The sequence below is a fragment of the Actinoplanes sp. ATCC 53533 genome (assembly GCF_003947245.1).
In genome coordinates, this window is record NZ_QHHV01000028.1 from 1 (window position 1) to 57,671 (window position 57,671).

Sequence of the window (57,671 nt, forward strand, 5' to 3'; positions counted from 1 at the left end):
GGTCGACGTGAGCGGGCGCGGCGCGGCGGCCGGCCCGGCCCCGACGGCCGCGCGCCCGGCGGCCACGGCCGGCGAGGCACCGACCGGCGGCCCGGCGAGCACGGGTACGGCCAGCACGGCGGCGGCAAGCTTCAATGTTCCAGGAATTCGCACGTAAATAGGATAAACAACCCGAATCAGGACAGCTATCGCCAGGTGCGATACGTTGCCGTCATGCTCACCACGCGCCTCGATCTCGCCCGGATCCGCGCGGCCCGCCGGGATGTCGACCCGGTCTTTCTGGACACTCCGCTGTACGAGTGCGACGCGCTGGGGCGCCGGCTCGGCTGCACCGTGAGTATCAAGCTCGAAACGGCGAACCCGGTGCGCAGCTTCAAGGGCCGCGGCACCGAACTCGTCGCCACCCTGCTGACCGGCCAGGGCCGCACGGCCGCGGTGTGCGCCAGCGCCGGCAACCTCGGCCAGGCGCTCGGCTGGTCGGGTCACCGCCGTGGCCTCGACGTGACGGTCGTGGCGACGCGCGGGGCGCCCGCCGTCAAGCTCGAGCGGATCCGCGCGCTGGGCGCGGAGCTGGAACTGGTCGACGGCGACTTCGAGATGGCCCGCGAACGCGCCGTGAGCATCGCGCGACAGCGCGACGTCCGGCTGGTCGAGGACAGCCTCGACATCGAGACCTGCGAGGGCGCGGCGACCATCGGCCTGGAACTGGCGGACGCGGGGTCCTCTTTCGACACTGTTCTGGTCGCCCTCGGCGGCGGCGCGATGGCCACCGGCGTCGGCTACGTCCTGAAGACCCTGTCGCCGGCCGTGGAGGTGATCTGCGTGCAGCCGCTCGGCGCACCCGCGATGACCCGCTCCTGGCACGAGCGCCGGGTCGTCACCACCGCATCGACCGACACCATCGCCGACGGCGTCGCCGGCCGGTACCCCATCCCCGCGGTCCTGGACGACCTCCTCCAGGTGGCCGACGACGCGGTCCTGGTCGGCGAAGCGTCGATCGTGGCGGGCATGCGGATGCTCCTGGAGCACGCGGGCCTGGTCGTCGAGCCCTCGGCGGCCCTCGGCGTGGCCGCCGTCCTGGAGGACCCCGACCGCTTCGCCGGCCGCCACCTGGTCACCATCATCTGCGGCAGCAACGTCGACCTGGCCGCCTACCACCGCTGGGTTCGCACCTGAGCCGGCACCCGGCTTTTGTCGCAGGGCAGGTCGCCCCTCGCTCATGGCTCATCTTCACGTCCCGATTCCCCCGTACACGCTCCGCGTAACCGGGCGAGGGCGACCTGTCCCTGCGACGAGATCAATGGTGGTCGTCGGATCTTGTACGAAGCATGGGAGACTGGTCGGGTACCTTGTAGATATCTTGAATCTCCTGGTGGGGACCGTGAGCGAAGGGTGTGCTGAGGTCAGTTGGCGGCGGAGTTCGGCGTGCTCGGCGCGGTGGAAGCCCGGATCGACGGCCTGCCGGTCGTCCTCGGGCATGCCCGGCAGCGCTGCGTGCTGGGTGTGCTGCTCGCCGAGGCCGGCCGTCCCGTCACGGTTGACCAGCTGATCGACCGGGTGTGGGGTGAGGACGCTCCGCAACGGGCCGCCGGCGCGCTCTACAGCTACCTGTCCCGGCTCCGGCGTGCCGTCGCCGGCGCCGCCGAGGTGGAGATCGAGCGGCAGCCGGGCGGATACGTCCTGACCGTCGACCCGCAGACGGTGGATCTCCACCGCTTCCGCCGGCTGATCACGCTGGCGCGATCGGCGGAGTCGGACCAGTCGGCCACGGAGCTGATCGAGCAGGCGCTCGGCCTGTGGCGCGGCGAACCGTTCGCCGGCCTGGACTCGCCGTGGCTGGCCTCGATGCGGCGACTACTCTCCGGCGAACGGTTCGCCGCCGAGTTGGACCGCAACGACGTGCTGCTCCGGTTGGGCCGGCACGGCGAGTTGTTGCCCGCCCTGTCCGCCGCCGTCGCCGAGCATCCGCTGGACGAGCGGCTGGCCGAGCAATCGATGCTCGCCCTCTACCGGTGCGGCCGCCAGACGGACGCCGACGAGCAATACCGGCGGATCCGCCGCTGCCTCGCCGATGAGCTCGGCAGTGACCCCGGCGCCGCACTTCGCCGGCTGCACGAGCGGATCCTCGCCGCCGACCCCACCCTGGCCGCCCCGGCGGGTGACACCCGCGCCCCGGTCGTTCAGCTCGCCGCCCCGGCGACGGTGCCGGCTCAACTGCCGGCTGACGTGCGCGCGTTCACCGGGCGCACCGGGGAGCTGGCCGCGCTGGACCGCTTGCTGGCGCCGCCCGAGGGCGACGAGCCGCCGCTGACCGTCGCGCTGCTCTCCGGCACGGCCGGGGTGGGAAAATCCGCGCTGGCCGTCCGGTGGGCGCACCGCGTCCGCGAGGCGTTTCCCGACGGACAGCTGTACGTGAACCTGCGCGGCTACGACGCCGAACAGCCCGTGGCCGTCGCCGACGCGCTGGCCGGGTTCCTGACCGCGCTCGGCATCCGGGGGGCGGAGATTCCGTCCGGGGTCGACGAGCGCGCCGGCCGGTACCGGTCCGAGCTGACCGGCCGGCGGATGCTCGTGCTGCTCGACAACGCGTCCTCGGTGGAGCAGATCCGGCCGTTGCTGCCCGGCAGCGGATCGAGCCTGGTGCTGATCACCAGCCGGGACTCGTTGCCCGGCATGGTGGCGGTGCACGGCGCCGAGCGGGTCAACCTGGACCTGCTTCCCCTGGCTGACGCGGTGGCGCTGCTGCGCCGGCTGATCGGCGCCCGGGTGGACCGCGAGCCGTCCGTCGCCGTTGACCTGGCCGCGGCCTGCGCCCGGCTGCCGCTGGCGCTGCGGATCGCCGCCGAGCTGGCCGCGGCGCGCACCGACGTCCCGCTGGCCGAGCTGGTCGCCGAGCTGGGCGACCATCAGCTGCGACTGGACCTGCTCGACGCGGGCGGCGATCCGCGCGCCGCGGTCCGCGCGGTCTTCTCGTGGTCATACCAAAATCTGCCCGCCGACGCGGCCCGGACGTTCCGGCTGCTCGGCCTGCATCCGGGCGACAGCGTGCAGGTCGCGGCCGTGGCGGCGCTGACCGGCGCCGACGCCGGTGAGGCCCGCCGGTCGCTCGGCGTGCTGGTCCGGGCCAGCCTGATCCACGCCGGCCGCGGCGGCCGGTACGGCATGCACGACCTGCTGCGGGCGTACGCCGCGGAGCTCGCGACCGGGCACGACTCCGCGCCGGACCGGAAAGCGGCGCTGACCCGCCTGTTCGATCACTACCTGGCCGGTTCCGTCGCGGCGATGAACGCGCTCTACCCGGAGGACGCCACGGCCGCCGGCGACGCGGACGCGGCCCGGAACTGGCTCGAAGCCGAACGGCCCAACCTGGCCGCGACCTGCACCTACGGCGCCGCCCACGGCTGGTATCGGCACGCCATCTCGCTCGCGGCGACACTGTTCCGCTATCTCGACGCCGGCGGACCGGTCGCCGAGGCGGTCACCGTCACCGCGTCAGCCGTGTCGGCGGCCCGGGCCGTCGGCGACCGGGCCGCGCAGGCCCGGGCGCTGTCCGATCTGGGCCGGTTGCACCGGCGGCAGGGCCGCCTCGACGACGCGGCCGAGACCTACCGGCAGGCCCTGATTCTCTATGCTGACCTCGGCGAACGCGCCGCCGAGGCGGTGGCGCTGCGCAACCTGGGCAGCGTCCACTGGCGGCTGGGTGACTACCGGCAGGCCGCCGACCACTACCGGCGGGCCTGGGCGCACTACCAGCGGCTGGGCGACGAGGCCGGGCAGGCCGACGCCCTGGTCCGGCTCGGCCTGGTCGACGCCCGGCTCGGCGACCAGCCGCAGGCGACCGAGCGTCTCCGGTCGGCCCTGGAGCTCGTCGCGCGGCTCGGCGACCGGTTCAGCGAGGCGTACGTGATCTCCCTGCTCGCGCGCCTGTCCCACCTGCCGGCCGAGCTCGACCGGGCCGCCGTCCACCTCGACCAGAGCCTGGCCGCGGTCCGGCTGGCCGAAGACCGCACCGCCGAGGCGTACGTGCTGACCGATCTCGCCGCGGTGTACGCCCGCCGCGGCCGGCTCACGGCGGCGGCCGGTCACCTGCGCGACGCCCTGGTGCTGCACCGGCGGATCGGGGACCGCGCCAGCGAGGCCGAGGCGCTCAACGACCTCGGCCAGGTCCTGCGGGCCGCGGGAGACGCGGCGGAGGCCCGGCTCCAGCACGGCCAGGCGCTGGTCCTGGCCCGCGAGATCGGCGACCGGTACGAGCAGGCGCGCGCTCACGACGGCCTCGCCGCCGCGTTCGGGATCGCCGACGGCCGCGACGACGACCGGCCGCACCGGGATCTCGCCCGGCGCATCTTCGCCGACCTCGCGGTGCCCGCCGCTCCGGGCCTGGAGCTTCCCACGGCCGTCGCCGGCGGGTAATCAGGCCCGGCGCACGCCCTCCACCCACAGGACAGTGACCGGGAGCCCGCGGGCGCGGGCGTAGGTGACGATGTCCGCGGTCCCGCCCAGGCCACGGGCCGGCCGGCCGTCCCAGACGGCGAAGAGGTGATCGCAGCGATCCACCAGGGCCTGACCGGCGGCGAGGAACGCCTGATCACTGGGCTCCGGGTAGGGCATCGTGAGCACGCTCGCCGCCGCACGCCTGAGCTCGGAGAACCGCGCACGGCTCTCGTCGGCCATCAGCGAGCCGGCGTAGCCCTCGCACGGCAGCACCACCTCCAGGGTGCCGCCGGCCGCCAGCACCTGGGTGGCGAACAGCTGGTCGGCGCCGTCGGCGAGGTTCGACACCCCGCACAGCTGGGCATCGGCCGGCAGCACCCGGCGCCAGTGCCGCACCGCGCACTCGACGATGCTCGGCGGGAGGACTCGATGACCGGTGACACCGAATCGCACATCGACCTCCGCACATGGGCCCGTCAAGCTGGGGAAGCCATGACGATACGGTCTCGGCCTTTCCTCGTGGGGGCGGTGGCGTGCACAATCTGTCGCGCAGCGCGTGCCGACCACCGGGGGATCTCCATGACGTTCAATGGGTTCATTTCGTACAGCCATGCTGCGGACGGGAAGCTCGCCCCCGCCGTGCAGCGTGGTCTGCACCGCCTGGCCAAGCCCTGGCATCGACGGCGCGCGTTGTGGATCTTCCGAGATCAGACCGGGCTGGCGGTGACCCCGGCGCTCTGGTCCTCCATCCAGACCGCGATGAACGGTTCGGACTACTTCGTGCTGCTCGCCTCGCCCGAGGCCGCGCGATCGCAGTGGGTGAACCGGGAGATCGAGCACTGGATCGCCACCAAGTCGGCGGACCGGATCCTGCCCGTGGTGACCGACGGTGAGTGGGCGTGGGACTCCGACGATCGCGACTTCACCGCGGACTCGACGGCGGTGCCCGCGGCGCTGCGGGGGGTGTTCGCCGAGGAGCCGTTGTTCCTGGATCTGCGGTGGGCGCGGAATAGTGAGCAGCTCAGCCTGCAGCATTCCCGGTTCCGGGACGCGATCGCCCAGCTGGCGGCCCCGATGCACGGGGTGAGCAAGGACGAGCTGGAGGGCGAGGACGTCCGGCAGCATCGCCGGGCGCGGCGGCTGCGGTCGGGCGCCGTGGCGACGCTGGTGGTGCTGACGTTGCTGGCGTCGCTGACCAGCGTGTCGGCGGTGCGTAACGCGGAGCGGGCTGAGGACGCGGCGACAGAGGCGCTGCGTCAGCAGCAGGTGGCGGATGTGCAGCGCACGAGTGCCGAGCAGTCGGCGCAGGAGGCGCTCCAGCAGCAGGAGCTGGCGCGGCAACAGCAGGCCCGGGCGACGGACGCGGCGGCCGAGGCGGAGCGGTCGGAACGGTTGGCCGACCAGGCGGAGGCAGCCGCGCAGCGGCAGCAGCGGCTCGCCGATGAAGCGGCGAAGGAGGCGCGGCGCCAGCAGCGGCTCGCCGATCGGGCGGCGAAGCGGACGCGAGAACAGCAGCGGCTGGCCGAGGAGGCATCCGAGCGGGCGCAACTGATGCAGGAGGAGGCAAGGCGGCTGGCGAAAATCGCGGAGAAGCAGCGGCGGCTGGCCCGGGAGGCGGCCGCTGAAGCCGCGAGGCAGCAGGCCAAGGCGGACCAGCAGCTGCGGATCGCGGTCAGCCGGCGGCTGCTCAACCAGGCCAAGGCGGCAGTCGGCATGGACCCGAAGACGGCTCTGATGCTGGGGGCGGCCGCCCAGACGCTCCAGCCCGACCCCGAGAACCGCGGCGAACTCTCCGGCGTGATCACGTCCACCGGCTACGCCGGCACGATCCCGGATGTGACCTGGGCCGAGTTCGGGCCGGACGGTCGCCTGGTCGCCCGCGGCAAAGACGGCAGCCTGTCGGTGTGGGACGTGACCGACCGGACACATCCGGTCCGGACCGCCACGCTGCTCGATCCGGGTACGGTCGACGGTCCGCTGGCGTTCAGCCCGGACCGGCGGACGCTGGCCCTGGGCCGCTCGGAGGGCGGGGCAGTCCTGTGGGACCTGGCCCACCGGCCCCGTCCGGTCCAGCTCGGCACGCTGCCGGACGACGACCTGGGGGTCTACGCGATCGCGTTCAGCGGGGACGGGATCACCGTCGCCACGGGCCACTACGGGGCCACCACGATGGTGTGGGACGTGGCCGACCGGGCCCGGCCCGTACGACTCGGCAAGCTGGGGCAACCGGGTCGCTTTCCGCTTCCGGTGCGAGGTCTCGCGTTCAGCCCGGACGGCCGCGAGCTGGTCGCGGACCGGCCCATGAACAGGACCACGGTCTACGACCTGACCGATCGTACCGATCCGCACGACGGCCGCTACCTGAACAGCGGGGGGACGATGGCCTTCAAGCCGGACGGAACGATGATGGCCAGCGGTGCCAGCAATGGCGGCGGGGTGGGCTTCTACGACATGAGGCCCGTGACCGAAGTCCCCGAGGTGCCGACCATGCCGCCTTGGGATCCCGAGTCGGGGCATCCGTCGCCGCCGCCCATGCCGCCCATGCCGGATGAGAGGGCGGAGCCGTACGACGGGGTGAGCGGTCTTGCCGTTTCCGTCGACGCGCTGGCATTCAGCCCGGACGGGCGCCTGCTGGCCGGTGGTGACCGGACCGGAGGGGTGATGGTGTGGAAGGGCGGGCAGCCGGTCAACATCATGCGGGCCCGCGGCCCGATCACGTCGGTGACCTTCGCCCCGGACGCCGAAACGCTGGTCACTACCGACGGCACGGCGACGGCGACCCTGTGGGACGTGTCGCCCCGTGGCACTCCGGAGCATCTCGCCGCGCTCCCCGTCCCGGGTGATGCGCCCGAGGCGACGGCTTTCGGTCCGGACGGGCGTTCACTGATCATCGTCGGCGACGGCGGAGCCGCGAAGTCCTGGAACGTGACCGACCCCGCCCACCCCGGCCGCGGTGCCGACCTGGCCGTCCACGGCGGGGCCATCCGAGCGGCGGAGTTCAGCCCGGACAACCGCACGGTGGCGGCCGTCGGGGCCCGGGACGGGCGGCTGACACTGACGGACGTGACCCGCCCGACCCGGCCGGTGACGCTCGCCGTCGTGGCCCTGCCGACGCCGAACACGAGCGCGATGGCGTTCAGTTCGGACGGACGTACCCTCGCCGTCGTCGCCACCGACAGATTGCTGCTGTGGAATGTGGCCGACCGGACCCGCCCCGCCCTGCTGTCCACCCTGAGCGGCGGCATCGGCCCCGCGACGAGGGTGGCCTTCAGCCCGAACGGGCGCACCCTGGCCACCAGCGACAACCGGACACTGACGCTCTGGAATGTGGCCAACCGCTCCGCCCCCGGCCGGCTCGCCACGCTGACCGGCCACAGCGACTCCGTACAGGCGCTGGCCTTCAGCCCGAACGGGCGCACCCTGGCAAGCGGCAGCTCCGACACCACCACGATGATGTGGGATGTCGCCGACCCGGCTCGTCCGGGGCGGCTCGCCATTCTGACCGGCCGCAGCGTCCCGGTGACATCGGTGACGTTCAGCCCGGACGGGCGCACCCTGGCAACCGTGAACGCGGATCACCCGGTGACCCTGTGGGACACCGCCAACCCGGCCGAACCGATCCGGCTCGCCTCGATCCACGCCGGCCTCGAAGACAGGAGGCACTCGGTGGCGTTCAGCCGCGACGGACGCACCCTGGCAGTCATAAGTCAGCCCCTGCCACCCACAAGTTCGGGCTACGACCACCGCGCGATCGTCACGCTGTGGAACCACACGAAGCTCAACAAACTCCGCGCCGACCCGGCCAGGTACGCCTGCACCATCACCGGTCGCGGCCTCACTGCCATCGAGTGGGCCCGGTACATTCCCGAGCTCAAGTACCGGCGCACCTGCACCGGCTGATCCCTGGACGGCGATACTCGACATAGGTAGAGTATCGCCGTGCCCCGACGTCCTGACACTCATCCCCGTACCCGTGCCGTCTTTGAACTGCTCGCCGGCGATCCCGGGCATTGGTGGTACGGCTACGACATCGCCCGCCGCACCGGGCTCAGCTCCGGCACGCTCTATCCGCTGCTGGCCCGGCTCGCCGATCGCTCCTATCTGGAGACCCGCTGGGAGTCCGATCCGCCACCGGGACGGCCGCCCCGGCATCTCTACCGGCTGACCGCGGACGGCGCGCGACGCGCCGCCGAGGTGGCCCGGATGACGCCTTCGCCGAGCCCGGCCCGGGTTCGGCCGATCCTGGGGAGTGCCCGATGAGACGCTGGTTGACCGCGCGGACAGGCCAGCTCATCGCCCGGCGGGTGGCGCGACTCCCGGCGGGCCGGCGGGAGTGGGGCGAGGCGGTCGCGGCGGAGCTGGCCGCGGTGCCGGAGGGGGAGCGCCGGTTGCGCTGGGCGCTGGGCAGCCTGTGGTTCGTGGTTTCGCACGGCGGTCCGGCGGCGGCTCCCGTTCCGGAGCCGACGGTACGGTCGTGGATGCGGCCGATCTGCGCGGTGCTCGGCATCGTGACCGTCGCCCCGTGGCTGGCCGTGTCGATCCAGGGCCTGGCCGAGCGGGATGCACCGGACGCCACCGTCCGCTCGACGGTGGTCATGCTGGCGGCGCAGCTCATTCTCGTGGTGGCGTTCCTCGCGAACTGGCGCCGGGCCGGCGGCTGGGTGGCCCGGTCCGCGTTGCTGGCCGCCATCGCCGGCTATGCGGCCGCGACCGCGTTCTCCTCGCTGGACAACGTCGGTGAGCCGGTGCTCGCCGTGGTCGCCTCGATGATCTTCGCCGGCCCGCCGCTGCTGGCCGCGCTGCCCCTGCTCCCCCGGGCACGCTGACCGACCCCGCTGCTCGGGCCGCCGCGCGGCGGCCCGAGCAGCGGGTCGGCTAAACCGCGCAGAGCGCGTAGGTGATCAGGTCCCAGCCGGAGCCGCTGCCGCTGTCGTTTCGCGCGGTCGCGGCCACGTTGGTCGGGCTGCTGTTGTTCGGCCGCAGGTTGATGGCGTTGCCGGGGACGCTGGCCCAGATGGCGCTGCCGGTCAGCCGCATGCCGCTCGGGCACGTCGCGGTGACGTTCTTGGTGATCGTGTTGTCGCTGGCGGTCTGGTTCGACACCAGCCGGATGTCGAGCGAACTGGTGTAGGTCACGCACACCGCATATCCGGTGACGCTCCACGAGCCGGAGAACCCGGTGATGTCCTCCAGGCCCCCGGCGCTCATCCGGTTCGGCCCCACCGATCCGATGCCCTGGGTCACGAGCTCCACCTGACCGGCACCACCGTTGATCCGGCCGCCGGTGCCGACCACCGCCTTGCCGCTGGGGCAGGTGGCGATGACCTGGTTGAAGGAATTCGATGTGGTCGTGCTGGTGACCGGCACCAGCTGCCAGCCGGGCGCGGTGCTCGAACAGTAGGCGTACACCAGGAGGTTCCAGGACCCGGAAGTACCCACCTCGTCGAAGCCCGCGGTGACCCGGTAACTGTCCACCGAGGCCCCGTCGATCGGCTGCAGCTCGCTGACCACGATGTGGGTGCCGGTGGTGGTGAATCCGCCACCGAGCACGAACGGCCTGGCCGAGGTGCAGACCGCGGTGATCGTCTTGCTGCTTCCGGGGGTGAGGCCGGAGGTCGCGGTGACGACCTGGACGCTGCCCACCGGGATCGTGGCCGCTGCCGCCGGCGTCACGCCGATCGTCTGCACGATGGCGGCGGCCACCATGGCCAGGGCAGCGGCGGCCGCGATGAAGGGTCGTCTGGTGTACCTGGATGCTTCGCGCAAGTGACTCTCCCTGCGTGCTGAAGGCGGCGATCTCACCGCATGACGGACCAGACTGTAGGTGGCGGCGCTTGTCGACTTATTGACGTTCGATGGGCGTCCGCCCGGCCGGCGGACCGTGAAAAGATCCGAGACAGTCAATACGGCGGATGGCGGCCAAGAACGTGGAATACCGGATTCTGGGGCCGCTCGCGGTCTGTCACGACGGCCGCCCGGTGCGCATCAGCGGAGCGCAGCAGCGGGCGGTCCTGGCGGCGCTGCTGCTGAGAGCCAACCGGATGGTCTCCGTCGAGCGCCTGGTCGAGCTGCTCTGGGGCGAGGAACCGCCGGGCAGGGCACGAACGCTGGTCCACGGTTGCGTCGCGCGGCTCCGCCGGGACCTGCGGATGCCCGGAGACGACAGCGGACCGCTGCTGACCCAGCCGCCGGGCTACCTGCTGCGGGTCCGGCCGGGAGAGCTCGACCTCGACCGATTCACCACCCTGGCCGACGGTGCCGGGGCGAGCGGCGACCGGGCGGCCCGGCTCCGCGAGGCACTCGCACTCTGGCGCGGGCCGGCCCTGGCGGACATCCAGCTGCCGGCCATCCGGGCGGCCGCCGCCGGCCTGGACGAGCGCATGATCTCGGTGCTGGAGGACCGCATCGATCTTGATCTCCGGCAGGGCAAGCTGGACGGGCTGGTCGGCGAGCTGTCCGCGCTGGTCCACGAGCACCCGCTCCGGGAGCGCCTGTGGGCCCAGCTCATGCTGGCCCGCTGCGCCGGCCGGCGGCCGGCGGAAGCGCTGGCGGCCTACCGCGAACTGCGCCGGAAGCTGATCGACCAGCTCGGCATCGAGCCCAGTGGGCGACTGCGCCGGATGGAACGTGCGATCCTGGCCGACGAGGATGTGTGGGCCGTCTACCGCTCCGGCGACTCACCGGCGGAAGCCGGCCGGCAGCCCGCTCCCCCCGACCCGCCGCAGCTCGCGCCGCGACCGGCGAGCCCGGCGCTGCTGGGCAGGTCGGTCGAGGTGGCCAAGCTGCGGGAAGCACTCAACGATCTCGCCGACGGGTCGGTCCTGCTCGGTGTCGCGGGCGACCCGGGAATCGGCAAGACCTGCCTGCTCGCCGAGCTGGAGCAGCTCGCCCGGCAGGACGGGCGGCCGGTGCTGGCGGGTCGCGCGGCCGAGTTCGAGAAGGACGCGCCGTTCGCGGTCATCAAGAACGCCCTGGAGGACCATCTCCGGACGGTCGACCCGGCGCGGCTCGCCGGGCTTGCCGCCGGCGACCGGCTCCTGTTGACGAGCATCTTTCCCATGATCATGATCCCGGCCGCCGGGCAGCAGGACAGCCCGGCGACGGAGCTGATCGCGGCCGAACGCTACCGTTTGCACCGCGCCTTCCGGGCGCTGTTGGACATCGTGGCGCGACCGGCCGGCCTGGTTTTGATCCTTGACGATCTGCACTGGTGCGACGACGGCTCCGCCGAGCTGCTCGCCCATCTTCTCCGCCACCCGCCGGCCGCCGCGGTACTGCTGGCTTTCGGCTACCGGCCGCGACAGCTCGACACCCGGTTGCATCACGAGGTCCTGCTCGCCCGCCGCCGCCGGACCGGCACCGTCATCGAGGTCGGGCCGCTGACGTTCGCCGAGGCGACGGCGCTGCTGCCGCGGGCCCTCGGCGCCGACCGCCGGCGTCAGCTGTATACCGCCAGCGAGGGCAACCCCTTCTATCTCGAATTCCTCGCCCGCCCACCGGCCCCAGGCGACCCTGGTGCGCCGATCGGCGACGAGGTGGTTCCGGCGGCGGTCGGCGCCGCCCTGGCCGGCGAGTTCGCGCAGCTCGCGGCCGTCGAGCAGCGGGTGGCGCAGGCGGCAGCCCTGGTGGGCGACGTGCTCGACAGCCGGTTGATCGCCGTCGTCGCCGACCTTTCCGAGGCGGACACCCTGGACGCGATCGACGAGCTGGGGCGCCGCGACCTGATCCGGCGCCACCGGGCGTCGTTCAAGTTCCGGCATCCGCTGTTACGCAGCGCCGCGTACCAGCAAGCGCCGGCCGGCTGGCGGGTGGCGGCCCACCGCCGGGCAGCGGACGAGCTGGCCCGCCGCGGATCGCCGTTGGCCGCACGCGCTCGGCACGTCGCACTCGCGGCCGAGCCCGGCGACCTCGACGCGGTGCGCCTGCTGGAGGCGGCTGCCGCCGAGGCGATGCACACGACGCCGGCCGCCGCCGCGCATTGGTGCGCTGCCGCGCTCCGCCTGCTGCCGCAGCGGGCGCAGACCGTCGAGATGCGGTTGCGGCTGCTGAACGTCCAGGCCACCGCGCTGGGAATCACCGGGCATCTGGCCCGCGGCCGGGACATCCTCAACGAGATCCTGCATTTGTTGCCGGCCGGCTCCGAGGAGCGGATCGCCGTGCTCGGCTCGCTCGCCACCCTCCATCAGCTGCTCGGCAACCACGTTCAGGCGCAGGTGCTGCTGCACGGGGAGCTCGCCAGGCTGCCCGATCAGCGAGGTGCTCCGGCGGCGGCGCTTCGGGTGTCGGCCGTGTTGTGCGGAGTCATGAGTGGCAGCGTCGCTGTCGATGACATCCACACGGCGATCGACGTGGCCCGCGGTTCCGGCGACCGGCCGCTGCTGGCCTCGGCCGTCGCCATCGGCGCCGTGGCCAGCAGGTCCTTCGACATGGCCGGCCGGCGCAGCCCCGCCGAGTGGGCGGACGAGGCGACCCGGCTGGTGGACGCCATGCCGGATGCCGACCTGGCCCGCCGCCTGGACGCGACGCTGTTCCTCGGCTGGGCGGAAAGCTATCTGGAACGCTTCGGGCCGGCCACCCGGCACGCCCGCCGAGCGCTCGGCATCGCCCGCCGGACCGGGCAGGGCCGCCTCGTCGGGCCGCTGCAGATGCTCATCGGGGTGCTGGACTGCATGACCGGCGACCTGGTCAGCGCCGCCGAGGCCCTCGACGACGCGCTGGAGTCGGCGATACTGACCGGCGCCCGGGAGATCCGCGGCCGGCTGCTGGCCTACCAGGCCTGGGTCAGCGTGTGGAGCGGCGATGTCGCCGGCGCGAGTGAGTCCGCGGCGGAATCGGTGTCTCTCGTGGAGCCCGCGCAGGCGACGAACTGGCAGGCCGGGCAGGCCGCGGGGAGCCTGGCCCTGGTCCGGTTCGCCGCCGGTGACCCGGACCGGTGCCTGGAGCTGATGCTCCAGGCCGGCGGCGGCCCCGGACTACCCGCCGTTCGCCAGGTGTGGCAGCCCATGTGGCTCGACACCCTCAGCGCGGCTGCCACGGCGGCGGGGCGCCATCAGGAAGCCGCGGAGTGGGCCGACCGCGCGGCCATGCTGCCCGCCGACGACACACTGTCCCGGCGATCGGCCCTCATCCTGCTGGCCCAGGTGCACCCGCTGCTGCACACCCGCCCGGAACGGGCCGTACCCCTGGCCCAGCAGGCGGCCCGGCTGTTCGACCGTGCCGGTGACCGGCTCGGCGCGGCGCGGGCGCGGCTCCACACCGCCTCGGCCTTCGCCGGGACCGGTGACGCACACCGTGCCGAGCACGAGGCCGAACGGGCCCGGCTCGCCTTCCTGAAGTGCGGCGCCAGGCCGGACTGGCTGTTCCGGCGTGAGCATCGCCCGCCGCGTGCGGAAGATGGTTAATCTGAGGCATGCCCGCAGCCCGACAGGCCGATGTGGACGGCCGCCGGCCGCCGATGGGCGCGGTGGAGCAGAGCCTGATCCGCGAGGGCCTGCGGTGGGCTCTGGCGCTCCGCCTGATCGTCGTGGCGCTGTCCAGCTCCGCCTCGCTCCTGCTGACCGAAGCGCCGCGGCAGGACGTGACCGTCGCCGTCGTCGTCGGGCTCAACGGCTGGAACCTCTGCTACCGCCGCGGCATGCTGCGCGGCCTCGCGCGAAGGTGGGTGCCGGCTGACGTCGCGGTCATGTGCGCGGTGTGCCTCACCCAGCTCTGGACCGTCCGGTCGGATCCGCGCGGCGGCGGGACCTGGGTGCTCGTCGCGATGGCGATCACCGTCGTCACCTACGCCTGGCAGCTGCCCGGGCCGGCCCTCGCGGCCGCCACGGCCCCGATCATCGCCGCGCACTACCTCGGCACGATGATCGCCGACCCCGGCGGGTGGCTCGTCAACGAGACGGTCGAGGTGTGGACGGCCGCGGAGGTCGCGCTCTCCTGGTCCCTGTACCGGTTCGTGCGGCGCAGCGCCCTCGCCGCGGACCGGATCGTCGAGCGCGGGGAGGAGCTGCGCCACACCGCGGCCGTCGCCGCCGCGCGCCGGGCCGACGAGGGGGAATACCTCGCCGCCCTGCACGACACCGCGTCGGTCACCCTGCTGATGATCGGCAACGGCGTGGTGCGGAAGCAGGAGCCCTGGCTCGGCGAGCAGGCGCGGCGGGACCTGCGCGAGATCGGCCGATCGGACGCCGTCCATCATGGCGAGCTCGACCTGATCGAGCTGCTGCGGGAGGTCAGCCTCCCAATCACCGCGAGCGACCACCCGCCGTTCCGGGTGTCCTGGCGGACACCCGGCTCCCTCGCTTTGCCGGCGATCGACGCCGTCTCGCTCGGCCGCGCCGCGCGCGAGGCCCTGACGAACGTCGTCCGGCACGCGGGAGTCGACCATGCCGAGATCCGGGTGCGCCGGGACGCCGGGACGGTCACGGTCGAAATCGTCGACGAGGGTAGCGGCTTCGACCCCGCCCGGGTGGCCGCCGGCCGCTACGGCGTGACCCGCTCCCTGAAGGAACGGATGGCCCGTCGCGGCGGCGCGGCGCACATCGTCAGCAGCCCCGGCCGAGGCACCACCGTCACCCTGTCCTGCCCGTTGTCCACACCGGAGGCAACCGGCGATGAACGGCTCATCGGCGCGAGCTTCCAGCGTGGCCTGCGCCGGGCCGTCGTGGTGGTGACCTTGGCGATCCTGCTCTTCCTCGACCTGCCGCACCTTTTGGCGGGCCGGGAGGCCTACACGCACGTCGGCGTGCAGTACGCCGCCTGGATCGGCCTGCTCGCCACGACCTTGGTGGCGGGCGTCGCGGCCTGGCGTGACCGGCCGCTCGGCACCGCACGCTGGTATCTGCTCGCGGTGGTGCTGGCGTGCTCCGTCATGGCCACCGCTACCGTGCGGCCCGAATACCGGCTCGGGCCGACGCACTGGTCGGAAGGCGACGCCGGCTGGCCGATCGTGCTGATCCTGCTGGACAGCCGGGTGGCCGTCTTCGCGGCGGTCCTCGCCATGCAGTATCTGCTCACCTTCGCGCAGGCCGCGGTGGACGGGCAGGCGGCGCTGAGCGTCGCGGGCGTGGTAAACGCGATCTGGCTGGTGCTCGCGTTCCAGCTCGCCATCGCGATGATCGCCGCGGTGCTGCGCGGCCTGGCCGTCTCGTCCGCCCGGGTCCTGCGCGCCGCCGAGCGGGTGCGGACCGCTGAGGAGGTCGCCCGGCAACTGCACCGAGATCGCGAGCGCAGGTATGCGGACCTGGCCACCACGACCGTGCCGCTGCTCGAAGGACTCGCCGACGGCAGTCTGGACCCCGGCGAGGCGTCGGTTCGCCTGGAGTGCGCGGCGGAGGCAGCCCGGATGCGCCGGCTCCTCGCCCAGGACACCACGGTCCCCGACCCGTTGATGCAGGAGCTGCGCGCCTGCATCGAGCTGGCGGAGCGCAACGGGGTGTCGGTCTCCTTCGCCGAGTACGGCGCCCGCCCGGAGCTGCCGCCTCCGGTCCGCAGGCGGCTGACCGAACCGGCCATCGCGGCATTGGCCACCGCCCGCGGCAAGGCCCGGCTCACCATCGCCGGGGCCGGGGACGCGGTGACCGTCAGCGTCATCGCCACCTGTTCCGCTCCCCCGGAGCTGCCGGACGGCGACGGCGTGCACCGCTCCACCATGCTCGACGGCGACCGATGGTGGATCCAGGCCGTATTCAGTCCGGTCTCCGGTCCGGTCAAAGGTGGCGATGTGGCGGTCGGATGGGGGGAGGCATCGTGATCAGCGTGGTCGTGGTGGACGATCACCCGGTGGTGCACGCCGGGGTACGGGCCTGGTGCGCGCTCGCCGACCCGCCGATCCAGGTGGTCGCCTGGGGCGCCGACCTGTCGGTCGCGTGGCTCGCGCCGGGCTCCGCGGCCGACGTCGTGGTGCTGGACCTGCAGCTGGACCTCGCCGGCCCGGCCTACGGGGACCTCAAGCGGCTGGTCGACGCGGGCCGCCAGGTGATCGTCTACAGCATGCGCGCCGACAAGGAGACCGTCCTGACCTGCATGGACATCGGCGCGTTCAGCTATCTGACGAAGGCGGAGGGCGAAGACCATCTCGTCGCGGCGATCGCCGCGGCCGCGGCCGACACGCCGTACACCCCGCCCGCGCTCTCCGGCGCCTTCGGCACCGACGACCGGCTCCACCGGCCGCGGCTGTCGCCGCGCGAGACCGAGGTCTTGCTGGAGTGGTTCCACAGCGAATCCAAGGAGATGGTGGCGCGCCGTCTGCACCTCACGGTGCATCGGGTGAGTTCCTGCCTCGAGCGGGTACGGGTCAAGTACGCCAACGTCGGACGCGCGGCACCGACCAAGGCCGCCCTCGTCGCCCGCGCTCTCCAGGACGGCTTGATCACCACCGACGAGCTCTGACATGGGGGTCGAACGACCACCACCAAGCATCACCACCGCTCGATACCGTCAGCAAGGAGGCGGCAGCGGGGGGTAACTTTGCGGCACCCATCTTTCGGTTTGTGGCGCACGGCAATGCGCTGGACCGCCGCGGGGGCGGTGGCGGTCACCCTCGTCGTGCTCGCCCTGGTCGCGGCCGGGCAGGACCGGCGGATCGAGCAGCTGCGGCGGGAAGCAGCCGAGGCCCGGCGCGCCGCCGAGACCGCCCGCGCCGCCACCGACCAGCGGCTGACCGGGCTCAACCAGCAGGTCACCGGCCTGGAAACCAGGCTGGCCGCGCTGAACGAGCGCAGTCTGCAGGCCTTCGACTCGCGCGCGGTCGCGGCGTCGGCGCTGCCCAGCGTCTTCCTGGTCGTCGCCGGCGACTTCACCGGCAGCGCCTTCGCCATCGGCAAGCCGCAGCGCGGCCGGACCCGGATCCTGACGGCCTACCACGTGGTCGAGTCGGTCTGGACCGCCGGCCGGACGACGGTGCAGCTCGAACGCGACGGCAAGAGCTACCGGGCCGCCATCACCGACGTCAGCTCGACCCACGACCTGGCCCTGCTGACCGTCAACGCCAAGATCAACGGTATCGCGGCGGCCCGTGCGAAGCCGACGTCCGGCGAACAGATCCTCGTGGTCGGTGCCCCGCTCGGCCTGGCCGACACCATCACCACCGGGGTGGTCAGCGCCGTCCGCGCGCGGGTCGGCGGGCCGGGCACGATGATCCAGATCGACGCGCCGGTGAACCCCGGCAACTCCGGCGGCCCGGTCATCAACTCCCGCAAGGAAGTCGTCGGCATCGCCGACGCGAAAGCGCAGAACGCGGAGGGCATCGGCCTCGCCGTGCCGATCCAGACCGCGTGCAAGGTCTTCGATATCTGCTGAGGAGGAACCGTGTCCTACCCGCCGCCAGAGGGTTTCCCGCCACCCACGACCACGCCCACCGCACCCCAGCCGCCCGCGAACCAGCACACCATGGGGTTTCCGGTGCAGTCGCCGGCCGCGCCGGCATACCCGCCCAGCCTCGCGCAGACCTCCGGCTTTCCCTATCAGGCGACCGAGACCCGGCGTCGGCCCGCCGTGCTCGTCCTGGCAATCGCGGCCGCGCTGCTGCTCGTCTTCGGCGGGCTGATGCTCGGGCTCTACGTGAACGATCACGGCAACCTCAACGACACCAAGGCCGACCTCCGCGACACGCGGGCGGACCTCGGCGCCCAGGTGCAGGAGCAGAAGTCCATCGTCACCCAGGAGCAGGCGAAGTTCGCCGAGGCGGAGAAGCGCGCCACCGACCTCGAAACCCAGCTCAAGACCTCGAAGGCCAACCTGGCCGACGTGACCGCACAGCGCGACGCCCTGGTGCCGTGCATGCGGCGCATCCAGGACGCCTTCGACTCCGCCGCCAACGGCGACGCCCGGGGCATCGACACCGCGTTGAAGCGGGCCCGGACCTCGTGCGACAAGGCGGAAATCAAGGTCGACTCCTGATCGTCAGCTCAGCGTCACCTCCAGCGTGTGCCGTCCGCCCGCACCGGCCGCGAGCAGCACCTCGCTGCCGCGTGCGGTGCTGCGCTGCCGGTAGGCCGCTGGCCGCCCGTCCAACAGCACCGCCGCCACGGTCGCTCCGGCCGGCAGCACCGCGCCGAGAGTGAGCTCGGCCCGGAGCGCCGCCCGCACCGAGACGGTGATGGTGCCCGCGGCCCGGGTCGCCGTCACGTCGAGCGCGCCACGGCCGAGCCGGATGTCGTGCCCGGCGATCCGCTGCTGGCCGGGCGGCAGGGCCGGCACCACCGACAGCCGCCCGCGGCCGAGGTCCGGGTCGACGCCGAGCTGCTGGTGCACCACCGGCCAGAGCACCCCGTAGGCGCCCCAGGCCTGCAGCACGCTGGACCTGCCGAGGAAGTCCCGCTCGATGTTGGCGACGAAGTCCGGCGACGGCGCCACCTCGGGCATCGCGCCGGGCATCTCCCAGACCGCCGGGTCGAGCTGGATGCGGGCGTTGCCGGTGGTGTAGCGGCGTTGCGGCCCGAGCCGGCCGTAGTTGCCCTCGGCGACGGCCAGCACCGCGGTGTTGAGCGAGAACGTGGCCCGCTCGGCCGGCACCCCGGACACTACGCTGTCGCAGGACGGGCCGGTGTTGCCGGCCGGCGCGCTGGTCGGCCCGCTGCCGGTGTGGAAGAGGCCGAACTCGCCGGTGTAGCAGTCCCGCTCCCGCTGGGCCAGCGCGGCGTGCGCGTGGCCGGTGGCGGCGAGCGGCCCGCCGGGCAGCTCGCCGCCACCGGGGTGAGACCGGTCCAGTGCCGCTGGAACACCTTCACGTCGCCGGGGTCGCTCAGCGAGTCGGCGTACGCGTCGGCGTCCCCGCCGTACCACCAGGTCTGCTCGAAGGCCCGCTCGCGCCGCTCCGCCTGGGCGGTCGCCCAGCCGGCGACGGCGCGGTCGCCGCGGGCGGCCGCCAGGTCGGCCAGGTCGCGCAGCCCGCGGATGGTGTAGACCGCCACGTCGAGCTTCTCCCCGCCCATGCCGGGTCGCTCCACGTTGCCCAGCCCCTCGGGCCAGCCGTCGGCGTCGGCGTCGAGCGCGGTCACGTGCCGCATGGCACGCACCGCGAAGTCGTACATCTCGTCGCGGAACGCGTCATCACCGGTCCACCGCCAGATCAGCGCCACCGTGCTGGGGAACTTGGCGCTCTCGTCGGTGTTGCCCGGGTCATCGTTCGCACCGAAGTAGACCTGTCCGTCCGGGGTGACCTCGTGCACCACCTTGCCGGACCGGCCGTTGACGATCTCGCTGATCTCGCGCAACGCCCGCAGGTGTGCCTTGATCGGCTCGAACTGCCCGGCCGCCACCGACGCGAACGCGGTGTACTCGGCGTCGGTGGCGAAGATCCACGGGTAGTCGGGCCAGCCGGCGCCCACCCACCGGGCGGCGTCCACAGTGCCGGCCGGCGGCGGGAACAGCGTGCCCTCCCGGCTGGCGAACACCTGCAGGTCGCGCGCCTCCTGGACGGAGTCGGCGAGGTTCTGCTTGGACCATTCCACGCTGTGCTGCAACAACCGGTCGCCGGGCAGGTCGACCCGGGTACGCGCGGCGACGCGTACCCGATCAGCCAGCTTGCGCCGCAGGGCCTGGGCCGGGTCGCGCAGGGCGCGCAGCGACTCGGCGGTGGCAGCCGCGACACCGTCGTCCGAGCCGGCCACCGCGAACCAGACCGTACGCCCGGCACGTGGCACCTGCAGCGTGTAGGTGAGCCGGCCGCCGGTCCCCCGGCCGTACGGACCGTCGTCGCAGCGCGGCGGCGCCGGGTCGGCCACCGGGCACACCACGGCGGGCTCCTGCGGGCCGCGGTGGCCGGGGCCGAGCACGTAACTGTCCGGCGTGAGGGCGCTGCCGACCACGGCGGCGTACTCGTGCGGCCGCTCCCCCGCGGCCGTCTCCCGGAAGACCAGATTGCGCCCGTCGAAGCCGCCGGTGTCGGGCAGGTTGACCGTCTCCTGGCTGGGCGTGGTCCAGCCCCAGGGATACGCGGAGAGAAGTTCCGAATGCGCGTCCACGGACAGCGCGATCCGGCGGGCGGGCCCGCTGAACGTCAGTCCGACCAGCGCGGCCCGGCCGCCGTCCGGCACCACATCCGTACGGTGGACCCGCAGCCCGCCGGGGCCGGCGAGCTCCATCTGGACGAACCCGTGGCCGCTGGTGAACCGCGTCGCGCTCAGCCACTGCCCGTCGACGGCGAACCACAGGCCGTCGAGCAGCTTGATCGGCGCGCTCCAGAAGCCGCCCATCTCACCGCGGATGTGCCAGCCCGTCGCCGGATAGCGGCCATCCTCGGCGCCGACCTCGTAGGCGCGGTCACCGATCGCCACGAACCGCCGGTCGGCCAGGCGCCGCTGCTCCGCCAACCCGCCGCGGGGAGCGCCCGCGGCGGGCGACGGCGCGACGGCGCCGAGAGCCGCCACGACGGCGGCCAGGGAGACCACGACGAGCACCTGCCGGCCGCTCGTCCATCGAATTCGGCGCATGGATGCCTCCCTGCGGATCGACACTGATCGCTGATCCCACGGTGTCGCGGAGCGCCCATGAGCGCAAGTGCCGCCGCGGGACCCGCCATCCGAGGCGTCCGGGCCGCCTACCTACGCGCAGATGGCGGACGCGTCGAGCGCCCACTGCACGCCGGTGACGTTCTGTACGGCGGTAACGGTGACGTCCCGGGGGGATTGCATCGTGGTCTGATAGATGAAGACATAGTTCAGCGCATCATCCACGAGGAACTCCATGCCGAACCCGGCCGCGTGCGGCAACGTGGTTCCCGGGCAGGTGGCCGTCCTGGTGACGAACGCCGGCTGCTCCGTGATGATCGACGGTCCCGTTTCGACGATCTGCCGGCCGGGGATCGGTGTGACGCAGACCGGTGTCGCCGTCAGCTGGTAGCTGCCGTTGAAACTGCCGAGAGTTTCGCTGTTGGCGATCACGAACCCCGGGTTGGCCGGATCTATGGCGGTGAGGAAGATCTCGGGGGCGAGGGAGGTCTGGAAGCCCGAGAGGTTGCCGCCCATGCCGATCACCTGCTTGCCGGCCGGACAGGTCGCCGTGGCGATGCATTTGTCGGGCTCGCCCTTCACCGACTGGCAGGTGGTCGTGTTGGGGCGGTACTCCAGGCCGGGCAGCGAGGCGTTCGGCGCGCACGTGGCCCGCGCGAGGAAGGACCAGGCCTGGGTCGTGCCGCCGGGCACTTCGCTGGCGTAGAAGACGACCCCGTCCGTTCTCGGCTCGATCCCCTGGACCTTGGCCGGCTTGCTGTCCAGGATGGTCAGCGATCCCCCCAGCCCGTGCGTGCCGCCCGGACAGCCCACCTTCAGGCTTCGGTTGGTCTCCGAGTTGGCCTCGCTGGTCACATCGATGTACTGCAGGCCGGCCACGGCCTTGGCCTCGGTCACCGGCAGCACCAGCAGGCCGGCGGCGGTGACCACCGCGGTGAGGCCGAGGCTGATGGCCGCCCGGAGCCAGCCACGGTGGCGAGGTCGCCTGCGGAGCGTTCGGTCGTCTTCGGTAGCGGGGGTGCCGGATGGCATGGCTGCTCCTTCGCAGTCAGCGGGATATGGGGCGAATGCTCCAAAAGAGCTCGCCCTGGTCGCCAGTAGGCCACCGGGGCTTCACGAAACCCGCATCGGATCCTTCACAGGTTTCGCATCGCGGCCGGCCCGGCAGTCCATCGATGACCGTTGCCGGTCCCGCCTCGCCTCAGCCGGTATCGTGGCGCAGGATCGCATGGAGGTGTGGTGAGGTTTCTCATCCTGGGTCCAGTGAAGGTAGTCGATGGCGACCGCACGATCGTCCTGGCCGGGCGCCGGAAGGCCACCGCGCTCGCGGTGTTGCTGGCCAACGCCGGCCAGGTGGTGCCACGGGAATACCTGGTCGACGCGGTCTGGGACGACGCACCGCCGACGACCGCCCGCCGCCAGATCCAGAACGAGATCTCCCATCTCCGCCGCGCGCTGTCCGGCGGCGGATCGGGAGAGCCCGCGATCCTCACCGACGGTCACGGATACCGGATGCTGCCGCACCCCGGCGAGCTGGACGCCCAGGTTTTTACGGATCTCGTGGCGGAGGCTCTCGACCTCGCCGGCCGAGATGAGCCCGCCGCCGCGGCGGCCAAGCTCCGCGCGGCGCTGCGGCTGTGGCGCGGACCCGCCCTGCTGGGCCTGTCCGGCCGGGCGGTCGAGGCGGTCGCGGCGCGCCTGGAGGAGCAGCGGCTCGCCGCCGCCGAAGAGTGCTTCGACCTGGAGCTGGCTCTCGGCAAGCACGGGGAGCTGGTGGCTGAGCTCGCCGAGTTGGTCGCCGCGCACCCGCTCCGGGAACGTCTGGTCGGGCAGCTCATGCTCGCCCTGCACGGCTCGGGCCGGCAGTCGGAGGCCCTGGCGGCCCACGAGCGGCTGCGCATCCGGCTCGCCGACGAGCTGGGGCTGACCCCCGGCGCGCCCCTGCAACAGTTGCACATCGCGATCCTGCGCGACGATCCCAGCGTCCACCCGCGGTCCGAGGTGCCCGCCCCCGCCGGCGCCGATGTCGCCGCCCAGGTGGTGCCCGCGCAGCTGCCCGCCGACGTGCCCGGCTTCACCGGCCGGGCCGACCACCTGCGCAGGCTGGACGAGCTGGTGCGGATGCGCCCCGGTGGCGCGGTCAATGCGGTGATCATCTCGACCGTCGCGGGCACGGCCGGCGTCGGGAAGACCGCGCTGGCGGTGCACTGGGGACATCGGGTCCGCGATCACTTCCCCGACGGGCAGCTCTACATCAATCTGCGCGGCTTCGCCGTGGACGCACCGGTGCGTCCGATCGAGGCGCTGGCGCATCTGCTGCGTTCGCTTGGCGAGCCGGCCGAGCAGATCCCCGTCGACGAGCAGACGGCCGCCGGCCGCTACCGATCGCTGCTGGCCGGCCGGCAGGCGTTGGTGGTGCTGGACAACGCCGTCAACGCCGACCAGGTCCGCCCGCTGCTGCCGGGCGGCTCCGGCTGCCTGGTGCTGGTCACCAGCCGGGACCGGCTGACCGGCCTGCTCGCCAGCGACGGTGCCGACTGCCTGCCCCTCGACGTGCTCAGCTCGGCTGAGGCGCAGCACCTCCTCGCGGTGATCCTGGGGCCGGATCGGGTGGCGGCCGAGCCGGTGGCGACGGTGGAGCTGGCCCAGCTCTGTTCCTACCTGCCGCTGGCGCTGCGGGTGGCCGCCGCCAACATCACCAGTCACCCGTGGTCGAGCATCGCCGACTACGTCGCCGCGCTGCGCGACGGAGACCGGCTGACCGCGCTGGACGTCGACGGCGACGAGCAGGCCGGGGTACGGCGTGCCTTCGACCTGTCGTACCGGACGTTGCACCCCGACGCCCAGCGGGTCTTCCGGTTGCTCGGCCTCGTCCCCGGGCCGGACATCACCGTCGAGGCGGTCGCGGCACTGGCCGCCATCGGCGTCGCGGACGCCCGTCGCCTGCTGGATCGGCTGATCGCCGTGCACCTGGTGAACCACCCGGTCCTCGACCGGTACACCTGCCACGACCTGCTGCGTCACTACGCGGCGGAGCGCGGGCGGGCCGAGGACACCGGGGCGGACCGGGAGGTGGCGCTGCGGCGCCTGCACGACTGGTATCTGCATTGCGCCGACCGCGCGGCGCGGATGCTCTATGGGCAAAGCTTGCGCCTGCCGGTGCCGGCCGTCGAGGTGCCGACCCCGGCCGTCATGGCCGACCAGGCAGCCGCGCTCGCATGGCTGGACGCGGAACGCGCCAACCTGGTCGCGATGATCCGGCATGCCACCGAGCACGGACCACGGTCAAGGGCGTGGCTGGTGGCCGACGCGTTGCGCGGGTACTTCTGGCTGGGCATGCACCTGGTGGACTGGCAGGACGCCACCCGGACCGCGCTGGCCGCCGCGGAAGCGGAGGGCGACCTGCGCGCCCAGGCCGCGGCGCAGTTCAGCCTCGGCGATTCCTGCTTCCGGCAGGGCCGGCGCGGGCCGGCCATCGAGCGGTACGAAGCCGCGCTGACCCTCGCGGAGCGGACCGGATGGGTGCAGTGCGAGGCCGCTGCCAGCTGCCAGCTGGGCGTCATGTACCGGGACTCGGGGCGGGTGCGGCAGGCCAACGACTACCTCGACCGAGGGCTGAAGCTGTGTCGTGCGAACGGGTGGCGGCACGGCGAGGCCGTCACCCTCATTCACATCGGCCGCGCCTACCTACAGCTGGGACGGCTGGCGGAGGCGATCGAATGCTGTGCCACGGCGCTGACCATCAACCAGGCCATCGGCTCGAGACTCGGCGAGGGCACCGACCTCAGCTACCTCGGCGAGTTCCGGTATGCCCAGGGGCGCCTCGACGAGGCGGCGGAGCACCTCACCGGTGCGCTGCCCCTGCTCCAGGAGTGCGGTGACCGGACCAACGAGGCCACCGTGTTGCGCGTACTGGCGGCCGTACGGTCCGACCGCGGCGCCATCCGCGAGGCCGCGGAGTTCGGCCAGGCCGCCCTGGCGCTGGCCCGCGCGCTCGGCGAACGCAGAATCGAGGCCGAGGTCCTGAACACCCTCGGAGCCCTCGCCCACCGCACCGGCCACCACCGGGAAGCCGTCCAGCACCACGAACGGGCGCTGGAGCTCACCCGGGCGACCGGAGACCGATATCCGGAGACGGAAGCGCTGATCGGCCTCGCCGCCGAGCAGCTGTGCCTCGGTCACCGCGACCGCGCCCTCGGCACCGCGTCACGTGCCCTCGCGATCGCCTGCGAGGCCGAGTACGGGCTGCTCGAAGAGCGGACCCGGGCCATCATCGGCGGCTTCGCGCCGGCCGTCGGGTGAGACCTGGCCGACGTCGATGCCGTTGTGCGGACGTCGTGCGAGCCCCGTGAACGAAACGATGCGACTCTCATGAAGACCGTGGCGCAGCATCAGCTCACCGATATCGATCAGGGTTGATCGATTGGCGACCGCTGAGAGGGCTGATGTCTTGCTGACCACTGCCTTGCTGACCACTGTCTTATTGACCACTGTCTTATTGAACACGAAAAAAGCAACAAGCCGATGGACGGCGCGGCTGGTCATAGTGCCGGTGATACTGACGAGCACGCTCGCGCTCGCCGGCACCCGGGCGCTGGCAGCCGGGGATTCGCCGGTGCCACCGTCGACGATGACGGTCTCCGAACGAGTCGCCGCATCGCCGGACCGGATCCTCACCGACGCCGACGCGCTCGTGGAGAAGCTGAATAAACTCGAATCGCAGGTTGAGCGGGACACCTCACCCACGGCCGCGCGGCTCGTCGCGCAGGTCCGGGAGGAGGTGATCGACGGACGCATTCCGGTGCACCTGCCCTCCGGCAGCGGCGTCGCAGGCGCTGACCCGGTGGTGTGGCGGGACGCGTCCGGCGCACGCGCCGTCCACCTGCCGTACACCGGCACCGCCGCGAGGCCCAGCGGGCTCACCGTGATGTTCGACGCCGAGGGCAACCGGACGGGCACCTCCGAGCAGGTCTACCAGGTGCCGAGCGCGAACTCGGCCACGGTCGCGGCGTGGGTGAACGGCGTGCTGAGGGGGAGCGTCCTGGTGGACGCCTCGGGCGCGGTCACGCCATCGGCCAAGGCCCCGGCGACCACCGATGCCCGTGCGCTGCAGTCGACCTTCTACGAGAGGCTCAACAACTGCCTGTCCGCCGCGGGAATCCCGAGCGCCATCATTACCGCCATCGGCATCGCCTGCAGCTTCATCTGCGTGGGAACAGTCGGCCTGGGCTGCTTCGCCTGCCTGGGCGCCGCCGCCGGTGGCTTCGCCGCGATCGTCGAATTCTGCATCGAGGTGTCCCTGTGACCGGATCGGTGGTATCGGCTTTCGGCGTCGGCGTGTCCGTTCAAACAGGGGGCAACCATGCGTAGCAGCTTGGCTCGTATCGCAGTCGCGACACTATTGGCGGTACCGCTGCTGGGGTTCACCGTCCCGGGCACGGCCAGCGCCACCCGGGCCGCAGCGCCGGACGTGGTGCAGGCCTCGCTCGCCGCCGGCTGGATCTACTGGGCGACGTACCGAGACGTCGCGAGCTGCGTCTACACCGGCGATCTACTGGCTTACCCCGGGTCCCCGATCTACGCCGCCTACTACTGCGAAGAGGGCTACTCCACCATCGGGAACTACTTCTACTACGAACTCTTCCTGTACAAGAAGTTCTGAGACATCCCAGGGCGGTAGCGGCGCGGGCTCGGCGATCACGAGCGAGGATTCCGCCGCTACTGCAGTGGGATCCGGCCCGGCATGATGATCTCCGGCTTGCGAGTGCTGACCAGGAACGCCTGCCGGCCGCTGCGCCGCATGGCGACGGCTACCAGATCGCCGCGCCGTCTCGCTGATGGCGTCCCACTCGTCCGCGATCTCGCTCGGCGGGTCGGCGCGGGTGACGACCCGCATCTCGATCCAGCCGGTGTGGGTGGCGGCGAAGCCGGTGCACTCGGTAACCGAATGACTACTTCAGGGCGCCAAGAAAGTCGAGAATGGAACCAGCTTGGAGCGGCTCGGCACGCTCCGGCTCAAGGCGCTACCAGCGCGGCGTGAGTCTCCTTTTCGGATGATGTCGGCGTCGCCGCTGCTCCCAGCAACTGACTCCCCGGGCGAGCCGCGCCGCAGCCTTGAGGAACGGCCAAACATCGTGAGTCGACATTGCCTACTCCCAGCTGACCGGGCCGGAAATGGTGGCTTCCGCAGCAGCGACAGCCTCCGCCAAGGTCAGAAAGCCTTGAGAATCCGGCCAAAAGTATTGGTCCCCCTCTGACCATCCCGGTCGGTGCCGCACATAGTAGAGCCGTCCATCGGGATTCAGCTGGGGCACCTCATCGAGGTCAAGGTCGCCGTCCGCCGCACCAACCGCATACCAGAAGTCGTAGTCCAGCATGACCACGCGGACTGTGATCGGAACAATTCCGTCATACATCCACCAGCCAGTCGCCACGACAGTCTCCACACGTCGAGCGTAGGTCCAGGTTCGCCGGCCGACGCGGATGGTCGAGTCGCGATGCTGGGGCCGGGAGGTGGTGTCGGGCATCCTTTAGGCTCCTCGATCCTGACCGAGGCTTCCGCCATGTCGATGTTCGCCGCCCTGCTGGACCGGTCGTTTGTCCAGATCGGTGAGTCGGGTGGCCGCTTCTTCGACGAGGAGAAGGTTGCCGTGGTCACGGACGTCTAGGACAACACCTACCCGCTGTTCGGCGTCGTACTGTGCCGGCCGGGCTCGTCACGGCGCGGCCCGCGTGGGATATCCGATAGCGGCGAAGTCCTCGCGTAGATCCGCGACCGGTGACGCCGGGATTCAGAGCCCGCACAACGGTATCGGTGAGCGGGCGATGCCCCATGACGTGCGCGACACTTGCCCGGTCGATTTCCATCTCGTAGTAGTCACCGACGAACTCGACGTACCGGTCGATGATGTCGTCGAGAAGGATCTCCAGCATGGCGGTTCCGTCAGGGTCGGTGTCGTACGGTCCGCGTGCGGGTGGGAAGACGATGCCCTCACCAGCGTGCCAGCGATCATCCTCGGTAAGCCGCCAGAGCACCGCGGTGGCCAGGAACTGGCCCTCTCCGTCGCTGAACGCCGGCTCCTCGATCTGTGGACGGAACACCGCCGGCACTCCGTGAAGTAGCCGTGGCCACAACTCTCGATCCGAGTCGCGGTACGGAGACATCGCGGACTCGTGATCGAAGACGCGGACGAACGCACCGCCGGAGTTGAAGACGATGGCCCACTCGTCACTGCCGCCGTTGCTCATAAGTGCCGCTTCGTCGTCGCCCCAAGCCGTTGTATAGGTGATGTACGGCTCAGCCCCGTCGACAATGCGCTCGAGAATAGCGAGTGCCTTGCAGCGGCCACGGAGCACATCGATCGTCGGCAACTTCGTAGCGATTTCGTACACAGTCACTGGCTGACCCTATGCCAGCCGCCCTGGCGACGGGCGCCGGTGTAGTCCAGCGCCCGTCGCCAGGCCCGGTGGTCAACCGGTGCCCCGGCCGTGGTTCAGCGGCCGGTTGGATACGGTGCGGCGGCGGCCTTGGCGGCGGCCAGATACGCCGGCAGGTTGAGCTGCCAGAAGCTGTTGACGCAGGAGTACACCGGGAAGAATCCCCCGCAGCTGCCACTGCTCGGGCCCACCTCGATGGTGTATCCCGGCACACCCAGTTGCCCGTAGATCCAGTCGTCGGTGGCGCCCGGGGCGAAGTAGTTCAGACCACCGTCGCCGTGGACCACGTCGTAGTGGTTCGCCCGGGCCATCGCGTCGGCGATCGCTTTCAGGTCGTTGTTGTTGGGCGCCAGCTGGTTGGTCCAGCCGTACGGGTAGATGTCCAGCTGCGAGTAGCTGTGCACGGTGAGGAACGCACCGGTGGTCGATTTGCTGGCCGCGCTGAAGTCGGCCGCCGGCTTGGTGTCCCGGTAGATCGTGGCGAGAAAGTTCTGGATGCCCCGGGTCTCCGGTTCGCTTGCCGCACCCGTGCCGGGGTACGTCTCGTCGCACTTGGTGCCCTGATTGACGTCCCAGTGGTAGCTGGAGTTGCGGTTCAGGTCGACGCCGCGGCCCGTGCCGGTGCAGCCGTTGTCGTGGGCGTTCTTGCGCTGGGCGACCGGCCGGGTGGAGTTCGAGGCGACGATGTCGACGCCGTCGGGGTTGGCGATCGGGATGACCCACAACTCGGTGCTGTTCATCAGCGCGGTGACGTCGGTGTTGGTGCCGTAGTTGTTGACCAGGTGATCGATCCACCGGTACGACAGTTCGCCGGTGGCCAGTTCCCGTGCGTGCATCTGCGACATCACGGTGAACTTCGGCTTGCGGCCGGTGTTGGTCAGCTCGCAGTCACCCTGCTGGATCTTGGTGATGCACAGGGCCTGGATGTCGTGCCCGCCGCGACCCTGGGTCTTCAACCAGGACTGGCCGATGGTGTAGAGCTTGACCAGGTCGGGGTGCGCGGTGGACACCTGCGTGTTGTGCGCCTCGTGCCCGGCGGTGGTGTGGTAGCCCCCGTAGTAGGTGTTCGTGTCGGCCCGGGTGGAGCGGGAAACCGGCTGGTACAGCGGGCCGGTGTACTGCACGCTCAGGCCGCGCTGCTGCAGTCGCGCCACGGCGGCCGGGTCCGCCAGCACCGGCACACCGTGGTCCATCGGACCTTCGAGAACGTCGAAACCGGTGCGCTCCAGCGCGTGGGCCAGCACCGCGGGCTGCCGGTCGGCCGAGGTCACGAGGTAGTAGCCCGGCTCGGCGGCGGCCCCGGACCCGGCCGGCGCGTCCGGGGCGGCGCTGGCCGGTCCGGTGAGCGACGAGGGCATCAGGAGCGCGGCCGCAGCAGCGCCGATGGCCACCATCCGCGACAGCAGGGGTGGAACGGCACGGGATTCACTCATCGATACCTCGCGATCGGGAAGGGCGCACGATGTGCCCATTAGATCAATGTGGCTCGATGAAGATCAGTACCGGCGGCGTCATCCCATCGGTGTTATGAGCTGCGCGGCACGACCTTCGACCCGCTGGCCAGCCGGTCCCGGCCGGGACGTGCGGGGCGAGTACGGCCCACTCGGCGGCGCTGTTGTCGGACGGGTAGCAGCGAGGTCGATGACCGCCCTGGTAGATAAGGGTTTCAGGTGACAGCGGCCCAGGGTCTCGGACTTCGATTGCTCAGAGTTCGGTGCGCAGCGCCGCGATCGGCTCGATGGTCGCGGCCCGCCAGGCGGGATAGGTGCCGGCGAGGAGCCCGAGCAGCGCACCTGCACCGACGGCGCCGATCGGTATCCACGGGTCGAGCACCGGGCTCCACGACCGGACGGCGGCGACCGCGACGGTGACCAGGACGCCCAGCGACGTGCCCACGACGCCGCCGAGGATGCCGACCGTCACGGCCTCGACCAGGAACTGCACCGCGATGTGCCGGCGCAGCGCGCCGAGGCTGCGGCGCAGCCCGATCTCCGTGGTGCGTTCGAGCACGCCGACCAGCGTGGTGTTGGCGATGCCCAGCCCGCCCACCACCAACGACACCGCACCCAGCAGGAAGAACAGTGCCCGCAGGTCGTCGGCGACGCGGGCCCGGACCTGTTCCGGGTCGGGCGGGGTGCGCACGGCGAGCTGCTCGGGGGCGTTCGGCGCCAGCGCCAGAGCCGCCACCGCACCCACCGCGCGGGCCGCGCCGAGTGCGGTGTGCACGTGGACCGACGCCGGCGCGTCCAGCCCGAACGCGGCCCGGGCCAGGCCGTCGGGAATGAGGACCGCGTTGAGCAGATCCGGCTCGCGCTGAACCTCCGCCAGGATCCCGATCACCGTGAACGCGTCGTCGCCGATGAAGATCGCCGGGGAGTGCTCGACCCCGGTGATACCGAGCCGGTCGGCGGCGGCCCGGCCGAGCACCGCCACCCGGTCCGCGCGCGCGTTGTGGCCCGCGTCGAACCAACGGCCCGTGCCCACCACGCCCTGCACCGCGCCCAGCAGGCCGGGCGACCCCGCGAAGATCGCGAGGTTCTGGTCGGCCGGTTGGAGCGGGTCGACCACCGGTAGCCGGCGGACGGTCTCGTCGCCGGCGTCGACCGGCGTCATCGTGCCCGCGGCCAGCACGCCCCGCAGCCGGGTGAGCCGCTTCTCGGCGTCCCATGGAAGGACGTTGACGACCGCCTCGTCCGCCGCCCGCGCCGCCGGCGTGACCACGACCTCGGTGACCGCCAGCGCGTCGAAGCGGGCGACGATGTGGTTGCTGGCGGTGGTCGTGATGCCGGCGATCCCCACCAGCGCGGCGATGCCGAGCACCGTTCCGGCCGCGGTGAGCAGCATCCGGCCCGGGCGCGCGAGCAGCCCGGCCGTCGCCTCGTCGAGGAGGTCGACGATCGGCATGCGGGACCGGGGGCCACGGTGCCTCGCCGCTCGCAGCGCCGCCCTGATCGCCGCCCTCATCACCGTGTCCCGTCTCATCGCCGGGCCTGGGTGGTGCCGGCCGTCTCGGTGAGGACGCCGTCGCTCATCTCCCAGAGCCGGCCCGCGTGCCCGGCGACCTGGGCATCGTGCGTCGCCACGACGACGGTGAACCCGCGCCGGTTGAGATCGTCGAACGTGGCGAGGACCGCGTCGGCCGTCACGCTGTCGAGGTTGCCGGTCGGTTCGTCGGCCAACAGCAGCGACGGCTCGGTCACCAGCGCCCGCGCGATGGCGACCCGCTGACGCTCGCCGCCGGACAGCGTGTTCGGCAGGGCATGCGCCCGATGCTCCATGCCGACCAGTGCGAGCGCCGCCTCGGCGCGCTCGAGCCGAGCGCTCCGCGGCACTCCGTTGTAGAGAAGCGCGAGCACGACGTTCTCGACGGCGGACCGGTGGGGCAGCAGGTGGAAGGCCTGGAAGATGAAGCCGATCCGGCGCCCCCGCAGCGCGGTGCGGGCGCCGTCGGAGAGCGTCGTGGTGTCCACCCCGTCCAACCGGTAGCTGCCCGCGGTCGGGTGGTCGAGAAGGCCCAGCAGGTGCAGCAGCGTCGACTTTCCCGAGCCTGACCGGCCGGTCAGGGCGATGTAGTCGCCGGGCAGAACGCTGAGCGTGGTCGGCCGTACGGCCGTCACGGGCGGCCGCCCGGGGTAGGTGCGGGCGAGGCCGGAGAGCTCCACGACGGGGGTCATCGCAGCCCGAGCACCATCTCGTCGCCCTCGTCGAGGCCGCCGTCGATCGGCTCGACCTCCACGAAGCCCTCCGCCGACAGGCCGACCCGGACCGGCACGTCCTCCACCCGGCCGCCGTCGCGGACCACCCGGACGAGTGAACGCCCGTCCGCAGCCGCCGAGACCGCCGCCACGGGCACCGCCAGAACCTCGCCGTCGGTGGACTCCACGGGAATGGTGACCCGCACGTTCGTACCCGCGAGATCGGCCTGCTCACGGTCGGCGTCGCTGGGCCGGATGGTGACGGCGAAGCCGCCCTCGGCGGCGGCGCCGCCCTGGCTGTCGCCCTGCCCCTCGCCGGACGATCCGGTCGCGGCCGTGCCCACCGCCGTCACCGTGCCCGGCAGGTCGATGCCCAGCGACTCCTCGTCGAGCCGCGCGGCGTCGCCGACGGACACCAGCCGGCGCTGCGCGGCCGTCACCGTCGCCACCACCTCGAGGTCGGCGCCGCTCAGGACCAGCGCCGGCCCGGACGGCTCGTCGCCCACCCGGACCTTCACCTGCTCCACCCGCCGCGGCAGGTTGGGCAGGAAGACCACCTCACCGCGCGGCACCCGGGTGCCGACCCTGGCGCGCAGGGCGGCCACCGCGGCCACCGCGGCCCGGAGCGTCTCGGTGGCACGCGTCACCGCACCCTGCTCGGCCGTCGCGTTCGGCGATGCCCGCAGCTCGGCCAGTTGCGCCTCGGCGACCGCCAGCCTGTTCCGGGCTTCGAGCACGAGCAGGTCATGTGCCCGGCGGACGCTTGCCCGCTCCGCCGGCGGTGCGGCGGCGACCGCGTCTTCCCGCTCCGCGATCGCGGCGGCGACCGCCGCTTTCGCCAGCTTGACCTCGCCCTCGGCCGCGACGGTCTCGCTGTGGCGCGGCCCGCGGCGCGCGGCCGCCAGCGCGTCCTTCGCCGCGGCAAGCGCGTCCCGGGCCGCACGCTCCTGCGCCTGGGCCTCGGTCAACTGCTGCCGTTCCTCCGCGCGCGGCTCGACCGGGTCGTAGCCGGCCGCCTCGTACCAGGCAGTGATCGCCTTCTCGGTGCGCGCGTCGAAGGTGTCGTTTATCGGGCCGGGAGAGAATCCGAGTCTGGACAGGGCCCGTTCCAGCTGCCTGACGTCGGCGCCGCGCGAACCGAGCCCGAGCGACCGGTACATCGGGAGCTTGCCCGGGAGCAGAAACACCGGGCGCCCGGACACCTCGACCGCGACGGAGCCCGCCTTGAGCTCGGTGCCGACGGCGGGGATGCGGCCGGTCACCACCCGCCGGCTGCCGGTCACATCCTGCTGGCCGACGTCGGGGTCGACGAGCAGGTTGGTCGTCGCCGCATACCGCACGTCGCCGCGGACGACGATGGAGTTGGTGAGGGCCCGCCGCTCGACCGGGGCGGTGACGTGCTGCGGCCCCTGCGACCCGACGTCCCGGGTGGTCTCGGCCGGCGTAGCGATGCGGCTGCCGGCCACCCAGCCGACGGCGCTGCACAGCGTCGCGGTGCCGACGAGTAGCAGGAGTAGGCGGCGGCGCCGTCCCATGGCGGACAGCCGGCCGACCATCTGCTGATCATTCAGCCCGACCGTTGGCTGATCATTCAGCCCGACCGTCTGCTGATCACCCAGCTTCTGATCATCATTCAGCAGCTGATCATTCAGCAGTTGATCATTGGCTGGATGATCATTCGTGGGCGTATAACCGCGTGTTCGGCGTCGCCGGAACCACACGGATCCTCCTGTACTCGCGACCGACGATAGCGTTCCGGATGCGCGCCAACCCTACCCTGCCCCGCGCCGGCCCGCCGACCCGATGGCAGTTGTCCGGGTTGCGGCGTCATGGACCGGGATGTATGCCCGTACAGATGCCGTCAGTGGCGTTGACCCACCATCATCGAGCCCCAACAATAGGCCGGGGCCCAATTGGTAAGAATGGGGGTACGTCAATATGGCCCATCTAAAGCGATTGGCGGCGGTCTTTGTCGTCGCTTTCCTCGGTATCGTGATCACCGCAGTGCCTGCGCAGGCTCATGACTACGTGAGCTGGACCGGCAGCGGCTGCCTGTTGAACCTGCATCGCAACGTGGTCGGCGGGCTGGATAGCATTGCCGGCACCTGCAACGCTCCGGGCGACAACTATTGGCGGGGCACCGTCAAGGACAACCACGCCCCGAGTGACGGCCATTGCGTCTTTGCCGAGCTGGACGGCATCGTGATGGCGTCTTCGTGCAGCTCCGGCGGCACGACGTTCACGTTCCTAGATCCGCAACGCAACCAGTCGGCGCCGACCTGGATCTGCCGCAGCGACGAGGCGTATTGTCGGGGCGCCTCGAATGTAGCCTTCTAAAGGAGACGTCCGAAGAGACACAGGGGCCCCAGTGTCAGCCGGCCGGTCACACGGCATCTCGTGACCGGCCGGTCGGTCGTGGTTGATTCGGTCGGTCGTGGTTGATTCGATCGTTGTGGTTGATTCGGTCGTGGTTGATTCCAGCCTCAGGAGAATATCCGTGTCCAGCAGCCAGTTCCGGCGGCGCGGTGAATCGCGTCGTCGCCGAACGTCGTTGCGGTGGTTTGCCATTGCCGGTCTCGTCGCCGGCCTGGCCGCCTGCTCCGACTCCCCCGCGCCGCCGGGCGCCGCCCCCGCTCCCGGCGGCGCAGCCACCAGGTCGGCCAGCTCGGCCGGCGGGTCCGAGCGGCCGACGCTGATCAGTCTGCTCGGCCTCGGTGGCAGCACCGCGGACTACGGGCGCCAGATCAGCGCCACCGAGCAGGATCGACAGCAGCTGATCCGCGACTGCATGGCCAAGCAGGGCTTCCGGTACGTGCCGCACGTGGTGGCCGGCCGGCAGGCCAACCCGACCGGGCTGCCGACCGACCTGCCCGCCGACGAGTTCCAGCGCCGGTACGGCTACGGCATCTCAACCGGATTCGAGAACGCACTCAAGCTCAAGCCCAAGGCGGCCGATGTCGACCCGAACGTGGCAGTCGTCGCCGCCATGTCGGAATCCGAACGGGCGGCGTACCAGCGCGCGCTCGGCGGCGGCACCGCAGCAAACGGGAAACCCGCCGGCTGCCAGGGCGAGGCGTCGAAGGTCACCGACAAGGCGGGCGCCGTCGTCGAGCAGTTCGGCGACGAGTTGGGCCAGCTGTACGCCCGGGTCAACGCGGATCGCCGAATCGTGACCGCCGAGCGGGCGTGGGCCGACTGCCTGGCGAAGGCGGGCTATCCCTACGCCGACGAGGACGCGGTGCGCAAAGAGATCACCCGGCGGATGAACCCGCTCTACGATTCACTGAGCGGCGAGGACGTGCCCGACGGCGTCATCGATCTCTATCGGGACAGGCGGCTCACCGGAGCACAGCAAAGCCTGCTTGCCAGCGTCAAGTCGTTCGAATTGGCCGTGGCCACCGCCGACCAGAAGTGCGGCGGCGACCTCGACCGCATCCGGAAAGAGGTGCGCGACGAGTACGAGGCCGGCTTCGTCGACCAGCACCGCGGCGAGCTGCGCAAGATAATCCCCAACGCCGGCCTCTGACCAGGACGGTCGGGCCCGGACGGACTGATCGCGAAATCGGGTGCCGCACAGCTCGCCGATGTGCTCAGTGCTGCCGCCGCCGATCCTGTCTCGATGATTGCCTGAAGGAGCGAGCCGTCGTCGCGGGAGCGACTGGTGAATCGGGCGGCGTCGGAGCGTAGGCACGACGCGAGTGGCGGCGTATCGTCGGCGGTGGATGTGACGCCGAAACGGGGATCATGCTATGAGGCGTATCTGGACACCGTTCGCCACGATTCTGGCCACCGCGCTGTTGATATCCGGATGCGGTGACTCCGCGAATTCCGAGGGCGGTTCCACACCGTCCGACAAGGTCACCTACGTTACCGCCTTCGGTGCGGTCGGCCGCGACGCGTTCGCCTGGGTGGCGCTGGAGAAGGGCTACTTCCGGGAAGCCGGGCTGGACGTCACGATCCAGCTCGGCGCCGCCACCGGCGAGAATCTGAAGGTGCTCGCCGCCGGGCGGGCGCAGTTCGCGCACGTCGACCTCACCGGCGCCTGGATCCTCGCCGGCAAGGGCGAGTCCAAGGACATCCGCGCGATCGCCGCCGTACACCAGCAGTCGCTGGTCTCGATCGTCGCGTTGGCGGGCTCCGGCATCGCCCGGCCCAAGGATGTCGAGGGCCGGAAGCTCGGTGCCGCCACCGGGTCGGTCAACCAGTTGTTGTTCCCCGCGTACGCGAAGCTCGCGGGCATCGACTCGACGAAGGTGCAGTGGTTCAACGCGCAACCGGCGCAGCTGCCGACGCTGCTGGCGAGCGGCCGGGTCGACGCGCTGAGCACGTTCCTGATCGGGGTGAAAGGCATCGAGAAGGCGGCCGGCGGGAAGAAGGCGGTCGTCCAGCCGTACAGCGAGTATCTGCCGGAACTGTTCGGCAACGGCATCCTGGCACCGGTCACGATCACCCGGGACCGGCCGGATCTCGCCCGGCGATTCCGGGACGCCGCGCTGAAGGGCCTGCAGTACACCCTCGACCATCCGGAGGAGGCGGCGCAGATCCTGAAGAAGGCGCAGCCCGCCGCGGACGTGACGGCTGCCGTCGGCGAGATCACTCTGATGGCACCGTACGTGAAGGCCTCGGGCGTCATCGACCGCAAGCGGGTCACCGACGCGATCGCCACCCTGGAACGCAGTGGGCTCATCTCGCCAGGGCTGACGCCGGACTCGGTCGTGGACTTCAACCTGGCGCCGACGGGCTGACGCCGCGATGAACCACTCCACACCGCCGGGCTGTGCCGCGTATTCCTTCGACAACGACGACCCGGCCGCGACCGACCGGCACCGGCATCTGGCCGACATGCTGGACCCGTTCACGTTCGCGCGGCTCGCCGCGGCCGGCGACCTCACCGGCCGGAGTTGCCTGGAGGTCGGTGCCGGCGGCGGCAGCGTCGCAGGCTGGCTGGCGGACCGGGTGGGGCCGCACGGGCGCGTGCTCGCCACCGACCTCAACCCGCGTCACCTGGCCACCGACCGGGGATACGCGGTGCTGCGGCACGACCTGGTGACCGAGCCGGTTCCGGCACCGCCGTGGGACCTGATTCACGCCCGGCTGGTGCTGCTGCACCTCCCCGAGCGGGTCGAGATCCTGGGCCGGCTCGCGGCCGCCCTGGCGCCCGGCGGGATCATCATGCTCGAGGAGTGGGCAGCGGCCTATCGCGGGCTGGTGCTCGCCGCGCCGGACGCCGCGGCGGCGGCCCTCGTCGATCGCTACCAGGACGTTCTCGTCGAGCGGCTGCTCCCGGCGAACGGCAACGATCCGGGCTGGGCCGGGCAGGTGCACGCCGCGATGCTGGCGGCCGGGCTCTCCGATGTGGATACCGAGATCCGGTCGGCATCGTGGGCCGGCGGCACCGCGGGCGCGCTGATCATCGCGGTGAACGTCGCCCAGCTGCGCTCCGGGTTTCTCTCCGCCGGATTCACCGAGGAGGAGCTGGACAGGCTGTGCCGCCTGGCCGCGGACCCACGTCTGGTGGTACGCGGCCACTTCACGTACTCCACGATCGGCCGCCGGCCCGACGGTGCGTCGTGACCCCGGCGCGGGCCCGCTCCGCCCGGTGGCGCCCGCTTGGCCTGCCCGTTCTCGGCGCGGTCGGCACGATCGCGCTCTGGTGGTCCGCCACGGTGGTGTTCGGCATCCGCCCGTTCTTCCTGCCCGCCCCGCCGGACATCGTCGCCGCGTTCCGCGCGCAACCGGCGTACCTGCTGCGCGAGGCGGGCGCGACATTGACCGAGACGACCGTGGGCTTCGGCATCGCCGTGCTGGCCGGGCTGCTGCTGTCGGTGGCTCTGACCGTCTGGCGGGCGTTGGAACGCGCGACCCTGCCGGTGCTGGTCGCGCTGAACTCGGTGCCGAAGGTCGCGGTGGCCCCGTTGCTGGTGGTGTGGCTCGGGTTCGGGCTGCGGCCGAAGATCGTACTGGTGGTCCTGATCTGCTTCTTCCCGATCGTGGTGGCGACGATGGCCGGGCTCACCTCGACCCCGGCCGAGCTGGGCGAGCTGAGCCGGTCGCTGTCCGCGTCGGTGTGGCAGACGTACCTGAAGATCCGGCTGCCGTGGGCGCTGCCGCAGGTCTTCGTGGGGCTGAAGGTCGCCATCTCGCTCGCGGTCATCGGCGCCGTCGTCGCCGAGATCAGCAATCCCAGCGGCGGGCTCGGCGCGGTCATCGTGCTGTCCGGCATGTCGCTGGACACGCCGCTCGCTTTCGCCGCGATCGTCCTGCTGGCCCTGCTGAGCACCGCGATGTTCTATCTCGTCGTGGCGCTGGAGCGGCTGCTGGTGCCCTGGGCGCGGGACATCACCGGGTAGCGGGGCCGGGCATGATCAACCTGGACCGGGTCTCCCGGACGTTCCAGACCCGGACCGGCGACCTGGAGGCGCTCCGCGACATCGACCTGGAGGTCGAAGAGCATCAGTTCCTGGCGGTCGTCGGCCGCTCCGGGTGCGGCAAGTCCACCCTGCTGCGCCTGGTCGCCGGCCTGCTCACGCCGACCGCCGGGACGATCACCATCGACGGTACGCCGGTCCGACAGCCACGGCCCGAGGTGGCGCTGATGAACCAGCGTCCCGCGCTCCTGCCGTGGCGCACGGCGTTCGGCAACGTCATGCTGCCGGTAGAGATCCTCCGCCGGCCCCGGGCGGCGTACCGGGCGCGGGCGGCCGAGCTGCTCGACTCGGTGGGTTTGGCCGGGTTCCACCAGCGGCGTCCGCACGAGCTGTCGGGCGGCATGCAACAGCGGGTCGCGCTCTGCCGGGCCCTGATCCAGCAGCCGCGGATCCTGCTGATGGACGAGCCGTTCTCGGCGCTGGACGCGTTGACCCGCGAGGAGCTTGCTACCCAGTTGCAGGCCATACACATGGCGCAGTCGGTCACCACGGTCTTCGTGACCCACTCGATCCAGGAGGCCGTGCTGCTCGCCGACCGGGTGGTGGTGCTCAGCCCGCGTCCGGGCCGGGTGCGGCAGGTGCTGGAGGTCGACATTCCGCGGCCGCGCTCGTTCGGCCACAACGCACACCTGACCGATGTGGCGAGTTGCGTCGCCGAGCTGCACGATCTGCTGTTGCGGGACTAGAGACCTCTCTGGTCCGGCTGCCGCGCGGTCGTGGCGGGCCGGCACCCACCAGTCAGGTTTCATCAGCGTTTCGGTCGCATTGATGAATCTCGCCGCCGGTTCCAGGCGCCACTGTAACGTCGCTCACTGATCGGCTGCGTCCCATAAACAGGAAGGATTTCTTAGTTCTCAGGGAATTAACCTGTCGCGTGTTTGACCGCAGGTCGGCGCGGCGTCACGCATCGATCGAGAAATATCCGGGAAGCAAACTCGGCATTCCATTTCGGACCCGGGAACCGTAACCGGAAAGAAATATGGCGCAGGCGCTCGCGCACCACTGGGACTTTCCGGTTCCATGGAGAACGGTAATCGAATCCACGGCGCTGAATATCAATGCACCAGGGGGCAGCTATGACGGCTCCGTCCGAACCACCGGCCCGGGCAGGCGCCCGCCTGGCGTGGCGGCCGCTGCAGCGCTCGACGCGCGTCGCGATCATCGCGGCGCTCGCGGCCACCGTGTTCTATCAACTGTTCCTGCTCAACCCCGCCTACCGCGGACCTGGCTGGCTCTGGGTCACCATGCTGGCCGCCGAGGGCTTGACCGCCCTGCACCTGGTCGGCACGTGGTGGACCATTCTGGCCCACGACGACCGGCCCGAACCGGTGGATGCCACGGTCTGGCGCAACCGGCTGCGGGCCGGCGCCGATGTCCCGTCCATCGACGTGTTCATCACCGCGTACGGCGAGGAGCCGGCGCTGGTGCTGCGCACTCTGCTCGCGGCCCGCGACATGCACCTGACACACCGCACGTTCCTGCTCGACGACGGCGACAGCGACGAATTGCGCCGGATCGCGGAGGGCGCGGACGTCGGCTATCTGCGACGCCCGGGCGGCGCGCACGCGAAGGCCGGCAACGTCAACGCCGGGCTGGCCCGAACGGACGGCGAGTTCGTGGTCATCTTCGACGCCGACCATGTGCCCGAGGCGGGCTTCCTGCTCAGCATCCTGCCGCATTTCCAGGACCCGGACGTGGCGTTCGTGCAGTCACCGCAGTCGTACACGAACAACGTCAACCTGGTCGCGACCGGCTCCGGTGAGGCACAGCGAATCTTCTACGAGCTCGTCTGCCCGGGCAAGAACCACTTCAACGCCGCGTTCTGCGTCGGCACGAACGTGATGTTCCGGCGGGCGGCCCTGGACAGCATCGGCGGCATCTGGACGGGCAGCAACTCCGAGGACATCTGGACGTCGATCGAGCTGCACAAGCGCGGCTGGAAGTCCATCTACGTGCCGCAGGTGCTGGCCCGCGGGCTGGCACCGCAGGACGTCCCGTCGTACCTGAAACAGCAACTGCGCTGGGCCAGTGGCGGCTTCGAAGTGCTGCTACGCGGCCGGCTGTTCAAACGCGGCATCGGCCTGACGATCGACCAGCGCCTGCAATACCTGTTCTGCGGCACGCATTACCTGCTGTCCGTGGCGATGCTGACCTTCATGCTGTTCCCGGCGCTCTATCTGCTCTTCGCGCTGAGCCCGATCCGCGCGGACGGCGTCGCCTGGGCCACCCACTACCTGCCGTTCCAGGCGGCCGTGCTGCTGGTCACCTGGCTGCAGTCGGGCGGGTTCAAACCGTCCGCGATCGTCGCCAGCATCGGCGCGGTGCCCGTGCATCTGCGGGCGCTCGGCGGCGTGCTGATCGGCCGGCCGGCGAAGTGGAAGGTCACCAATGCCGGCGGCCAGGGTGCCCGGTCGCTGTGGGCGGTCATGCCCCTGGTGGCGCTTCTGCTGCTGAACGGCACCGCCATCGTGGTCGGCGTGCTGGTGATGGCCGATCCGGCGCCGACCTGGTTGTCCGTCGGCTGGGCCGCCATGATCGTGCTGATCCTCGGCCGGATGATCGTCGAATCGGTCACCGGCGGCCGGATCCGGCAGCACGCGACGGTGCCGGCCGCGCCGCCCGCGAACCCGCCCACCGGCGGGCAACTCGACACCCAGCCGCAGTCCGTCGCGGCCGCCGCCTGACCCAGGCCACCCCCCTGCCGAGAGAGGCACGACCATGAGCACCACGATCGACACTGCCATCGAACGCGACGAGAACCCCGCCGCACTGCTGAGCCCCGACGTCACAACCGGCCCCACGCCGACCCCACACCGGCGGCACCGGCTGCGCAAGGCGCTGCTGATCATGCGTACGAGCATCGTGGTTTTGATCTTGCTCGCGGCATCCGTCGCGGGCGGCACCCACATAGTGCGGCAGCGCCTCGCCGACCGGACGCTGGTGGACGCCGGCACGGCCGTGCTGACCGCGGAGCCGATCACCGTGGGATCGGCCGACGCGGCCGTCGTCACCCGGGTGCTGACCGCCGAGCGGAAGAGCGTGACCGCCGGCGCGGTCCTGGCCACGATCACCCTGACCGCGGACGGGCGTGCGCCGCGGGTCCAGGAGCTGCACGCACCCGCCGCGGGCGTCATCACCAAGATCAACGTCACACCCGGGCAGATCGCCCGCGCCGGCGAGCCGATTGTCACCCTGTACGACCCGGCCGAGCTTGCCTTCCAGGTCGACGTGGCGCTCGAGACGCTGCGCAAGCTGCGGCTCGGGATGACCGCCTATGTGACCGGGCCCGGCCTGTCCGGCCGGATCGCCACGACGCTGGAGCAGGTCGAGCCGAAGGTCGACACGGGCCAGCCGACGGCCACGCCGGACCGGCTCACCGTCGTGCTGCGACCGGATCCGGCAGCCCTCGCGACCGTGCGGACGCTGGTGCCGGGGCTTCAGTTCGATGTGGTCGTCGACACCACCACGGCCGTCGGCCGTACCCCGGCGGTGAACAGCGCGTGAGCCGCCGCCGAGGAGCCGCGACCGCCATGGCGGCGCTCACCGCGTTGACCGCGTGCAGTTCCGGGCCGGCCACACCGTCGCCGGGCCGGGGCGAGGCCGCTCAGGTGCGGAACGCCGGCCCGGTGATGGAGGAGGCCGCGACGCCGCGACTCGTCGTGCCGGCGGTGACCGGCCGCGGCAGCATCGCCGGCACCCTGCCGGCCGGCTCCGCCCCGACCAAGGCACCTGCCCAGGCCGGAGACCTCGCCGGCCAGGCGGTGCCGACCAACCAGTGGTGGAGCTCCGCGCTGACCGGGCCGCGCACCCAACCGATCTGGGCTCACCCGCTGGCCGTGCAGGCCGCTGCGGGCGGCCTGCAGATCAGCGGCGCACCCGTCACTGCCTCAGCGAACGCCATCATCACCCCGTTCCTGCCCGCCCTCACCGTCGGCACGGCCACCGGCGCGGTCACCGTCGTCGGCTACGGCGCCTTCCACGTCGTCCTGCGGGTGGGGCTGGCCGGTGGCGGCCGGGTCGACGTGACCCTGGTGCAGGGCAGCCCGGTGCTGTGGCTGCGCTTCCACGCGGCGGCGCCCACCTTGACCGGCGCCTTCCGCGACGTCGGCAGTTCGGCTACCCGGGCCCGGCTCGATGTCGCGGGCGGACGTTGGGATGTTCTCGGCGCCGGTCTGACGCTCACCGGGACCACCATCACCGGGTCGGGTGATCAGTTGGCCGTGGCCCGGGTGCCGGCCGGGGCCGAGCGGGAGAGCTGGGAACGGGCCAGCACCGGCGATCCGGTCGTGCGGACCACCGCCGCGATGGCGTACGACGCCGCGGCCGGGACGATCACCCAGACGCTCACCGCCCGCCGGGCCGGCGGCGGCACCGGGGCGTGGGCCCTGCTGCCGCACCAGCAGGCCGGCCTGGTCGCCGGGCCGACATCACTGGCCGGCTCCTACCCGGACTCGCGGGGGACGATGTCCCTGGTCGCGGGCGCCGCGGTGCAGGTCAGGGTCCCGATGCCGGGGCTGCTCACCGGCGTGCCGAAGATACCGCTGAGCGTGGCGGCGAACCGGGCCGTGCTGGCCGACCTGGACCGTGACCTGACCGACCCGCCCGGCGCGGGTGGCAGCTACTTCGGGCTCAAGGAACTCGGCCGGCTGGCCACCATCGCCGAGGTGGCGGCCGCCGCCGGCGCGGACGCTCAGCGTCGGACGGCGCTCGATCGGCTGCGGCCGCAACTGGTCGACTGGTTGACCCACGGGGGACCGTCCGACGGGCGCTACTTCGGTTACGACCGGACCTGGGGCGGGCTGATAGCGGTGCCGGCCGAGTTCGGCGCCCAGGACTACAACGACCATCACTTCCAGTACGGCTACCTGGTCCGTGCCGCGGCCGTGCTGGCGGCGGCCGATCCCGGCTTCGCTCGCGACTACGGCGACGTGGTCGACCTGGTCGTCCGCGACTACGCCGGGTCGCTGGCGATCGGCCCGGCGAGCGGAATGCCGCCGTTCCGGGCTTTCAACGCCTACCTGGGCAGCTCGGCTGCCTCCGGGTTCGCCCCCTTCGCGGACGGCAACAACCAGGAGTCGTCCAGCGAGGCGGTGGCGGCCTGGGAGGCGGTGATCCGCTGGGGCCTGGTCCGCGGCAACGCGGAGATGACCGGCTACGGCGTCGCCCACTACGCGCTGGAGGCAGCGACGGCCCGGATGTACTGGCTCGGCGCCGGGCTGACGCGCCAAGCCGGCTACGCGCACACGACCGCGGGCATCGTGTGGGACGCCAAGGTCGACTACGCGACGTGGTTCGACCCGAAGCCGGAGTCCGTCCTCGGCATTCAACTGTTGCCGTTGACCGCCGGCTCGTTCTACCGCGGACCGTCGGCCGCCCGCCAGCGGGAACTGGGCGACAAGCCCCGGGTGTGGGGCGACCTGTTCGCTGCGGACCTCGCCCTGTCCGACCCGGCGGCCGCCCGCCGACGGCTCGACGCGGGGGTCACCCGGGAGCCGAGCACCAGCCGGGCGATGGTCCGCTACTGGATCGAGACGCTGGCGGTGCTCGGGTCGCCACTGCCCGGTGCCACCGAGCCGGTAGGGGCCCTGGCGTTCGGACCGGCGAACGCTCCGCGGGTGATCCGGGCGCCCGGAGGGTGACGGCGGGCCGCGCTGCGGCAGCACAGAACGACGCGAACAAGGCCCTCCCCCTGACCCCGAGGCGCGCGAGCACCGCTGGCCGGCCCGAGCCGTGGACGGGGCCGGCGAGCGGGCCGGACCCGTCCGGCTCAGCGCTCGATCATCCGCATCTGGTCGTCGGTGTGGTGGCCGCCCTCGGCCGCGGGCAGCGCGTCGAGGGTGGCGATCTGCTCCCGGGTGAGCTCGATGCCGGCCGCGGCGCTGTTCTCGACCACCCGGCTCACCCGCTTGGTCCCCGGGATGGGCACGATGTCGTCGCCCTTGGTCAGCAGCCAGGCCAGGGCCACCTGCGCGGAAGTGGCACCCGTCTGGTCGGCGACCGCCCGCACCTGGTCGGCGAGGCGCAGGTTGCGCTGGAAGTTCTCGCCGGTGAAGCGCGGATTGTTCTTCCGGAAGTCGCTGTCGTCCAGCTTCTCCAGGTCCGCCGGGGTGCGCAGGCTGCCGGTGAGGAAGCCGTGCCCGAGCGGGGAGTACGCGACCAGGCCGATGCCCAGCTCGCGCAGCACCGGCAGCACCTGCTCCTGGTCGCGAGTCCACAGCGAATACTCCGACTGCAGGGCGGTGACCGGGTGCACGGCGTGCGCGCGGCGGATGGTGCCGATCCAGGCCTCGGAGAGCCCGACGTACCGGATCTTGCCCTCCCGCACCAGGCCGGCCAGCGCGCCCATGGTGTCCTCGATCGGGGTGTCCGGGTCGACGCGGTGCTGGTAGTACAGGTCGATGTGGTCGGTGCCCAGGCGCCGCAGCGAACCCTCGACCGCGGTGCGGACGTTGTCCGGGCTGCTGTCGATCGTCCAGGGCCCGCGCCCGCCGTGCGAGACGAGGCCGAACTTGGTCGCCAGCACCACCTGGTCGCGGCGGCCCTTGAGCGCCTTGCCGACCAGTTCCTCGTTGAGGTACGGGCCGTAGATCTCGGCGGTGTCGATGAGGGTGACACCGAGCTCGATCGCCCGGTGGATGGTGCGGATCGACTCGGCGTCGTCGCTGCCGGCGCCGGTGTAACCGTGCGACATCCCCATCGCGCCCAGGCCGATCCGGGCGACTTCGAGCTCACCGAGCTTCGCGATACGCATGATGGTCGCTCCGTCCAAGAAGGGGTGGATCAGGCCTCGGGGATCGGCCGGCCGAAGGTTTCGAGGGTGATGTCGGCGGGCTCCGGTCCGCCGCGCTTGCCGGTGTCGAGGCCGTCAATCGCGGTGAGCTGCTCGCCGGTGAGTGCGAAGTCGAACACGTCGAGGTTCTCCGCGATGCGCGCCGGCTTCGTGCTCTTCGGGATCGCCGAGCGGCCCTGCTGCAGGTGCCAGCGCACCATCACCTGAGCCGGTGACTTGCCGTGCGCCTTGGCGATCTCGCCGATCACCGGGTCCTGCAGGGCGCTGGTGTGCCCGGAGTCGCGATAGAACGTGATGCCGCCGATCGGCGACCACGCCTGCGACAGGATGCCGCGCTCGGCGCCGAACGCCTGCACCTCACGCTGGGCGAAGTACGGGTGCACCTCGATCTGGTTCACCGCCGGCACGACCGTCGCCCCGTCCAGCAGCGCGGTCAGGTGATCGACCATGAAGTTGCTGACGCCGATGGCGCGGACCTTGCCGTCAGCCAGCAACGTTTCGAGGGCCCGGTAGGCCTCGCGCGTCTTGTCGAAGTCCGACGGCAGCGCCTGGTGCAGGATCAGCAGGTCGATCTGGTCGACGCCGAGCTTGCCCGCGCTCTTGTCGAAGCCGTGCAGCGTCTGGTCGTATCCGTAGTCGCTGATCCAGATCTTCGTCTCGATGAACACCTCGGAGCGGTCGACGCCGGACTTGGCGATCGCCTCGCCGACCTGCCGCTCGTTGCCGTACGCGGCGGCGGTGTCGATATGCCGGTAACCGGCCGACAGCGCGGCCTCGACCGCGGTGCGGGTCTCATCCGGCGGGGTCTGGAAGACACCGAACCCGACGGCGGGCAGCTCGACGCCGTTGTTCAACCTCAGGTGCGAGATGGTGGGCATGGAAGCGTTTCCTCTCAGTTCCGGGGAAGCAGGCGGACGGTGACCGCGACTGCCTGCTCTCCCACGACGGAGCCCACGATGGCGGGCCCGTACCGGTCGTATTTGGCGTGGTAGGCGGCGTCGATGCCGGCGTGGACGCCCGGGCCGGCGGGCTCGGCGAAGACCACGTCGCGTTCCAGGCCGCCGGCGCGGATGCGGCCCACGCCGCTCCGCAGCGCGCGCACGTACCAGCCGTTGGCAGGGCCGCGGGCCGAGCGGACATACAGCTCGTCACCGGCGCGAACCACCCACATCGTCACGTACGGGCGCAGCGTGCCGTCCTCGCGCAGCGACGAGAGCTCCAGCTCCTCGGCGCGGCCGATCGCCGCCAATTCCTCGCCCGTCCACGACGTCGTCGTCGATTCCTGTGTCACAGCGTCCTCCCTCTCCTCCGTTGGCCAGCACACACCGCTGACACGTTTCCTGGGAGCCACCGCTGAAAGGGGTAACGGCAGGGACCCCTTCACGCCGGGCGAGCTGCCTAACCTGGGTCTATGGACAACCGCACCGAGGTACGCGCGTTCCTCAGCTCGCGCCGGGCGAAGCTCAGCCCCGAGCAGGCAGGTATCCCCCCGTACGGCAGCCGCCGGGTCGCCGGGTTGCGCCGCGGCGAGGTCGCCGCGCTCGCCGGGGTCAGCGTCGAGTACTACACCCGCCTGGAGCGCGGCAACCTCGCCGGCGCATCCGACAGCGTCCTAGACGCCGTCGCTCGCGCGCTGCAGCTCGACGAGACTGAGACCGCGCACCTGCACCACCTGGCCCGCGCCGCCGGCCCGACACCGGCCCGCGCCCGCGCCCGCCGCGACAAGGCGCCCGAGGTGCGGCCGGCGATCCACCGGGTGCTGGAGTCGATGACCGGGGTGCCGGCGATCCTGCGCAACCACCGCTTCGACATCGTGGCCGCGAACCCGCTGGGTATGGCCCTGTACGCGCCCATGTTCGCCGCGGGCGCGGCGCTGCCGGTGAACTCGATGCGGTTCAGCTTCCTGAGCCCGCACGCGCAGGCGTTCTACCCGGACTGGGCGCAGGTGGGCCGCTCCGCCGTCGCCGCGCTGCGCATCGCGGCGGCCCAGAATCCGCATGACCAGCACCTGATCAACCTCATCGGTGAGCTGTCCATGCGCAGCGACACCTTCCGCACCTGGTGGGCCGCCCAGGACGTCTACATGCACCGCCACGGCACCAAACGCTTCCGCCACCCCGCCGTCGGCGAGCTGGAGTTGGCCTACGAGGGACTCGAGCTCTCCGGCGACGAGGGCCTGACCATCGTGACCTACTCCGCCGAGCCCGGCACCCCCTCCGGCGACGGCCTCGCCCTGCTCGCCACCTGGGCCGCGACGCAGGAGACCGGCTCACGCCGGTAGAGGGGCCAGCTCCACCACCGTGATGTCGGCGGGCGCTCCCACCCGTGCCGGTGGGCCCCGGACGGCGATCAGGTCGATGAGACGTCGCCGCGCGTACCGGTGCAGGGCGCCGAAGGCAGCCAGGAACAAGCCCGCGACCAGAAGGAAAAGGCGATCATGGGGTCTCCCGGAGTGGGTCAGCGGGTGAGCAAGCCGATGCGGCGCAGCCAGGCCTCGACGGCGGGCTCGGCGCCGGCGACTTCCTCGCCGCGCACGGCGAGGCCCTCCCCGAGCCTGGCGCCGGGACAGGCCGCGGCGTAGTCGCGCTCGGTGGTCCCCAAACCGCTCATCGCGTACGTCGTGAGCGGGTGAACGGTCTTGCCGGCGAAGTCGAGGCCCTCGACCAGAGTTGTCATGATCATGGGCGCCCGGACGTTCCAGATCGGGCTACCCAGCAGCACCGTGCCGTACCGCTCGATCGAGCTCAGCGGGTTCGCGATGGCAGGCCGGGCGTTCGCCTCCTGCTCACGCACGTTGCGCGCGACCGTCGGATCGTAGTCGTCGGGGTAGGGGTCGGCGGCCTCGATGCGGTGCACGTCGCAACCGAGAAGGCGGCGAATCATCCCGGCCACCACCTCGGTGTTGCCGACGCTCAGCCGCCGGCGCCCACCGTTGAAGTAGTTCTCGCCCGCGCGCGAGAAGTACGCCAGCAGCACCGTGCCGCCCTGCGATCCACTGCTGGCGGCAGCGGACGCCGCCGGCGAAGCGGCGGGTGAGGCAGCCGGGGAATCGGTGCAGGCGCTCAGCAGCGAGCCGGCCGCCGTCCCGGAGACACCAACCAGTGCACCGCGCAGTATCGCGCGGCGCGGGTATGCGTTCGTCGCTTCCATCGGTGCTCCCACAGCGGGTACGGGCGAACTTCAACCCAGGAAACCCGCATCCGCGGCGTCCAGGGAGCCTCCGCTGAAAGGGGTAAGGACAGGGACCCCCACCTAGCTGAATACGGGCTTCGCACCCAACGCGTCAGCGTGGGCCGATGCCGTTGACACTGCGTCATCCCGCCGCCGAGCGGGGCCGTGCGAGGATCGGACGATGACCGATGCCGAGCAGGATGGATATCCAGCCGTCGACAGCCGGAACGGCTTCGGGCCAGGGCGGCGCACCCTGCTCGCCGCCGCCCGGGTGCTGGCCGGTGGCGGCAGCATCCTCCTCGGCCTGTACCTGGGCAGTATGAACGCCACCGCGTACGAGGCGGAGTGGAACGTCTCAGTGTTCTCCGGGGTGCTGATCGTCGGGGGGACGACCCTGATCGCGCAGGCGCGGCAACGGCCACGGGCAAGCCGGGCGGGCTGGATCGCCGGTGCGGCGGTCGGCGCCGTCGGGCTGTTGGCCAGCATCGTGACCCCCGTACAGGAGACTTGTTGCGACGCCGTCTGGGTCGTGAGCCTGGGGCTCCCGCTGCCGTGGACCACCGGTCACGGCGACACCTGGTCGCAGGCCGTCGGCGAGGCCTGGCGAGGCACCTGGGATCCGGTGTCCGCGATCGCGAACGCGATCTTCTGGGCGTACGCGGGCATGCTCGTCGCCGTCGTGATCGACCTGATCCGGCGGGCGAAGTGACCGGCGTGGACGCCGAAAAGCACGTCGCCGGGCCGGTCCCGGCTCGTCGCCCTCGAGAAGCGAGCATCCGCCGACGAATCAGGTAGTAGAACCTTTGATCAGGTCAGGAGGTGCGTCATGGCGCGGAAACCCTTCGCCTCGTCCGCCGATCTCGCCGACAAGCAGCAGACCCTTGAGGTGCTGGCCGACGGGGTCTATGCGCTGACCGCCGAGGGCGATCCCAACATCGGGGCGGTCGAGGGCGAGGATTTCGTCGTCTGCTTCGAGGCGCTGGCCACTCCGGTGGCGGCCCGGGAGTGGCTCGCCCTGCTGCGTCAGCACACCGACAAGCCGGTCAAGTTCCTCGTGCTGTCGCACTACCACGCGGTACGGGTGCTCGGTGCCAGCGCCTTCGACGCCGAGGTGATCGTGGCGCACGAGCGGACCCGCGAGTTGATCGCCGAACGGGGCAAGCAGGACTGGGAGTCCGAGTACGGCCGGATGCCGAGGCTGTTCAAGGAACCCGCCTCGATTCCGGGTTTGACCTGGCCCACGGCCACCTTCGCGGACCGGTTCACCATCGATCTCGGCGGCGACCGCGGTGATCTGGTGCTGCAGTATTGCGGGCGCGGGCACACCGAGGGCGACATCGTGGCGTGGCTGCCCCGCCGGCGGATCCTGTTCGCCGGTGACCTAGTGGAGGCCCACGCGGCGCTCTACACCGGCGACGCGTTCCACCAAGAGTGGTCGACCGGGACGCTCGACACGGTCGCCGGCTTCGGCGCCGAGACGCTCGTCGGCGGGCGCGGCGCGGTGGCGTCCGGGCGCGAGGCGGTGGACGCGGCGATCGGGCAGACCCGCGAGTTCCTGCGGGTGATGCTGCACGAGGTCGGCAGTGTGCGGCAGCGCGGCGGCACCCTCAAGGAGGCCTTCGAGGCGACCCACGCCGCCCTGGTCGACCAGTACGGCGGCTGGCCCATCTTCGAGCACTGCCTGCCGTTCGATGTCTCCCGGCTCTGGGACGAACTGTCCGGCGTTGAACGCCCGCGGATCTGCACCGGGGAGCGGGACCGCGCCGTGTGGCAGGAATTGCAGGACTGATGCCGAGCCCGGTGGTGGTACTCGGCAACGGCCCGGTGGGCCAGACCGCGGCGCTGCTGCTGGCCCGGTGGGGTGCCTCCGTGGTCCTGCTCGATCAGCGGCCGCGCCGCGACCCGGTCGGTTCCAAGGCGATCGTGCAGCAGCGCGACGTGCTCGACGTGTGGGAGGCAGTCGGCGCCGGCCGCCGCATCGCCGGCCAAGGCCTCACCTGGACCGTGGCGCGCACCTTCCACCGCGACCGGGAGTTGTTCAACTACACCTTCGCCGACCCCGGCCGGTCCCCGTTTCCGCCGTTCGTGAACATCTCCCAGACGCGCACCGAGGAGATCCTCGACGAGCGCATCGCCGCCGAACCCCTCATCGACGTGCGCTGGAACCACCAGGTGACCGGCATCGCCCAAGACAAGCAGGGCGTGACGGTGCAGTGCGGAGCCCGGGTGCTGCGGGCGTCGTATGTGGTCGCGTGCGCCGGAGCCCGCGGCGACGACGTAAGGCGCATGCTCGGGGTCAGCTTCGACGGGCGCTCCTTCGACGACCGGTTCCTGATCTGCGACATCCGCACCGACCTGCCCGGCTGGGCGAACGAGCGCCGCTTCTACTTCGACCCGCCGTGGAACCCCGGACGCCAGGTCCTCATCCACCCCTGCCCGGACAGCACGTTCCGCATCGACTGGCAGGTGCCGGCAGGCGAGGACGGAGCCGTCGGGGTGGACCCCGCCGGCCGCGACACGCGAATCCGAGCCATCATCGGCGATCGGCCCTACGAGCTGGTGTGGAGCTCGGTGTACCGGTTCCACTCCCGGGTCGTGGACCGGATGCGGGTCGGCCGGGTGCTGCTCGCCGGCGATCTGGCTCATCTGGTCTCCCCGTTCGGCGCCCGCGGCCTCAACTCCGGCGTCCAGGACGCCGAGAACGCCGCCTGGAAGCTCGCCTTCATCCTCCACGGCTGGGCCGACGAGTCGCTGCTCGACAGCTATCACGACGAACGGCACGCCGCCGCCCGCGAGAACCTGGACGTCACGGACGCCACCATGCGGTTCCTCGTGCCCGGCACCGAGGCCGAACACAGTCACCGCCGGGCTGTCCTGGCGGCGGCCGGCACCGACCCCGCCGCCCGCGCCGCGGTCAACTCCGGCCGGCTCGCGGAGCCCTTCTGGTACGTCGACTCACCGCTGACCACACCCAACCCCGACCATCCGTTCACCGGACGGCCACCGCGCGGAGCCGTACCGCCCGCCGGCCCCGGCATCCTGGTGCCCGACGCGCCGGTCACGATCGGCGGGCGCCGCACCCGGATCCGGCAGCTCGCCCGCGACGGCTTCCTGCTGCTGGCCGGCGACCGGGTGGACGCCGGCACCGTCCACGCCGCCGCACAGCGCGCGACCTCGGCACCGATACGGCTCGAACACATAACCGACATCGACGATGACACCGCGCTCGGGGCCCGGCCCGACGAACTGTGGATCATCCGACCGGACGCCCACGTCGCCGCGGTGCTCACCGGCCCAGACCCGGCCGCTGTCCACACGGCATTGCGCCGTGCGGTCGCCGCCGACACCACGACGACTGAGGAGGAAGGCCATGGCGCACTACCGGCTACTCGGTGACGTCCCACCGAAGCGCCACACCCAGCACCGCCGCCCGGACGGCGGCGCATACGGTCGTGACATCGGCGCCGAGTCCTTCGACGAACTGGCCTGCGAGGACCCCGGCTACGCGTGGACCTGGGCCGGACGGGGACCGTCATGAGAGCCCTTTTCGCCGGGCTGTTCGACGACGCGGCGCTGTTCCCGCCCGGCAACGCAGCCATGCGCGCGGCTGTCCCGGCGCATGTGGCCCACCGCGCCGCCTGGTACGCCGAGGTGGTCGGGCCGTTCATCTGCCCGGACACGCGACTCGCCGAGCTGGCCCGCTGCGACGGCCGGGTGCCGGTCAGCATCATCGTCACCGGCGGATCGACGACCGTCGACGCCGCTGTTCGGCAGATTCCCGCGGACCGGCTCGCCGCCCTCGAGATCCCGTCGCCGTCGCCCACAGCTTGACGCCCGCTCTACCCACCGGGATACCGGTCTACGTGGAGGTGCCGTGGGGTGCGGCCCAGCCGGGCGCCCTGGACGCACTTGCCGGCACAGGGGCGCACGCGAAGCTTCGCACCGGCGGCAGCACGGCAGCCGCGTTTCCCACGGAGGCTGCACTCGCCGCCGCGATCGCGGGCTGCCTCGACCGCGATCTGGCGTTCAAATGCACCGCCGGGCTCCACCACGCCTTGCGCCACAGCGCCTCCGACACCGGCTTCGAGCACCACGGATTCCTCAACGTGCTCCTCGCCACGGCCGCGCTGCTCGACGGCGCGGACACCACGCACGCCGCTGAGATACTCGCCGAACGGTCCGCCGACGCCCTCGCCGACGCGGCCCGGCGGCTCAGCGAGGCGCACGTCGCCCGGCTACGGGACGTTTTCCGATCGTTCGGCACCTGCAGCATCACCGAGCCGCTCACCGACCTCACCGCGCTCGGCCTGCTCGACCCCCCAGCGAGGTGAACCTCGCGTGCGCCGGACCGGTCACCGGGACAGACCGAACGGCTCGGCCTCCCTACCGCAGGGCATACGCCTGGTCGAGGGTCTGCTGGACCGCGTTGCCGGCCCGGTCCCACGCCTCGAACTTGAGGCTGACCCGGCCCGATGGCGCGTCGGCCAGCCTCGGGTTCCGCACGGTCACCTGATAGGCGTCGCCGTCCGCCCGTACCGTCCGGGCCGGCGACCAATGCACCCCGCCGTCCACCGACGACCAGGCCCGCAGGCCGGCGAGCTTCGCCGGCGCGCCGGGCGCGCCGCCCTGCGTCGTCACGGTGAAGGTGTGCGCCCGGCCCGCCGGCGCCGAGTCGTCGGGCGCGAGACCGAGCCGGTAGCCGAGGTGGATCAGCGGCTGCCAGGCACACGGGGTGGTGTCGCCGTAGAGCAGTTCGTCGATGCACCAGTACGGGGCGTTCACCTTGTCGGTGGCCGGAGCGGCGGAGCGGAACGTCCAGGTGGTGTTGACCGTCCGGGCGAAGGCCGGTTGCGGCGATCCGGTGGTGTAGCTGTCGGTGAGCCGGTAGGTCGCGGCGCCGGCGGGCAGTTGGTAGTAGGTCAGGCCGGAGGCATCCTGCCGCGGCGGAAGCTCGGTGCCACCGGAGTAGAGATGGACCTCTTCGGTCGGGTTGTCCTCCTGGATGCTGTGGCTCGGGTCGCTGCGACCGGCATACTGGCCGACGCCGAGCGGGGCCAGCGAGCGGACGCGCAGGATGTCACCCTGGCGGCAGCCGTCGCAGGGCCAGAAGACGGCCGCGTCCGCCGGAGTCTGCGGGCCGACCTGCGCGTTGACGGGCAGGCTGGGCTCGTTCCATTCCTCCCGGCCGGTGCCGGGTCGGGCAAAGCCACGGTACGCGGTCTCGACGCGCAGACTCGACCGGGCCTCGAACAGGTATTGCCGCCACCACAGCACATCCGCGCCGGTGGTGCTGTAGTACTCGGTTCGCCGGCCGTGCCCGGGGAAGCTGTGTCCTACGTGGATGCTGTAGAGCTGGCCGGGCAGGTAGGTGAAGCTCGCTTCGTTACCGTCATCGTGGGGTCCCCATTTCCCGGCCGGGGCCGGGGTCTGCGCGTGGTAGGTCGTCTCCAGCCGGGTCAGGTCGCGCTCGCGCGGGTGCGGCGTCATCGAGGCGGGGACGCGGTCGTATTGGTAGTTGACCAGCTTGTACTCGTACGGGGTGGTGATCTGCGCCTTGATGTCGGCGGTGGGGCGCGCGGAGCCGGCGAGGGCCGCCGCGACCCGCGCGCTCTCCCGGAAGTCGAGATACAGCAACGGGATCGGGACGCCGACCTGGTCGGTCAGGTTCGACAGCGCGGCGATGTTCGCATCGGTGAGCACGCCGGCCGCCTTGGCCGCCACCGCCAGCTCCACCGTGGACTCGATGGCGGCGCCGCGCAGGAAGACCAGGGCACCCGCGACGTCCCGGCCGGCCCGCAGTTCTGCCTCGGTGACCACCCGCAGCCGCCGGTCCGTCGCGAACTTGGGGATGTACCCGCTGCTTTCCCGGGTGTAGACGGGGCGCAGTGTCACCCGTTCCCGCCCGTTGACGGTAACGGTCGCCTGCGGGGCGGTCAGGATCTCGTTGACGCCGATCGCGAACTTCCCGATGGTCACCGGCTCGCTGGGGAACACCCAGACCTGGCCCACCGCGACCGTCCAGAAGCTGCCCAGGAAGAACCCGTAGTAGTGCTGGCCGCCGGTCGTGACGCGCTGCCAGTCGAGGTTGATGTTGACGGCGGTCGACGGTTTGGGGGTCTCGAAGCCGACGGGTACGGACTTGTCCATGTCCAGGGTGATGGTCCGGTCGCCGGTCAGCAGGACCTCTGGCCGGTTCAGGAAGGTCGTCTGGGTCCGGCCGGTGCTCAGCTCACGCCAGCTGATCTGTCCCTCCACCGAGTACGCGCCGCCCTCGGCCAACCGCAGCTTCGACTCGTACGTGTTGGGCTCACCGTCCACCGCCCGCCAGTTGTTGGTGTTGGTGGTGATCGGCTCCATGGCCAGTTCGGGCACGGTGTCGTTGACCCGGAGCGTGGTGATGCCGGAGAACGCACCCGGGAAGAGATAGCGGCCCTTCCCGCCGATCAGCCGCACCGTGAGCGTGGCCTGCTTCACCTGGGACTGGAAGCCGATCGGCACCATGACCTGGTCGCCGCTGGGGCTAGCGGCGACCAGGCGTCCATTGTGGAGCCCCTTACCGGCCGGGTTCGGGTCCAGGGTCAGCCGCACGCCGGCTGTCCCGCCCGCCGGCACCCGTACCGTGGTCTGCTCCAGGGAAACGACCCCGGCGGGCGCCGGGCGTCCGTCCGGGCCCGCCATCGTCGCGGACAGCGACAGGTCGACGTCGGCCGAGCCGCTGTTCCGGTAGGTGATGGTCTTGGTCAGCTTCTCGCCGGCGGGCGGGTAGGTGAACGCCGTCGAGACCGACGGGGTGTCCACGAACACCCGCTGGCCGATCGCACGGGCGATGTCGACCCGGCCGGCACCCTCCTGGTAGACGGAGCCCGCGGTGTTCTTCGCGCTCCCGATAAGCGCGGTTTTGAGCTGGTCGGCCCGCCACTCCGGATGCTGCTGGGCGAGAATGGCTGCCGCGGCGGCGACGTGCGGGGTGGCCATCGAGGTGCCGGACGCCGCGGTGTAGTTGCCGTCCACGGGGGATCCCATCGAGGTGCCGGCGGCGCGGGCCGCGACGGTCCGGACACCGGGCGCGGTGATCTCCGGCTTGACAGCGAAGTCGCCCTGACGCGGTCCGCGGCTGGAGAAGTCGGCGAGCTTGTCTGCGGAGTCCACCGCGCCGACGGTGAGCGCGGCGGTCGCGGCACCGGGTTGGGCGACCGTACGCGTGTCGGGCCCTTCGTTGCCGGCCGCGATGACGAAGAGGGTGCCGTATTCGGCGGTGAGATCGTTGACGGCCTGGCTGACCGGGTCGGTGCCGTCGGACGGGGCACCGCCCAGGCTCATGCTGACGACCCGGACCTGAGCGGCCTGCCACTGCATGGCGGCGATGACGGCCGAGTCGGTGCCGTTGCCCGAGTCGTCCAGGGCCTTGGCGATGCTGAGCTTGGTGTTCGGCGCCACGCCCCGGTACATGCCGTTCGAGGCGGCGCCACTGCCGGCGATGATGGAGGCGACGTGCGTGCCGTGACCGTGCCGGTCGGTGACGTCCTCCGGCGCGTCGCCGCCCGGCTGGCCCGCCTCCACGAAGTTCCGCGCGGCGGTCACCTTGTCGCGCAGGTCCTGGTGGGTGGCGTCGATGCCGGTGTCGATGATGCCGACACTGACGCCGGTGCCGTCCAGACCCGCCGCCCAGGCGGCCGGGGCCCCGATCTGCGCGGCGCTGACGTCGTCGGACGCCGTTACCTTGCCGTCGAGCCACACCTTGCGGAGGCCGGCGCCGGCACGAACGGCGTCCCAGAACTCGCTGGCGGCAGGCTTGCCGACCCGGACCGCCGCGCCGTTGACGCTCGGCAGCGCCGTCGCGGAACGGGCGCTCGGCAGGGCTTTCGCGCTGCGCGCCAACCCTCGCGCCGACGACTCCTGCGCGTACTGCACGATGACCGGCAGTTCGGCGGTCTTGTCGTTGCCGTACCCGTGGGAAGCCAGGTAGGCGACGTCGAACAGGCGCCGGTCCAGGCGGCCCGCCCGCACCGGTTGCTCGGCGTCGCTGGGCAACAGGTAGTAGCCGTCCCCCTCGGTGTACCCGCGGAAGGTGACGTCGTCGCGCCCGGCGCCGGGAGTGACCGTCGTGCCGGCCCGGCCGGCGCGGTCGACGGTGTACCGGACGGTGTCGCCGGTGATGAGCGTGAGGGTGACGGCGTTTCCGCCGCCGAGGCCGCTCGGTTTCGGGGCAGCCGACGCGGGCGCGCCCGGAACGTCCACCGCCAGCGGCAGCACCAGGAGGAATGTGACGAGCCAACGACGCCATGAGGAGGGGGTCACGAGGACGAGTGAACGGCTTCGAAGGTCATTTCGTCTAGACTCCCGGGTGGCCGGAAGCGGCAGGCGCCCAATGTGGACAGGAGGGACCGTGCTTGAGGCGGTCGGTGTCAGTGCCTTCGAGGAGCGGGTATACCGTGCCCTGCTCAGCCTCACGGATTCCACCGCGGCCGACCTCGCCGCGGCCCTGCGGGAGCCCGCGCGCAAGGTGAGCCCGGCACTCGCCCGCCTCGAAGAGCTGGGCCTGGTACGCCGGATGGAAGGGCGGCTCTACACCCCGGTGTCGCCGGAGGCAGCGATCGGCATGCTCGTCAACCAGCGGCGGGCCGAGCTGGACGAGGTGCGCGGCGTGTCCGCCGAGTTCGTCGACGCGTTCCGGCTCCGGGACCTGCGCAACCATCCCGCCCACCCGGTCGAGGTGGTGTCCGGCCTCGACGAGGTGCGCCGGTTCAGCGTGGGCATGCAGCACAATCCGGAGAAGTCGGTGCTGTCCTTCGACAAGCCGCCGTACGCCACGCCGCCCGCCGGATACGACGAGGTCGCGGCGGAGCGGCCGCTGCTCGAACGCGGCGTCGAGATGCGCGTCATCTACGAGCGCCCGGCGCTGCAGCTGTCCGGGCGCCTCGCCAACGTCACCGAACTGATCCGTCTCGGCGAGAAGGCCCGGACGCTGCCCGCGCTCCCGGTGAAGCTGTACGTCTACGACCGGCGGCTCGCGATCGTCCCGCTCTCCGGCAACCATGTCAGCGAGGCGATCGCCGTCATCCACCCCTCCGCGCTGCTCGACGCGCTGATCGCGCTCTTCGAGGCGTACTGGGAACAGGCGACGCCGATCGTCGCGGTGCCGGCGCGCGCCACGGACGGCCTCGGCCCGCAGGAGGCGAGGGTCCTGACCATGCTCGGCGCGGGCCTGAGCGACCAGGCCATCGCCCGCCAGCTCGGCGTGAGCCTCCGAACGGCCCGGCGCCGGATCACC

The 57,671-nt window shown here is 71.7% G+C and carries 47 protein-coding genes (1 of these 47 running past the window's edge); 30 read left to right on the top strand and 17 right to left on the bottom strand.

Annotated elements, in window-relative coordinates; all coding sequences use genetic code 11:
* Positions 1-213: 213 nt before the first annotated feature.
* The gene (locus DMB66_RS10385) at positions 214-1,176 is read left to right on the top strand and encodes a threonine/serine dehydratase (protein ID WP_125803828.1); all 963 of its coding nucleotides are present in this window, start codon (positions 214-216) and stop codon (positions 1,174-1,176) included.
* A 231-nt stretch (positions 1,177-1,407) separates the two neighbouring features.
* Positions 1,408-4,413: a BTAD domain-containing putative transcriptional regulator gene (locus DMB66_RS10390; protein ID WP_125803829.1), complete on the top strand. Its 3,006-nt coding sequence runs from the start codon at positions 1,408-1,410 to the stop codon at positions 4,411-4,413.
* Here DMB66_RS10390 and DMB66_RS10395 read toward each other — a convergent pair whose 3' ends face one another.
* A complete protein-coding gene (locus DMB66_RS10395; protein WP_233624459.1) occupies positions 4,414-4,887 on the bottom strand; it encodes a hypothetical protein in 474 nt (157 codons plus the stop codon).
* Between the two features lie 126 nt (positions 4,888-5,013).
* Here DMB66_RS10395 and DMB66_RS10400 point away from each other — a divergent pair, with 126 nt between their 5' ends.
* Genes DMB66_RS10400 through DMB66_RS10410 form a run of 3 tightly spaced genes read left to right on the top strand, consistent with a single transcriptional unit; the run spans position 5,014 to position 9,260 of the window.
* Entirely contained in the window at positions 5,014-8,334 is a 3,321-nt protein-coding gene (locus tag DMB66_RS10400) for a TIR domain-containing protein (protein WP_125803831.1), read from the top strand.
* A gap of 39 nt (positions 8,335-8,373) precedes the next feature.
* Positions 8,374-8,694, top strand: a complete 321-nt coding sequence (locus tag DMB66_RS10405; protein ID WP_125803832.1) for a PadR family transcriptional regulator — start codon at positions 8,374-8,376, stop codon at positions 8,692-8,694.
* Positions 8,691-9,260: a hypothetical protein gene (locus DMB66_RS10410; RefSeq protein WP_125803833.1), complete on the top strand. Its 570-nt coding sequence runs from the start codon at positions 8,691-8,693 to the stop codon at positions 9,258-9,260. Before DMB66_RS10405 ends, DMB66_RS10410 begins: the two co-directional genes overlap by 4 nt.
* 49 nt (positions 9,261-9,309) lie before the next feature.
* Here DMB66_RS10410 and DMB66_RS10415 read toward each other — a convergent pair whose 3' ends face one another.
* Entirely contained in the window at positions 9,310-10,200 is an 891-nt protein-coding gene (locus tag DMB66_RS10415; RefSeq protein WP_125803834.1) for a hypothetical protein, read from the bottom strand.
* 146 nt (positions 10,201-10,346) lie between these two features.
* On the opposite strand from DMB66_RS10415, the gene DMB66_RS10420 reads away from it, so the two are divergent.
* From DMB66_RS10420 to DMB66_RS10440, 5 genes are all read left to right on the top strand, one after another.
* Entirely contained in the window at positions 10,347-13,835 is a 3,489-nt protein-coding gene (locus DMB66_RS10420) for an AfsR/SARP family transcriptional regulator (protein WP_125803835.1), read from the top strand.
* A gap of 8 nt (positions 13,836-13,843) precedes the next feature.
* On the top strand, positions 13,844-16,180 hold the full coding sequence (locus tag DMB66_RS10425) for an ATP-binding protein (protein ID WP_125803836.1): 2,337 nt from the start codon (positions 13,844-13,846) through the stop codon (positions 16,178-16,180).
* Positions 16,177-16,818: a response regulator gene (locus tag DMB66_RS10430; protein ID WP_199752214.1), complete on the top strand. Its 642-nt coding sequence runs from the start codon at positions 16,177-16,179 to the stop codon at positions 16,816-16,818. Before DMB66_RS10425 ends, DMB66_RS10430 begins: the two co-directional genes overlap by 4 nt.
* A 114-nt stretch (positions 16,819-16,932) precedes the next feature.
* Positions 16,933-17,727: a S1C family serine protease gene (locus DMB66_RS10435; RefSeq protein WP_125803838.1), complete on the top strand. Its 795-nt coding sequence runs from the start codon at positions 16,933-16,935 to the stop codon at positions 17,725-17,727.
* Positions 17,728-17,736: 9 nt separating this feature from the next.
* Complete coding sequence (locus DMB66_RS10440; protein ID WP_125803839.1) at positions 17,737-18,327, top strand: hypothetical protein; 591 nt, start codon at positions 17,737-17,739, stop codon at positions 18,325-18,327.
* Between the two features lie 3 nt (positions 18,328-18,330).
* Here DMB66_RS10440 and DMB66_RS62500 read toward each other — a convergent pair whose 3' ends face one another.
* The 3 genes from DMB66_RS62500 to DMB66_RS10455 form a co-directional block, all read right to left on the bottom strand.
* Positions 18,331-18,951: a hypothetical protein gene (locus DMB66_RS62500; RefSeq protein WP_199752216.1), complete on the bottom strand. Its 621-nt coding sequence runs from the start codon at positions 18,949-18,951 to the stop codon at positions 18,331-18,333.
* The gene (locus DMB66_RS10445) at positions 18,951-20,861 is read right to left on the bottom strand and encodes a hypothetical protein (protein ID WP_199752218.1); all 1,911 of its coding nucleotides are present in this window, start codon (positions 20,859-20,861) and stop codon (positions 18,951-18,953) included. The genes DMB66_RS62500 and DMB66_RS10445 overlap by 1 nt, the downstream gene beginning before the upstream one ends.
* Positions 20,862-20,972: 111 nt before the next feature.
* Positions 20,973-21,911: a hypothetical protein gene (locus DMB66_RS10455; RefSeq protein ID WP_125803841.1), complete on the bottom strand. Its 939-nt coding sequence runs from the start codon at positions 21,909-21,911 to the stop codon at positions 20,973-20,975.
* Between the two features lie 231 nt (positions 21,912-22,142).
* Here DMB66_RS10455 and DMB66_RS10460 point away from each other — a divergent pair, with 231 nt between their 5' ends.
* From DMB66_RS10460 to DMB66_RS10470, 3 genes are all read left to right on the top strand, one after another.
* A complete protein-coding gene (locus DMB66_RS10460) occupies positions 22,143-25,181 on the top strand; it encodes a BTAD domain-containing putative transcriptional regulator (protein WP_158647190.1) in 3,039 nt (1,012 codons plus the stop codon).
* A 121-nt stretch (positions 25,182-25,302) separates the two neighbouring features.
* The gene (locus tag DMB66_RS10465; RefSeq protein ID WP_125803843.1) at positions 25,303-26,184 is read left to right on the top strand and encodes a hypothetical protein; all 882 of its coding nucleotides are present in this window, start codon (positions 25,303-25,305) and stop codon (positions 26,182-26,184) included.
* A gap of 69 nt (positions 26,185-26,253) precedes the next feature.
* Positions 26,254-26,541: a hypothetical protein gene (locus DMB66_RS10470; RefSeq protein ID WP_233624460.1), complete on the top strand. Its 288-nt coding sequence runs from the start codon at positions 26,254-26,256 to the stop codon at positions 26,539-26,541.
* Between the two features lie 487 nt (positions 26,542-27,028).
* Here DMB66_RS10470 and DMB66_RS10475 read toward each other — a convergent pair whose 3' ends face one another.
* The 6 genes from DMB66_RS10475 to DMB66_RS10500 form a co-directional block, all read right to left on the bottom strand.
* Positions 27,029-27,406, bottom strand: coding sequence for a hypothetical protein (locus DMB66_RS10475; protein ID WP_125803845.1), 378 nt, complete (start codon positions 27,404-27,406; stop codon positions 27,029-27,031).
* A gap of 127 nt (positions 27,407-27,533) precedes the next feature.
* A complete protein-coding gene (locus DMB66_RS10480) occupies positions 27,534-28,277 on the bottom strand; it encodes a hypothetical protein (protein ID WP_233624461.1) in 744 nt (247 codons plus the stop codon).
* Between the two features lie 95 nt (positions 28,278-28,372).
* Positions 28,373-29,749: a M14 family zinc carboxypeptidase gene (locus tag DMB66_RS10485; protein WP_158647192.1), complete on the bottom strand. Its 1,377-nt coding sequence runs from the start codon at positions 29,747-29,749 to the stop codon at positions 28,373-28,375.
* A gap of 271 nt (positions 29,750-30,020) precedes the next feature.
* The gene (locus DMB66_RS10490) at positions 30,021-31,220 is read right to left on the bottom strand and encodes an ABC transporter permease (RefSeq protein ID WP_125803847.1); all 1,200 of its coding nucleotides are present in this window, start codon (positions 31,218-31,220) and stop codon (positions 30,021-30,023) included.
* A gap of 74 nt (positions 31,221-31,294) precedes the next feature.
* On the bottom strand, positions 31,295-31,990 hold the full coding sequence (locus tag DMB66_RS10495) for an ABC transporter ATP-binding protein (RefSeq protein WP_125803848.1): 696 nt from the start codon (positions 31,988-31,990) through the stop codon (positions 31,295-31,297).
* On the bottom strand, positions 31,987-33,567 hold the full coding sequence (locus tag DMB66_RS10500) for a peptidoglycan-binding domain-containing protein (RefSeq protein WP_125803849.1): 1,581 nt from the start codon (positions 33,565-33,567) through the stop codon (positions 31,987-31,989). Before DMB66_RS10500 ends, DMB66_RS10495 begins: the two co-directional genes overlap by 4 nt.
* 382 nt (positions 33,568-33,949) lie before the next feature.
* Here DMB66_RS10500 and DMB66_RS10505 point away from each other — a divergent pair, with 382 nt between their 5' ends.
* From DMB66_RS10505 to DMB66_RS10545, 9 genes are all read left to right on the top strand, one after another.
* Positions 33,950-34,348 (top strand): hypothetical protein, encoded by a 399-nt coding sequence (locus tag DMB66_RS10505; RefSeq protein WP_125803850.1) that lies wholly within the window; start codon positions 33,950-33,952, stop codon positions 34,346-34,348.
* A 160-nt stretch (positions 34,349-34,508) separates the two neighbouring features.
* Positions 34,509-35,537 carry a hypothetical protein gene (locus DMB66_RS10510; protein ID WP_125803851.1) on the top strand — a complete coding sequence of 343 codons (1,029 nt, stop codon included), beginning with the start codon at positions 34,509-34,511 and terminating at the stop codon, positions 35,535-35,537.
* A gap of 223 nt (positions 35,538-35,760) precedes the next feature.
* A complete protein-coding gene (locus DMB66_RS10515; RefSeq protein WP_125803852.1) occupies positions 35,761-36,756 on the top strand; it encodes an ABC transporter substrate-binding protein in 996 nt (331 codons plus the stop codon).
* A gap of 7 nt (positions 36,757-36,763) precedes the next feature.
* Entirely contained in the window at positions 36,764-37,585 is an 822-nt protein-coding gene (locus DMB66_RS10520; protein WP_125803853.1) for a trans-aconitate 2-methyltransferase, read from the top strand.
* Complete coding sequence (locus DMB66_RS10525) at positions 37,582-38,361, top strand: ABC transporter permease (protein ID WP_233624462.1); 780 nt, start codon at positions 37,582-37,584, stop codon at positions 38,359-38,361. Before DMB66_RS10520 ends, DMB66_RS10525 begins: the two co-directional genes overlap by 4 nt.
* Positions 38,362-38,372: 11 nt before the next feature.
* Positions 38,373-39,125, top strand: a complete 753-nt coding sequence (locus DMB66_RS10530; RefSeq protein ID WP_125803854.1) for an ABC transporter ATP-binding protein — start codon at positions 38,373-38,375, stop codon at positions 39,123-39,125.
* 390 nt (positions 39,126-39,515) lie between these two features.
* Positions 39,516-41,123 (top strand): glycosyltransferase family 2 protein, encoded by a 1,608-nt coding sequence (locus DMB66_RS10535; protein ID WP_125803855.1) that lies wholly within the window; start codon positions 39,516-39,518, stop codon positions 41,121-41,123.
* A gap of 34 nt (positions 41,124-41,157) precedes the next feature.
* Positions 41,158-41,943, top strand: coding sequence for an HlyD family efflux transporter periplasmic adaptor subunit (locus DMB66_RS10540; RefSeq protein WP_125803856.1), 786 nt, complete (start codon positions 41,158-41,160; stop codon positions 41,941-41,943).
* 26 nt (positions 41,944-41,969) lie between these two features.
* Entirely contained in the window at positions 41,970-44,078 is a 2,109-nt protein-coding gene (locus tag DMB66_RS10545) for a glycosyl hydrolase (protein ID WP_125803857.1), read from the top strand.
* 128 nt (positions 44,079-44,206) lie between these two features.
* Here the strand turns inward: DMB66_RS10545 and DMB66_RS10550 are convergent, their stop codons facing one another.
* From DMB66_RS10550 to DMB66_RS10560, 3 genes are read right to left on the bottom strand one after another with little or no spacing between them, the layout of a single operon-like run.
* Entirely contained in the window at positions 44,207-45,190 is a 984-nt protein-coding gene (locus tag DMB66_RS10550; RefSeq protein WP_125803858.1) for an aldo/keto reductase, read from the bottom strand.
* A gap of 29 nt (positions 45,191-45,219) precedes the next feature.
* Entirely contained in the window at positions 45,220-46,107 is an 888-nt protein-coding gene (locus DMB66_RS10555; RefSeq protein WP_125803859.1) for an aldo/keto reductase, read from the bottom strand.
* Between the two features lie 14 nt (positions 46,108-46,121).
* Positions 46,122-46,520, bottom strand: a complete 399-nt coding sequence (locus DMB66_RS10560) for a DUF2255 family protein (RefSeq protein ID WP_125803860.1) — start codon at positions 46,518-46,520, stop codon at positions 46,122-46,124.
* A gap of 120 nt (positions 46,521-46,640) precedes the next feature.
* Between DMB66_RS10560 and DMB66_RS10565 the strand changes: the two genes are divergently transcribed.
* The gene (locus DMB66_RS10565; protein WP_125803861.1) at positions 46,641-47,510 is read left to right on the top strand and encodes a helix-turn-helix transcriptional regulator; all 870 of its coding nucleotides are present in this window, start codon (positions 46,641-46,643) and stop codon (positions 47,508-47,510) included.
* Here the strand turns inward: DMB66_RS10565 and DMB66_RS61090 are convergent.
* A complete protein-coding gene (locus tag DMB66_RS61090) occupies positions 47,499-47,639 on the bottom strand; it encodes a hypothetical protein (protein ID WP_158647193.1) in 141 nt (46 codons plus the stop codon). The genes DMB66_RS10565 and DMB66_RS61090 overlap by 12 nt on opposite strands.
* A gap of 47 nt (positions 47,640-47,686) precedes the next feature.
* The gene (locus tag DMB66_RS10570; RefSeq protein WP_125803862.1) at positions 47,687-48,379 is read right to left on the bottom strand and encodes a flavodoxin; all 693 of its coding nucleotides are present in this window, start codon (positions 48,377-48,379) and stop codon (positions 47,687-47,689) included.
* A 202-nt stretch (positions 48,380-48,581) separates the two neighbouring features.
* On the opposite strand from DMB66_RS10570, the gene DMB66_RS10575 reads away from it, so the two are divergent.
* The 6 genes from DMB66_RS10575 to DMB66_RS62515 all read left to right on the top strand — a co-directional run bounded on the left by DMB66_RS10575 (position 48,582) and on the right by DMB66_RS62515 (position 52,731).
* Entirely contained in the window at positions 48,582-49,109 is a 528-nt protein-coding gene (locus tag DMB66_RS10575; RefSeq protein WP_125803863.1) for a hypothetical protein, read from the top strand.
* A 117-nt stretch (positions 49,110-49,226) separates the two neighbouring features.
* A complete protein-coding gene (locus tag DMB66_RS10580; protein WP_125803864.1) occupies positions 49,227-50,189 on the top strand; it encodes an MBL fold metallo-hydrolase in 963 nt (320 codons plus the stop codon).
* A complete protein-coding gene (locus DMB66_RS10585) occupies positions 50,189-51,796 on the top strand; it encodes an FAD-dependent monooxygenase (protein WP_125803865.1) in 1,608 nt (535 codons plus the stop codon). Before DMB66_RS10580 ends, DMB66_RS10585 begins: the two co-directional genes overlap by 1 nt.
* Positions 51,771-51,938, top strand: a complete 168-nt coding sequence (locus DMB66_RS62505; protein WP_199752222.1) for a hypothetical protein — start codon at positions 51,771-51,773, stop codon at positions 51,936-51,938. The genes DMB66_RS10585 and DMB66_RS62505 overlap by 26 nt, the downstream gene beginning before the upstream one ends.
* Positions 51,935-52,231 carry a hypothetical protein gene (locus tag DMB66_RS62510; RefSeq protein ID WP_199752224.1) on the top strand — a complete coding sequence of 99 codons (297 nt, stop codon included), beginning with the start codon at positions 51,935-51,937 and terminating at the stop codon, positions 52,229-52,231. The genes DMB66_RS62505 and DMB66_RS62510 overlap by 4 nt, the downstream gene beginning before the upstream one ends.
* A complete protein-coding gene (locus tag DMB66_RS62515; protein ID WP_199752226.1) occupies positions 52,228-52,731 on the top strand; it encodes a hypothetical protein in 504 nt (167 codons plus the stop codon). The genes DMB66_RS62510 and DMB66_RS62515 overlap by 4 nt, the downstream gene beginning before the upstream one ends.
* Before the next feature lie 52 nt (positions 52,732-52,783).
* On the opposite strand, the gene DMB66_RS10595 is transcribed toward DMB66_RS62515, so the two are convergent.
* On the bottom strand, positions 52,784-56,698 hold the full coding sequence (locus DMB66_RS10595) for a S8 family peptidase (RefSeq protein WP_158647194.1): 3,915 nt from the start codon (positions 56,696-56,698) through the stop codon (positions 52,784-52,786).
* 88 nt (positions 56,699-56,786) lie between these two features.
* Here DMB66_RS10595 and DMB66_RS10600 point away from each other — a divergent pair, with 88 nt between their 5' ends.
* Positions 56,787-57,671, top strand: partial view of a LuxR family transcriptional regulator gene (locus DMB66_RS10600; protein WP_158647195.1) — the 5' portion only. 75 nt of this gene lie beyond the right edge of the window; only the first 885 of its 960 coding nucleotides appear in the window; its start codon is at positions 56,787-56,789; its stop codon lies beyond the right edge, outside the window.

Excerpts from the sequence above, each read along its gene's own strand:
- DMB66_RS10385 (WP_125803828.1), top strand. The coding sequence starts at position 214 with ATGCTCACCACGCGCCTCGATCTCGCCCGGATCCGCGCGGCCCGCCGG.
- DMB66_RS10400 (WP_125803831.1), top strand. The coding sequence starts at position 5,014 with ATGACGTTCAATGGGTTCATTTCGTACAGCCATGCTGCGGACGGGAAG.
- DMB66_RS10410 (WP_125803833.1), top strand. The coding sequence starts at position 8,691 with ATGAGACGCTGGTTGACCGCGCGGACAGGCCAGCTCATCGCCCGGCGG.
- DMB66_RS10420 (WP_125803835.1), top strand. The coding sequence starts at position 10,347 with ATGGCGGCCAAGAACGTGGAATACCGGATTCTGGGGCCGCTCGCGGTC.
- DMB66_RS10425 (WP_125803836.1), top strand. The coding sequence starts at position 13,844 with ATGCCCGCAGCCCGACAGGCCGATGTGGACGGCCGCCGGCCGCCGATG.
- DMB66_RS10435 (WP_125803838.1), top strand. The coding sequence starts at position 16,933 with ATGCGCTGGACCGCCGCGGGGGCGGTGGCGGTCACCCTCGTCGTGCTC.
- DMB66_RS10445 (WP_199752218.1), bottom strand. The coding sequence starts at position 20,861 with ATGCGCCGAATTCGATGGACGAGCGGCCGGCAGGTGCTCGTCGTGGTC.
- DMB66_RS10455 (WP_125803841.1), bottom strand. The coding sequence starts at position 21,911 with ATGCCATCCGGCACCCCCGCTACCGAAGACGACCGAACGCTCCGCAGG.
- DMB66_RS10475 (WP_125803845.1), bottom strand. The coding sequence starts at position 27,406 with ATGCCCGACACCACCTCCCGGCCCCAGCATCGCGACTCGACCATCCGC.
- DMB66_RS10485 (WP_158647192.1), bottom strand. The coding sequence starts at position 29,749 with ATGAGTGAATCCCGTGCCGTTCCACCCCTGCTGTCGCGGATGGTGGCC.
- DMB66_RS10490 (WP_125803847.1), bottom strand. The coding sequence starts at position 31,220 with ATGCCGATCGTCGACCTCCTCGACGAGGCGACGGCCGGGCTGCTCGCG.
- DMB66_RS10495 (WP_125803848.1), bottom strand. The coding sequence starts at position 31,990 with ATGACCCCCGTCGTGGAGCTCTCCGGCCTCGCCCGCACCTACCCCGGG.
- DMB66_RS10500 (WP_125803849.1), bottom strand. The coding sequence starts at position 33,567 with ATGGTCGGCCGGCTGTCCGCCATGGGACGGCGCCGCCGCCTACTCCTG.
- DMB66_RS10505 (WP_125803850.1), top strand. The coding sequence starts at position 33,950 with ATGGCCCATCTAAAGCGATTGGCGGCGGTCTTTGTCGTCGCTTTCCTC.
- DMB66_RS10515 (WP_125803852.1), top strand. The coding sequence starts at position 35,761 with ATGAGGCGTATCTGGACACCGTTCGCCACGATTCTGGCCACCGCGCTG.
- DMB66_RS10520 (WP_125803853.1), top strand. The coding sequence starts at position 36,764 with ATGAACCACTCCACACCGCCGGGCTGTGCCGCGTATTCCTTCGACAAC.
- DMB66_RS10530 (WP_125803854.1), top strand. The coding sequence starts at position 38,373 with ATGATCAACCTGGACCGGGTCTCCCGGACGTTCCAGACCCGGACCGGC.
- DMB66_RS10535 (WP_125803855.1), top strand. The coding sequence starts at position 39,516 with ATGACGGCTCCGTCCGAACCACCGGCCCGGGCAGGCGCCCGCCTGGCG.
- DMB66_RS10540 (WP_125803856.1), top strand. The coding sequence starts at position 41,158 with ATGAGCACCACGATCGACACTGCCATCGAACGCGACGAGAACCCCGCC.
- DMB66_RS10545 (WP_125803857.1), top strand. The coding sequence starts at position 41,970 with ATGGCGGCGCTCACCGCGTTGACCGCGTGCAGTTCCGGGCCGGCCACA.
- DMB66_RS10550 (WP_125803858.1), bottom strand. The coding sequence starts at position 45,190 with ATGCGTATCGCGAAGCTCGGTGAGCTCGAAGTCGCCCGGATCGGCCTG.
- DMB66_RS10555 (WP_125803859.1), bottom strand. The coding sequence starts at position 46,107 with ATGCCCACCATCTCGCACCTGAGGTTGAACAACGGCGTCGAGCTGCCC.
- DMB66_RS10565 (WP_125803861.1), top strand. The coding sequence starts at position 46,641 with ATGGACAACCGCACCGAGGTACGCGCGTTCCTCAGCTCGCGCCGGGCG.
- DMB66_RS10570 (WP_125803862.1), bottom strand. The coding sequence starts at position 48,379 with ATGGAAGCGACGAACGCATACCCGCGCCGCGCGATACTGCGCGGTGCA.
- DMB66_RS10575 (WP_125803863.1), top strand. The coding sequence starts at position 48,582 with ATGACCGATGCCGAGCAGGATGGATATCCAGCCGTCGACAGCCGGAAC.
- DMB66_RS10580 (WP_125803864.1), top strand. The coding sequence starts at position 49,227 with ATGGCGCGGAAACCCTTCGCCTCGTCCGCCGATCTCGCCGACAAGCAG.
- DMB66_RS10585 (WP_125803865.1), top strand. The coding sequence starts at position 50,189 with ATGCCGAGCCCGGTGGTGGTACTCGGCAACGGCCCGGTGGGCCAGACC.
- DMB66_RS62505 (WP_199752222.1), top strand. The coding sequence starts at position 51,771 with ATGGCGCACTACCGGCTACTCGGTGACGTCCCACCGAAGCGCCACACC.
- DMB66_RS62510 (WP_199752224.1), top strand. The coding sequence starts at position 51,935 with ATGAGAGCCCTTTTCGCCGGGCTGTTCGACGACGCGGCGCTGTTCCCG.